Annotated in this window: 48 protein-coding genes (2 of these 48 cut by a window edge); 21 read left to right on the plus strand and 27 right to left on the minus strand. The window is 64.8% G+C overall.

The genetic code is table 11. The features are described from left to right. From glmM to BLV04_RS10225, 6 genes are all read right to left on the minus strand, one after another. Positions 1-117: the start of a phosphoglucosamine mutase gene (gene glmM / locus BLV04_RS10200; protein ID WP_093030983.1), read on the minus strand. The gene continues 1,245 nt to the left of window position 1, outside the view; 117 of the gene's 1,362 nt are visible here — the first part of the coding sequence; the start codon lies at positions 115-117; the stop codon falls past the left edge of the window. A 14-nt stretch (positions 118-131) separates the two neighbouring features. After that, positions 132-2,060 carry an ATP-dependent zinc metalloprotease FtsH gene (ftsH, locus tag BLV04_RS10205; RefSeq protein ID WP_093030986.1) on the minus strand — a complete coding sequence of 643 codons (1,929 nt, stop codon included), beginning with the start codon at positions 2,058-2,060 and terminating at the stop codon, positions 132-134. An 83-nt stretch (positions 2,061-2,143) separates the two neighbouring features. Beyond that, a complete protein-coding gene (gene rlmE, locus BLV04_RS10210) occupies positions 2,144-2,764 on the minus strand; it encodes a 23S rRNA (uridine(2552)-2'-O)-methyltransferase RlmE (RefSeq protein ID WP_093030989.1) in 621 nt (206 codons plus the stop codon). Positions 2,765-2,768: 4 nt separating this feature from the next. Further along, positions 2,769-3,623: a hypothetical protein gene (locus BLV04_RS10215; protein ID WP_245731836.1), complete on the minus strand. Its 855-nt coding sequence runs from the start codon at positions 3,621-3,623 to the stop codon at positions 2,769-2,771. 211 nt (positions 3,624-3,834) lie between these two features. Continuing rightward, positions 3,835-4,203, minus strand: a complete 369-nt coding sequence (locus BLV04_RS10220) for a high-potential iron-sulfur protein (protein ID WP_093031327.1) — start codon at positions 4,201-4,203, stop codon at positions 3,835-3,837. 128 nt (positions 4,204-4,331) lie between these two features. Then, complete coding sequence (locus BLV04_RS10225) at positions 4,332-4,796, minus strand: C40 family peptidase (protein ID WP_175534579.1); 465 nt, start codon at positions 4,794-4,796, stop codon at positions 4,332-4,334. A 350-nt stretch (positions 4,797-5,146) separates the two neighbouring features. Between BLV04_RS10225 and BLV04_RS10230 the strand changes: the two genes are divergently transcribed. From BLV04_RS10230 to infA, 6 genes are all read left to right on the plus strand, one after another. Next, on the plus strand, positions 5,147-6,403 hold the full coding sequence (locus BLV04_RS10230) for a cation:proton antiporter (RefSeq protein WP_093030992.1): 1,257 nt from the start codon (positions 5,147-5,149) through the stop codon (positions 6,401-6,403). 139 nt (positions 6,404-6,542) lie between these two features. Beyond that, positions 6,543-7,508, plus strand: a complete 966-nt coding sequence (gene trxB, locus BLV04_RS10235) for a thioredoxin-disulfide reductase (RefSeq protein ID WP_093030995.1) — start codon at positions 6,543-6,545, stop codon at positions 7,506-7,508. 82 nt (positions 7,509-7,590) lie between these two features. Next, positions 7,591-8,775, plus strand: coding sequence for a GNAT family N-acetyltransferase (locus tag BLV04_RS10240; protein ID WP_175534580.1), 1,185 nt, complete (start codon positions 7,591-7,593; stop codon positions 8,773-8,775). Then, complete coding sequence (aat, locus tag BLV04_RS10245) at positions 8,772-9,512, plus strand: leucyl/phenylalanyl-tRNA--protein transferase (RefSeq protein WP_093030998.1); 741 nt, start codon at positions 8,772-8,774, stop codon at positions 9,510-9,512. Before BLV04_RS10240 ends, aat begins: the two co-directional genes overlap by 4 nt. Further along, positions 9,509-10,267, plus strand: a complete 759-nt coding sequence (locus tag BLV04_RS10250; RefSeq protein WP_093031001.1) for an arginyltransferase — start codon at positions 9,509-9,511, stop codon at positions 10,265-10,267. The genes aat and BLV04_RS10250 overlap by 4 nt, the downstream gene beginning before the upstream one ends. A 125-nt stretch (positions 10,268-10,392) precedes the next feature. Then, positions 10,393-10,611 (plus strand): translation initiation factor IF-1, encoded by a 219-nt coding sequence (infA, locus tag BLV04_RS10255; protein ID WP_007193303.1) that lies wholly within the window; start codon positions 10,393-10,395, stop codon positions 10,609-10,611. Positions 10,612-10,823: 212 nt separating this feature from the next. Here the strand turns inward: infA and clpA are convergent, their stop codons facing one another. Together clpA and clpS are read right to left on the minus strand one after the other, a co-directional pair. Beyond that, positions 10,824-13,085: an ATP-dependent Clp protease ATP-binding subunit ClpA gene (clpA, locus tag BLV04_RS10260; protein WP_093031004.1), complete on the minus strand. Its 2,262-nt coding sequence runs from the start codon at positions 13,083-13,085 to the stop codon at positions 10,824-10,826. Between the two features lie 65 nt (positions 13,086-13,150). Beyond that, positions 13,151-13,474 carry an ATP-dependent Clp protease adapter ClpS gene (clpS, locus tag BLV04_RS10265; RefSeq protein ID WP_093031007.1) on the minus strand — a complete coding sequence of 108 codons (324 nt, stop codon included), beginning with the start codon at positions 13,472-13,474 and terminating at the stop codon, positions 13,151-13,153. A gap of 302 nt (positions 13,475-13,776) precedes the next feature. On the opposite strand from clpS, the gene cspD reads away from it, so the two are divergent. Then, positions 13,777-13,983, plus strand: coding sequence for a cold shock domain-containing protein CspD (gene cspD, locus BLV04_RS10270; RefSeq protein WP_007193300.1), 207 nt, complete (start codon positions 13,777-13,779; stop codon positions 13,981-13,983). Positions 13,984-14,111: 128 nt separating this feature from the next. Here cspD and icd read toward each other — a convergent pair whose 3' ends face one another. Next, positions 14,112-15,371, minus strand: a complete 1,260-nt coding sequence (gene icd / locus BLV04_RS10275; RefSeq protein WP_093031010.1) for an NADP-dependent isocitrate dehydrogenase — start codon at positions 15,369-15,371, stop codon at positions 14,112-14,114. Between the two features lie 125 nt (positions 15,372-15,496). Here icd and mnmA point away from each other — a divergent pair, with 125 nt between their 5' ends. From mnmA to purB, 4 genes are all read left to right on the plus strand, one after another. After that, complete coding sequence (gene mnmA, locus BLV04_RS10280; protein ID WP_093031013.1) at positions 15,497-16,609, plus strand: tRNA 2-thiouridine(34) synthase MnmA; 1,113 nt, start codon at positions 15,497-15,499, stop codon at positions 16,607-16,609. An 83-nt stretch (positions 16,610-16,692) separates the two neighbouring features. Further along, a complete protein-coding gene (hflD, locus tag BLV04_RS10285; RefSeq protein WP_175534581.1) occupies positions 16,693-17,346 on the plus strand; it encodes a high frequency lysogenization protein HflD in 654 nt (217 codons plus the stop codon). Positions 17,347-17,469: 123 nt separating this feature from the next. Then, positions 17,470-20,133 (plus strand): aconitate hydratase AcnA, encoded by a 2,664-nt coding sequence (gene acnA, locus BLV04_RS10290; protein ID WP_093031019.1) that lies wholly within the window; start codon positions 17,470-17,472, stop codon positions 20,131-20,133. A 10-nt stretch (positions 20,134-20,143) separates the two neighbouring features. Then, positions 20,144-21,511 carry an adenylosuccinate lyase gene (gene purB, locus BLV04_RS10295; RefSeq protein WP_093031022.1) on the plus strand — a complete coding sequence of 456 codons (1,368 nt, stop codon included), beginning with the start codon at positions 20,144-20,146 and terminating at the stop codon, positions 21,509-21,511. Positions 21,512-21,747: 236 nt separating this feature from the next. Here the strand turns inward: purB and BLV04_RS10300 are convergent, their stop codons facing one another. Beyond that, a complete protein-coding gene (locus BLV04_RS10300) occupies positions 21,748-22,329 on the minus strand; it encodes an OmpA family protein (RefSeq protein ID WP_093031025.1) in 582 nt (193 codons plus the stop codon). Positions 22,330-22,775: 446 nt separating this feature from the next. Between BLV04_RS10300 and BLV04_RS10305 the strand changes: the two genes are divergently transcribed. Beyond that, complete coding sequence (locus BLV04_RS10305; protein WP_139191901.1) at positions 22,776-23,273, plus strand: DUF7931 domain-containing protein; 498 nt, start codon at positions 22,776-22,778, stop codon at positions 23,271-23,273. A 54-nt stretch (positions 23,274-23,327) separates the two neighbouring features. Here BLV04_RS10305 and BLV04_RS10310 read toward each other — a convergent pair whose 3' ends face one another. The 4 genes from BLV04_RS10310 to BLV04_RS10325 all read right to left on the minus strand — a co-directional run bounded on the left by BLV04_RS10310 (position 23,328) and on the right by BLV04_RS10325 (position 29,086). Next, a complete protein-coding gene (locus BLV04_RS10310) occupies positions 23,328-24,617 on the minus strand; it encodes a citrate synthase (RefSeq protein WP_093031032.1) in 1,290 nt (429 codons plus the stop codon). A gap of 134 nt (positions 24,618-24,751) precedes the next feature. Next, positions 24,752-25,735, minus strand: coding sequence for an aldolase catalytic domain-containing protein (locus BLV04_RS10315; RefSeq protein WP_093031035.1), 984 nt, complete (start codon positions 25,733-25,735; stop codon positions 24,752-24,754). Between the two features lie 127 nt (positions 25,736-25,862). Beyond that, positions 25,863-26,489: a response regulator FixJ gene (gene fixJ, locus BLV04_RS10320; RefSeq protein ID WP_093031038.1), complete on the minus strand. Its 627-nt coding sequence runs from the start codon at positions 26,487-26,489 to the stop codon at positions 25,863-25,865. After that, positions 26,486-29,086, minus strand: coding sequence for a PAS domain-containing sensor histidine kinase (locus tag BLV04_RS10325; RefSeq protein WP_093031041.1), 2,601 nt, complete (start codon positions 29,084-29,086; stop codon positions 26,486-26,488). Before BLV04_RS10325 ends, fixJ begins: the two co-directional genes overlap by 4 nt. A gap of 198 nt (positions 29,087-29,284) precedes the next feature. On the opposite strand from BLV04_RS10325, the gene BLV04_RS10330 reads away from it, so the two are divergent. Beyond that, the gene (locus BLV04_RS10330) at positions 29,285-29,749 is read left to right on the plus strand and encodes an RDD family protein (RefSeq protein ID WP_093031044.1); all 465 of its coding nucleotides are present in this window, start codon (positions 29,285-29,287) and stop codon (positions 29,747-29,749) included. Positions 29,750-29,759: 10 nt separating this feature from the next. Here the strand turns inward: BLV04_RS10330 and lptG are convergent, their stop codons facing one another. Continuing rightward, positions 29,760-30,824: an LPS export ABC transporter permease LptG gene (lptG, locus tag BLV04_RS10335; protein ID WP_093031047.1), complete on the minus strand. Its 1,065-nt coding sequence runs from the start codon at positions 30,822-30,824 to the stop codon at positions 29,760-29,762. Between the two features lie 282 nt (positions 30,825-31,106). On the opposite strand from lptG, the gene BLV04_RS10340 reads away from it, so the two are divergent. Next, positions 31,107-32,597 carry a leucyl aminopeptidase gene (locus BLV04_RS10340; RefSeq protein WP_093031050.1) on the plus strand — a complete coding sequence of 497 codons (1,491 nt, stop codon included), beginning with the start codon at positions 31,107-31,109 and terminating at the stop codon, positions 32,595-32,597. Between the two features lie 182 nt (positions 32,598-32,779). Here the strand turns inward: BLV04_RS10340 and BLV04_RS10345 are convergent, their stop codons facing one another. Continuing rightward, complete coding sequence (locus BLV04_RS10345; protein ID WP_093031053.1) at positions 32,780-33,247, minus strand: PH domain-containing protein; 468 nt, start codon at positions 33,245-33,247, stop codon at positions 32,780-32,782. A gap of 188 nt (positions 33,248-33,435) precedes the next feature. On the opposite strand from BLV04_RS10345, the gene BLV04_RS10350 reads away from it, so the two are divergent. Continuing rightward, positions 33,436-35,046 (plus strand): RNA-binding domain-containing protein, encoded by a 1,611-nt coding sequence (locus BLV04_RS10350; protein WP_093031056.1) that lies wholly within the window; start codon positions 33,436-33,438, stop codon positions 35,044-35,046. Positions 35,047-35,387: 341 nt separating this feature from the next. Here the strand turns inward: BLV04_RS10350 and BLV04_RS24915 are convergent, their stop codons facing one another. Continuing rightward, positions 35,388-35,549, minus strand: a complete 162-nt coding sequence (locus BLV04_RS24915) for a hypothetical protein (RefSeq protein ID WP_175534582.1) — start codon at positions 35,547-35,549, stop codon at positions 35,388-35,390. 325 nt (positions 35,550-35,874) lie between these two features. Between BLV04_RS24915 and BLV04_RS10355 the strand changes: the two genes are divergently transcribed. Continuing rightward, on the plus strand, positions 35,875-37,029 hold the full coding sequence (locus BLV04_RS10355; protein ID WP_245731837.1) for a GGDEF domain-containing protein: 1,155 nt from the start codon (positions 35,875-35,877) through the stop codon (positions 37,027-37,029). Beyond that, positions 37,029-42,617, plus strand: a complete 5,589-nt coding sequence (gene uvrA, locus BLV04_RS10360) for an excinuclease ABC subunit UvrA (protein WP_093031060.1) — start codon at positions 37,029-37,031, stop codon at positions 42,615-42,617. The genes BLV04_RS10355 and uvrA overlap by 1 nt, the downstream gene beginning before the upstream one ends. Positions 42,618-42,774: 157 nt before the next feature. Here the strand turns inward: uvrA and BLV04_RS10365 are convergent, their stop codons facing one another. The 4 genes from BLV04_RS10365 to BLV04_RS10380 form a co-directional block, all read right to left on the minus strand. Beyond that, a complete protein-coding gene (locus tag BLV04_RS10365) occupies positions 42,775-43,209 on the minus strand; it encodes a hypothetical protein (RefSeq protein WP_093031063.1) in 435 nt (144 codons plus the stop codon). Between the two features lie 139 nt (positions 43,210-43,348). Then, the gene (locus tag BLV04_RS10370; protein ID WP_139191902.1) at positions 43,349-43,690 is read right to left on the minus strand and encodes a hypothetical protein; all 342 of its coding nucleotides are present in this window, start codon (positions 43,688-43,690) and stop codon (positions 43,349-43,351) included. 237 nt (positions 43,691-43,927) lie between these two features. Continuing rightward, a complete protein-coding gene (locus tag BLV04_RS10375) occupies positions 43,928-44,221 on the minus strand; it encodes a hypothetical protein (protein WP_093031068.1) in 294 nt (97 codons plus the stop codon). Between the two features lie 74 nt (positions 44,222-44,295). Then, complete coding sequence (locus BLV04_RS10380; RefSeq protein ID WP_093031072.1) at positions 44,296-44,607, minus strand: hypothetical protein; 312 nt, start codon at positions 44,605-44,607, stop codon at positions 44,296-44,298. A 471-nt stretch (positions 44,608-45,078) separates the two neighbouring features. On the opposite strand from BLV04_RS10380, the gene BLV04_RS10385 reads away from it, so the two are divergent. Together BLV04_RS10385 and BLV04_RS10390 are read left to right on the plus strand one after the other, a co-directional pair. Further along, positions 45,079-46,866: an efflux RND transporter periplasmic adaptor subunit gene (locus BLV04_RS10385; protein ID WP_175534584.1), complete on the plus strand. Its 1,788-nt coding sequence runs from the start codon at positions 45,079-45,081 to the stop codon at positions 46,864-46,866. A 9-nt stretch (positions 46,867-46,875) separates the two neighbouring features. Continuing rightward, positions 46,876-50,052, plus strand: a complete 3,177-nt coding sequence (locus BLV04_RS10390) for an efflux RND transporter permease subunit (protein ID WP_093031077.1) — start codon at positions 46,876-46,878, stop codon at positions 50,050-50,052. Here BLV04_RS10390 and BLV04_RS10395 read toward each other — a convergent pair. Then, positions 49,982-51,466, minus strand: a complete 1,485-nt coding sequence (locus tag BLV04_RS10395; protein ID WP_093031080.1) for a heavy metal sensor histidine kinase — start codon at positions 51,464-51,466, stop codon at positions 49,982-49,984. The genes BLV04_RS10390 and BLV04_RS10395 overlap by 71 nt on opposite strands. Then, positions 51,463-52,140 carry a heavy metal response regulator transcription factor gene (locus BLV04_RS10400; protein ID WP_093031083.1) on the minus strand — a complete coding sequence of 226 codons (678 nt, stop codon included), beginning with the start codon at positions 52,138-52,140 and terminating at the stop codon, positions 51,463-51,465. Before BLV04_RS10400 ends, BLV04_RS10395 begins: the two co-directional genes overlap by 4 nt. A gap of 184 nt (positions 52,141-52,324) precedes the next feature. Between BLV04_RS10400 and BLV04_RS10405 the strand changes: the two genes are divergently transcribed. Beyond that, on the plus strand, positions 52,325-52,738 hold the full coding sequence (locus tag BLV04_RS10405; protein WP_093031086.1) for a hypothetical protein: 414 nt from the start codon (positions 52,325-52,327) through the stop codon (positions 52,736-52,738). Positions 52,739-52,951: 213 nt separating this feature from the next. Next, positions 52,952-53,245, plus strand: a complete 294-nt coding sequence (locus BLV04_RS10410; protein ID WP_093031089.1) for a hypothetical protein — start codon at positions 52,952-52,954, stop codon at positions 53,243-53,245. A gap of 87 nt (positions 53,246-53,332) precedes the next feature. Here the strand turns inward: BLV04_RS10410 and BLV04_RS10415 are convergent, their stop codons facing one another. The 4 genes from BLV04_RS10415 to BLV04_RS10430 all read right to left on the minus strand — a co-directional run. After that, the gene (locus tag BLV04_RS10415; RefSeq protein ID WP_093031092.1) at positions 53,333-53,848 is read right to left on the minus strand and encodes an NADH-quinone oxidoreductase subunit B family protein; all 516 of its coding nucleotides are present in this window, start codon (positions 53,846-53,848) and stop codon (positions 53,333-53,335) included. A 195-nt stretch (positions 53,849-54,043) separates the two neighbouring features. Then, entirely contained in the window at positions 54,044-55,666 is a 1,623-nt protein-coding gene (locus tag BLV04_RS10420) for a hydrogenase large subunit (RefSeq protein ID WP_093031095.1), read from the minus strand. Continuing rightward, a complete protein-coding gene (locus BLV04_RS10425; RefSeq protein ID WP_093031098.1) occupies positions 55,663-57,159 on the minus strand; it encodes a hydrogenase 4 subunit F in 1,497 nt (498 codons plus the stop codon). The genes BLV04_RS10420 and BLV04_RS10425 overlap by 4 nt, the downstream gene beginning before the upstream one ends. Then, positions 57,156-57,671, minus strand: partial view of a formate hydrogenlyase gene (locus tag BLV04_RS10430; protein WP_093031102.1) — the 3' portion only. The gene runs 183 nt beyond the window's last position; only the last 516 of its 699 coding nucleotides appear in the window; its start codon lies off the right edge, out of view; it ends in the stop codon at positions 57,156-57,158. Before BLV04_RS10430 ends, BLV04_RS10425 begins: the two co-directional genes overlap by 4 nt.

A 57,671-nucleotide genomic window follows, 5' to 3' on the forward strand; every position in this document is an offset into this window, starting at 1 on the left:
CTGACCGAGGACACGCCCTGCGGCCCAACCGAGCTTGAGGACAAAGTCCGGCGTGATCATCCCTTCCCCGACGCGCCCGCGGATCCCGTCCGTCCCGAAATAACGACGTCCCGACATACCGCCCTCCTTGGCTAATGTTCGCTGGCAGGTCGTCCAAGCGTCCCGTCGTCGGAGCCCGGCTCGGGATCCACCGGTCGGGCGCGGTCGGAGCGACGTCCGGCCGGTCGACCGCCGGTTTCCTCGTCTTCCCAGTCGCTCGGCGGACGCGGCGGGCGGCCGGACATGATGTCGTCGATCTGCACGGCGTCGATGGTCTCGTACTTCATCAGCGCATCGGACATGGCATGCAGCTTGTCCATGTTGGCAAGGAGCAGACCGCGCGCACGCTCGTAGTTGCGCTCGATGACGTTGCGGATCTCCTCGTCGATGAGATGCGTCGTCTCGTCCGAGACGCTCTTGTGCTGGGTGACCGAGTGCCCGAGGAAGACCTCTTGCTCCTCCTCGCTGTAGGTCAGCGGACCCAGCTTGTCGGAGAGGCCCCACTTGGTGACCATGTTGCGCGCGATCTCGGTGGCCCGGTGGATGTCGTTCTGGGCACCCGTGGTCACGCTCTCCGGGCCGAAGATCAGCTCTTCGGCCAGGCGTCCGCCGAAGAGGCTCGAAATGCTGCTCTCCAGGCGCTGCTTGCTGTAGCTGAAGCGGTCGTCCTCGGGCAGAAAGAGGGTCACGCCCAGCGCCCGGCCACGCGGGATAATGCTGACCTTGTGCACCGGGTCATGGTCGGGCACCAGTCGACCGACGATTGCGTGGCCGGACTCGTGATAGGCGGTCAGACGCTTTTCGTCGTCGGACATCACCATGGAGCGACGCTCGGCGCCCATCATGATCTTATCCTTCGCCTTCTCCATGTCGTCCATGTCGACCATCTTCTTGTTCGACCGTGCGGCAAAGAGTGCGGCCTCGTTGACGAGATTGGCGAGATCCGCACCCGAAAACCCAGGCGTGCCGCGCGCCAAGACCGACGCCTTCACGTCCTCGGCCGCCGGAATCTTGCGCATGTGCACCTTTAAGATCTGCTCGCGACCGCGCACGTCCGGGAGCGGGACGACCACTTGGCGGTCAAACCGGCCGGGACGCAGAAGGGCCGGATCCAGCACGTCGGGGCGATTGGTCGCCGCGATGACGATGACGCCCTCGTTGCCCTCGAAGCCGTCCATCTCCACCAGGAGCTGGTTCAGGGTCTGCTCGCGCTCGTCGTGACCGCCGCCCAGTCCGGCACCGCGATGACGACCAACCGCATCGATCTCGTCGATAAAGATGATGCAGGGGGCGTGCTTTTTGGCCTGCTCGAACATGTCGCGCACGCGCGAGGCGCCGACGCCGACGAACATCTCCACGAAGTCCGAGCCCGAGATGGTGAAAAAGGGCACCTTCGCCTCGCCGGCGATCGCGCGGGCGAGCAGGGTCTTGCCGGTCCCCGGCGGGCCGACCATCAGCACGCCTTTCGGGATCTTGCCGCCGAGCTTTTGGAACTTGCTCGGATCGCGCAGGAAATCGACCATCTCCGAGACCTCTTCCTTGGCCTCTTCGGCACCCGCGACATCCTGGAAGGTCACCTTGACCTGATCTTCGGAGAGCATGCGGGCGCGGCTCTTGCCGAACGACATGGCACCGCGACCGCCGGCACCGCCCTGCATCTGCCGCATGAAGAAAATCCAGATGCCGATGAGGATCAGGAGCGGGAACCAGTTGATCAGGACCTGCATCAAGACCGATTGCTTCTCGGGCGGTGCGGCCTTGATCACGACACCGTGGTTGAGGAGGTCGCCCACGAGCCCGTCGTCACCCGGACTGAAGGTGGTGAAACGCTGCCCCGAGCCGCTGATGCCCTCGATTGTGCGGCCCTGGATGGTGACCTCCTTGACCTCGCCGCCCCGAACCTGATCGATGAAATCGGAGTAGGTCAGGGTCCGCGGAGTCGTCGGCGCCGTCGTGAAATTGTTGAACACGGACATCAGCACGACGGCGATGACCACCCAAAGAAGTATATTTTTCGCCATGTCATTCACGGCTGCTTGCCCCTGCTGATGGTGGACCGACGCGATGATGTCGAGGTCGGACGATCGAAACTAGCACCGACGCCTTAAGGATGAAAGCCTTTGGCGACCAGGTAAAGCTCCCGGCTCTGGGATCGCGACGATTTGGGCTTACGACTGACCACTTTGGAGAAGCTCCGTCGCAGCTCGGTCAGGATCTCGTCGAAGCCCGTGCCTTGGAAGACTTTGACGACCAGAGACCCGCCGGGTTGCAGACGCGACCGCGCGAGATCCAAGGCCAATTCCACAAGGTACATCGAGCGCGGCTGATCCACGACCGTCATGCCGGTTATATTGGGGGCCATATCCGAGAGCACCAGATCGAGTGCCTCGCCGCCCAGAGTCTCGCAGAGTTGCTCGAGCATCTCGGGCTCGCGAAAGTCACCCTGCATGACGACGACGCCGGCCAGCGGATCCATCGGCAACAGATCGAGCGCAACGACGCTGCCGCGCGGCCCTACGAGGCGTGCGGCGATCTGGGACCAACTGCCCGGAGCGGCCCCCAGATCCAGGACCCGCATCCCCGGGCGAAAGATCCGATCCTTCTCCTGGATCTCGAGCAGCTTGTAGGCGGCGCGCGAACGATACCCCTCGCGCTGCGCGCGCTTGACGTAGGGATCGCTGTGCTGCCGATCGAGCCATTTCCGGCTTGAGGCTGTTTTCGCCATGTCTTTAGAGATCGTGCACCCAGGAAAACCGGAAGAATTCGAGCAGCATGCCGGCGATCGCGCCGCCGAACAGACCCCCGAGGATGGCCATCGGGATGCGATCGTGCATGGCCGCGCTCGCGGATTGCCACAGCCCGGCCTCGACGTCGATCAGGGGGCCGATCATCATCCAGACGCTGCCGGCGGCAACTCCTGCCAGCGTCGCCATCACCAATGACTCGATGATGTAGCATGGCCGCGACTCGCAATGCAGCCGATGCGACACCGACAGCCACCAACGCACGGTCGACACATAGAGTACCCCGTTGACGCTGACGAGAAAGGCCAGGACCGCGAACGAAGAGAATGGATTCGGATGGAAAGGCTCGACGACGGCCAGAAAGCCACCGCAGATCGCACCGGTCGCCAGGCCAGCCATGGTTTTCCCGGGGACATGTCTCGAGCAACGTGCGGGGAAGCTCACGGTCAGTCCGACCAGACCCGCGACGGCGGCCGCCACCAGAACGACATGGAAGACCGCGATTTGCTCGGCAAACAGCATCAGAACGAAGACACCGACCAGAACACCGATGCCCGTCGCGATCAGTGCCACTTCACGCGCACCGTAGAGCGCAGCACCCACCCCGCCCGCCAAGGCAGCAGCCGCGATGTAGCTGCCGTGACCGAAGCCAAGGCCCTGGAACAACTCGGCGAGGCCGGTAAACAAGGGCGCATAGATCATCCCGATCAGACCCCAGACGATCCCGCGCAGAAGCGCCATGCGCCAGTTCGGTGGCGAGGTATCGCGAAAGGAGGCCGAGGCGCCGAAGGGCCGGGCAATCTCGGAGCATGAGGACGAGGGTTGTTGCGAGAAGGTCATGAGGGTCACCGGAGAACGCCTGGGAAAGGTCTCGTTCTCAAAATCAACGCAAAAATCGAGCCTAACGCGACCAGTCAGGCGGTCAAAGGGCAGCAGGGTTGTCGTGCGGCACGGGATCTCGGGGGCTTTGAGCAACGAGGGTCGGCGATGCAACGAGAAACGGGGCCAAACGGCCCCGTTTCGGACGATCCGAGGAGACTGATCGAGGCGATCAGCCGGCCTTCAGGGTCCAGGATGCGCACCAGCCGTTGACGTTGATCAACTTGCCGGGGAACAGGCTGCAGCCGTGCCACTCTTCGGTCGCACCGGCGACGTCGGGGAGGTGGAACTGACAGTTTGCGCAGTGCTGCTGATCGGCCGGCAGACCGGGACGGGCCGCCGCAGCGCGGTCGGACTTGGTCGCATCGGCGTTGTATTTGAGCGCGACCGCGGTGGGATCGTTCGCAGCGACTGCGTTTGCAGGCGCCTCGGCGCGCGCGGTGCCGAAGCCGACCAGATTGATGACCGGGATCGCGGCAGCGGTACCCAGCATCACCTTGACAGCGTCGCGACGGCTCGTGCTCATTGGCTTATCGGACATGTTTGTCAACTCCTTCGAGTGATTCATTGTGGTGACATCGACACCCCCGGCTCGACCGGAAGCTGTCGCGCATTGTGCTACATTGGCCCGAAAAACGCGAGCGGAAGGCCACCTTAATGACGGGCAAATTAGTCGAGATACGTCCCCGCCCCCAGGTAGCGGGCCTGCCAGTAAGGCGTCGCGAGCCGATCGAGCCGGACCTGTCGACGCGATGTCGATGCGTGGACAAAGCGTTCGTCGTCGACCATCAGCCCGACGTGATGCTCTCCCGGCGCGATCCGGAAGAAGACGATATCGCCGGGACGGGGCTGACGGCCGGGAACCGGTGTCGCAGTGCGCAGCTGCTCGGTCGAGACACGCGGGATCTGCACGCCGGCGACATGGTGCGCGTAATAGGTGAGCCCGCTGCAGTCGAGCCCTTCGCCCGGGCTACTCCCTCCGTAGACGTAGGGAGTTCCGACTTGGGATAGCCCGGCCAGTACCACCTCCGCGCGCGGGCCTTCGAGGCTGTCGCCGCGCTGGGTGGCGCAGCCGGACAGGATCCCGGACACCAAGAGGACGCAAAGGACGCGACCGTCTTGCCATAGCGTCATAATCGACACTCGGTATATTTCGCAATTAACTGTAAACGCGACTTTTAGACTGCTGACCGTAAGGTGTCAAGCGAGCATCGCTGCTTGCCCCGGCAGCCTCGCCCCGCGCGCAGGGGGCACCGTTGCGCAAACAGGGGCGACTGCCGACACGTCACCGCGCGCCGAACCGACGAAGACGCGGCATAATCGCACTGCGGCTGCGCACCGAGGTCCGCCCCGCAACGATCCCGAAAATCGGCGCCTCGGTCCGCGGGCAATCACTCCGAGACTCGCGGAGAACAGGCAGTGGACCGCATAAAGCTCGATCGGATTCGCAAACGACTCAGCCCAGCGAAATAAGGAACCAAACAATGCGAATCTTCGACGTTCTCGCGGTCCTGATTGGATTCTCGGCGCTCTTCAGTTGGCTGAACGATCGCTACCTCAAGCTGCCGAACGCCATCGGACTGATGCTGATCGCCCTGGTGTTTTCACTGGTGCTCTTGCTGCCGTTTCCGTTCGCCCGAGAGTTGGAGCACGAGGTTCAGCGCATGCTGGACAGCATCGATTTCAGCGAGACGCTGCTGCAGGGGATGTTGGGCTTTTTGCTCTTCGCCGGCGCTCTGCACGTCGACCTGCGAGAGCTCGCCAGACACAAGTGGGCGATCGCAGTCCTCGCGTCGGCGAGCGTCATCGGCGCAACCGTCCTCATCGGCTGCGGCAGCTGGTTCCTGTTTTTCGCACTCGGGATCGACATCCCGCTCATCTACTGCATGCTCCTGGGTGCGCTCATCTCGCCCACCGATCCGGTCGCGGTACTCGGCATTCTGAAGAACGCAAACGCCCCGAAGTCGCTGGAGATGAAGATCACCGGCGAATCGCTCTTCAACGACGGCGTGGCGGTTGTGGTCTTCATGCTGCTGGCAGGTCTCGCGGCCGGGGAGACACCCCCGGCGCTCGGCGACGCCCTGATGCTCTTCGCCACGGAGATCGTCGGAGGAATCGCGTTCGGCTTCGTCATCGGCTGGATCGCCCTGTATATGATCAGCAAGACGGCCAACTATCAGGTCGAGATCATGGTCACCCTGGCGCTTGCCATGAGCGGCTATGCGATCGCCGAGCATGCACACGTCTCGGCCCCCATCGCCATCGTGGTCGCCGGCCTCATCATCGGCAGTCGGGGCCGCGCCATCGCAGTGACCGAGGCCACCCGCTATCGATTGGACGATTTTTGGGAGTTGGTCGACGAGATCCTCAACGCCGTCTTGTTCGTGATCATCGGCCTGGAGGTCCTGGCGATCAGTATGACCGGGCAATTCATGCTGGCCGGTCTCTTCGCGATCCCGTTGGTACTCGCCGCACGCCTCGTCAGTGTCGGCCTGCCCTTTCAACTGCTGCGCCGCCATCGCAAGTTCGAGCCCGGCTTCCTTTCGATCCTGACCTGGGGCGGTTTGCGCGGCGGGATCTCGGTCGCACTGGCCCTGTCGTTGCCGGAGGGCGGACCTCGCGACCTGATCCTGAGCGTGACCTATATCATCGTGGTCTTCTCCGTGCTGGTGCAGGGCCTGACCCTGGGACCTTTGGTCCGCCGCGTGACAGCGAGATCCGAGGGGACGAAACACCCATGAACGCCGGGCAGGAACGGCGCGGCGTCCCGGCCGGCCTCGCGCAAGCCCCCGACCGCGGCACCATCGACCGCAAGGCCCCACCGGGTGCGGCGGACCGCCCGACCCGAAAACAAAGCGCAACCTGCTGGAGTATCGAGATATGAGCGAAACCAAGCACTGCCGGCTCTTGATCCTGGGATCCGGCCCCGCCGGCTACACGGCGGCAGTCTACGCCGCACGCGCCAACCTCAGCCCGGTCCTGGTGACGGGTCTGGAGCAAGGCGGGCAGCTGATGACGACGACAGACGTAGACAACTGGGCGGGCGACCCCGACGGCGTTCAGGGGCCCGAGCTGATGGAGCGGATGCGTCGCCACGCCGAGCGCTTCGAGACCGAGATCATCTTCGACCACGTCAACGCGGTCGATCTCGGGACGCGCCCCTTCAAGCTGACCGGCGACTCCGCCGTCTACAGCTGCGACGCATTGATCATCGCCACGGGCGCGAGCGCCATGTATCTCGGCCTGCCCTCGGAAGAGACCTTCCGCGGCCGCGGGGTTTCGGCCTGCGCCACCTGCGACGGTTTCTTCTATCGTAACCAGAAGGTCGCCGTCATCGGCGGGGGAAACACCGCGGTCGAGGAGGCGCTCTATCTCTCGAACATCGCCTCCGAAGTGATCCTGGTGCATAGACGCGACGCGCTTCGCGCGGAGAAGATCCTGCAGAAGCATCTGTTTGAGAAGGCCGAGCACGGCAACGTCAAGATCGCCTGGAACCACACGCTCGACGAAATCCTCGGCGATGCGACCGGCGTCACCGGGATGCGCATCAAGAGCACGTTGGACGACTCCACACAAGATATCGATCTCCAAGGCGTCTTCATCGCGATCGGTCACAAGCCCAACACCCAGATCTTCGACGGGCAGCTCGAGATGGCCGGCGGCTACATCAAGGTCCACAGCGGAATCGACGGCAATGCGACAGCCACATCCGTCCCGGGCGTCTTTGCCGCGGGCGATGTGATGGACCACGTCTATCGTCAGGCGATCACCTCCGCGGGCACCGGCTGCATGGCCGCGCTGGATGCGGAGAAATATTTAGACGCCTTGGCGGCAGGGGGCCAATAGCGGATCGAGGCATCGGACGCCTTGGGCACCGATCGGGCGCCCTCATGTGGCTGATACCGGTCCGGCCATCCGATCGATGCCCATGTACAGACTGACGACCCACTCGGCGATTGCCGACATCCCCGCGGATCAATGGAACCGGCTCGCCGGGGACGACAGCCCCTTTCTGCGGCATGAGTTCCTCGATGCCATGGAGCGTCACGGCTGCGTCGGCGAGTCGCTCGGTTGGCTGCCGCGGCATCTCGCGCTGCAGGACGCGGATGGACATCTGGTCGCAGCCGCGCCCTGCTACCTGAAGTTCAACTCCTACGGGGAGTTCGTCTTCGACTGGAGCTGGGCCGACGCTTATCGGCGCAAAGGGCTCCGGTACTATCCAAAGCTGGTGATCGCCTCCCCCTACACCCCCGCGACGGGACCGCGTCTCCTGACCGGGGATTCGCCTGCGCGCAAAGAGCACGCACGCGCACTGATTCAGGGCGCGATCCGGGTGGCCGAGGAGGCGGGAGTCTCCTCGATGCATTGGCTCTTCACGGCGGAGGACGAGCAGGCACTCCTCGAGGGTCAGGGCCTGCTCGGACGCGTCGGCTGTCAGTTTCACTGGCACAACCGGGGCTACAACTCGTTCGAGGATTATCTCGGGACCTTTACGGCCGAGAAGCGCAAAAAGGTCAAACGCGAGCGGCGCCGTGTCGTCGAATCCGGCGTACGGATTCGACGCATCCCGGGCAACGCGGTCACGGAGGCGGAATGGGCCACCTTTCATCGGCTCTATTGCGACGCCTTCGACAAGCGCGGCGGGATCCCGACCTTCTCGCTGCCCTTCTTCCAGGCTATCGGCGAGACGATGGGCGAGAGTCTCCTGCTGGTGCTGGCCGAGTACGGCAACGACATCGTCGCCGCGGCCTTCAACCTGGTCGGCACGCGCTCGCTCTACGGACGCCATTGGGGATGCTTTAAGGACTTCCACAGCCTGCATTTCGAGGCCTGCTACTATCAGGGCTTGGATTATTGCATCGAGAATGGCCTGACCCGCTTCGAGCCGGGTGCTCAAGGCGAGCACAAGGTCAGCCGAGGCTTCCTGCCGACCCCGACCTGGTCGGCCCACTGGATCGCCGACCCGGCCTTCCGCGACGCCATCGCACGCTTCGTCACCCTCGAAGCCGAAGGCATGGACGACTACATCGCCGAGATGCAGGCCCACAGCCCCTACCGCCGAGACAGCAGCGCTGCGGCCGACCCGGCATCGGCCGGACGCGACTCGACATGATTCCGCGACTGCATCCGCACGACAGATCCGCATTCCCGGATGTTCGCCACGCCCTGCGCGAGCCCAACGGCCTGCTGGCGTTCGGCGGCGATCTGTCCCCGGAGCGGCTGGAGAACGCATACAGACGCGGGATCTTTCCCTGGTTCAGCGAGGGCGACCCCATCCTCTGGTGGTCTCCTGACCCGCGCACCGTGCTCTTTCCGCAGTCCTTGAAGGTACCGCGCAGTCTGCGCAAACGGCTGCGCAAGCAACCCGTCAGGGTCACGATGGACCGTGACTTCGGCGCGGTCATTCGCGGGTGCGCGGCACCGCGAGACGCGCACGGAGGTACCTGGATCCTTCCGGAGATGGTGATGGCCTACGAGACGCTTCATCGACACGGGATCGCGCATTCGGTCGAGGTTTGGCAGGACGGCGAGCTGGTCGGGGGCCTCTACGGCGTTGCCGTCGGCGCCGCCTTCTTCGGAGAGTCCATGTTCAGCCGAGCGACCGACGCCTCGAAGATCGCGCTCGCGCATCTGTGCGAACGCCTGACGCGCTGGGGGTTCGGCCTGATCGACTGTCAGATGCGCACCGAGCATCTGATCCGCTTGGGCGCCGTGGAGATCCCGCGCGACGAGCTGGTGCACCGATTGGATCGACTCTGTCGGCAACCCGCGCCCGAGACCTCCGGTCGACACTGGGACGACGGACTCGAGCACCTGCCCCTTCTCGACGGCAACGCGGAGACACTATGAATGCCGAGGACGGCCCCCTTGCCGGGCGCCATCTCGCCCTCTATCTGACCGGCGAGCACAACTGCTCCTACCTGCCGGGGCATCGGGCGCGCACCCTCTTCGTCGACCCCACCGCCAGCATCGACGGCGCGACCTATCAGGCCCTGGTCGATCAGGGTTTCCGCCGCAGCGGCGCGCATGTTTATCGACCGGCCTGTCGCGGCTGCGCGGCCTGCGTGCCGGTGCGCGTGCCGGTCGCGGATTTCGTCCCGGACCGCTCGCAACGTCGCAACTGGCGGCGCAACTCGGCCGAGCTGAGCCTCCTCGACATCCCGGCCGCCTTCAAGCCGAGCCATTTCGACCTCTACAGACGTTACCTGAGGGCGCGCCATCCCGAAGGCGGTATGGCGGACGATGCCTCCGAAGAAAACTACCGCCGTTTCCTGGTCGAGCGCTGGGGAGGATCGACCCGCTTCATCGAGATTCGGCTGGGCGAGCGACTGGTCGGCGTGGCGGTGACGGACGTCATCGAGCAGGGGCTCTCCGCCGTCTACACCTTCTTCGACCCGGCTGATTCGGAACGCTCGCCGGGGACCTTCGCGATCCTGGCGCAGATCGAAGCGGCCCGACGCATCGGCGTACCCTATCTCTATCTGGGCTATTGGCTTCGGGACTCGGCGAAGATGCGGTATAAAGAGCGTTTCCGCCCGATCGAGGCGTGGGACGGCCACAAGTGGGTCGGGTTCGAGCGCACTCGGCCCTTGGACTTCGGTTGAGACCCGTCGGGCAATCGGCTCGGCACGATACGATCGCTGCTGCCCCCGCCGGGGCGTTCAACCTATGGTACACTCCCGGAGCTTCATGGCCCGGATCCGATCACGCAGTACAACATACAAAAACTATGTCAAAAGACGACGTTATCCAAATGGAAGGCACGGTCACCGAGACCCTGCCGAACACTGTATTCAGGGTCGAGCTGGAGAACGGTCACACCGTGACGGCTCATATCTCCGGCAAGATGCGAAAGCACTATATCCGTATCCTCACGGGCGATAAGGTCACCGTCGAGCTGACCCCCTACGACCTCACGAAAGGCCGCATCGTGTATCGAGCGCGATAGGTCAGGCCGAACCGTAAAGCACCAGGAGACACTGCGAAGAGCCTCCCCGGATACCCGGGACGCAGGCAGCGATGCCGGCGTCATCGGCCGACGGCCATCGCAGGGAAGACGAGAAGCGTCGTTTCAGGGGTTTGCGCGCCGACCGACACTCCTTTGTCGGAGACGCGATGACGGCTCGGACCTTAGGGCGACGCCTGTCGCTCGGGCGCGGCTCATAGCGATCGCGGCTCGCCGTTGATCTCGAACGCGAGCGCCTCTCCCTCCACATGGATGCGCACGCTACCGCCGGTGACCAGATCGCCGAAGAGAAGCTCGTTGGCCAAGGGCTTCTTGATGTGGTTCTGGATGACACGGGCCATCGGGCGCGCGCCCATCTTCGGGTCGTAGCCCTTGCTCGCCAGCCAGGCGCGGGCATCGGCATCGATCGTGAGGCTCACCTTCTTCTCTTCGAGCTGCTGCTCGAGCTCGAATACAAACTTATCCACCACGCTTCGAATCGTCTGCTCGCTCAAGGAGCCGAACTGCACGACCGCGTCGAGCCGATTGCGGAACTCGGGCGTGAAGTAGCGCTTGAGCGCCTCGATGCCGTCGGTCGAATGATCCTGCTCGGTGAAGCCGATCGATCGGCGCGCGGTTTCTTCCGCCCCCGCGTTGGTCGTCATGACCAGGACCACGTTGCGGAAGTCCGCCTTGCGACCGTTGTTGTCGGTCAGTGTCCCGTGGTCCATCACCTGCAGGAGCAGGTTGAAGACGTCGGGATGGGCCTTCTCGATCTCGTCGAGCAACAAGACCGCATGCGGATGCTTGTTGACCTCTTCGGTCAGCAGTCCGCCCTGATCGAAGCCGACATATCCGGGCGGCGCGCCGATGAGACGCGAGACCGTGTGCCGCTCCATGTATTCGGACATGTCGAAGCGCAGAAGCTCCATCCCCAGGATACGCGCCAGCTGACGTGTCACCTCGGTCTTGCCCACACCGGTGGGTCCGGTGAACAGGAACGAGCCGATCGGCTTCTCCTCGGTCCCCAAGCCCGAGCGGTTCATGCGGATGGAGGAGGTCAGGGCATCGATCGCCGCGTCTTGACCGTAGACGACCATCTTGAGATCGCGATCGAGATTCTTGAGCGACTCGGTGTCGGAGGCCGAGACCTTTTTCGAGGGGATGCGCGCCATCTTGGCAACGATCGCCTCGACATCGCCGACATCGATGCGCTTCTTGCGCTTCGCCGGACTCTTGAGCTGAACGTGTGCGCCGGCCTCGTCGATGACGTCGATCGCCTTGTCCGGGAGATGACGATCGTTGATGTAGCGGTTCGACAGCTCCGCGGCAGCACGCAAGGCCGGGTTGGTGTAGGTGACCTGGTGATGCTCCTCGAACCGGCTCTTGAGACCCTTGAGGATCTCGAAGGTCTCCTCCACCGAGGGCTCCTCGACATCAATCTTCTGGAAGCGACGCGCAAGTGCCCGATCCTTCTCGAAGATGCCGCGATATTCCTGGTAGGTCGTGGATCCAATGCACCGCAGGTCGCCGGACGCCAACACAGGCTTGATCAGATTCGAGGCATCCATCACCCCGCCCGAGGCGGAGCCTGCGCCGATGATGGTATGGATCTCGTCGATGAAGAGGATCGCGTGGCGCTGGCGTTTGAGTTGCGCGAGCACCGCCTTAAGGCGCTTCTCGAAGTCACCTCGGTATTTGGTGCCGGCCACCAGACCGCCGAGATCCAGCGAGTAGATGACCGCGTCGCTCAAAATCTCCGGGACCTCGCCGTCGACGATCTTCTTCGCCAGACCTTCGGCAATCGCGGTCTTGCCCACACCGGCCTCGCCGACGAACAGCGGATTATTCTTGCGCCGCCGACAGAGGATCTGCACGGTGCGCTCGACCTCGGCAGCGCGACCGATCAAGGGGTCGATCCGCCCTAGACGCGCCATCTCGTTGAGGTTCGTCGCAAAGCTTTCGAGCGGACTGTTGCCGTCCTTCTCTTCCCCGCGCGGCTCGTCGATCTCGCCGGGCGCCTCATCGTCCTGACTCTCGCCGGGGACCTTGGAGATCCCGTGCGAGATGTAGTTGACGACATCCAGCCGAGTCACATCCTGCTGATTGAGCAGATAGACGGCTTGCGAGTCCTGCTCGCTGAAGAGCGCCACGAGGACGTTTGCCCCGGTGACCTCTTTCTTGCCGGCCGACTGCACATGGAAGACGGCTCGCTGCAGGACGCGCTGAAAACCGAGCGTCGGCTGCGTGTCCCGATCTTCGCTGTCCGGGATCAGCGGGGTCGTTTCGTCGATGAAGGCGGTGATCTCGCGGCGCAGCTTCTCGGAGTCCGTCCCGCACGCCTTGAGAACCTTCGCGGCAGTCGGGTTATCCAGAAGCGACAGCAGCATATGCTCGACCGTCATGTACTCGTGATGCTTCACGCGCGCCTCCTTGAAGGCCCGGTTCAGCGTAAATTCAAGTTCTTTGCTCAGCATTGGCCTAATCCAAGCAGGGTTGACGAAACGGTGTGAGCCGCTGCAGCGACCAGGTGTGTCGGGCTCTAAGCTTCTTCCATCGTGCAGAGCAATGGGTGGTGGTGACTGCGTGCAAAGTCATTCACCTGCGACACCTTGGTCTCGGCGATATCTTTGGTGAAAACGCCGCACACCCCTCGACCTCGAGTATGCACGTGCAGCATGATTTGGGTGGCTTTCTCGCGATTCATTGCGAAAAAGGTCTCCAGCACCTGCACCACGAACTCCATCGGGGTGTAATCATCGTTCAGCAACAGGACCTTGAAAAGAGGCGGCCGTCGAAGCTTGGGTTTCGCCTCCTGTACGGTCAGCCCTGATTCGCGTTCCTCGCTCGGAAGGTCGTCACTCATGATTGGGATTCTAGGAAAATTTTGGAGGCTTGCGATGTCGATCGCACGGTTTGGCATCGCTTCGAGTCCGGTTTGAGTCCGGTTTGAGTCGTGACGCCTGCGTTCGGATTCCGACCGGACCGACCCGCGACGAGGATCGTTTCGAAGCGCCCCGGCGGATGTCGGTTTGACCCCCGAAATCACCTTACTATACTACGCAGTTATGGCGCGGTTCCGAGGTTTCAAGGCACCCGTCAGACATCAACAACGACAACAACAACGACCACCAACGCGAGACCTGCAACTCCTGGAGGAGCCCTGAAATGATTACCGGTGTTGTCAAGTGGTTCAATAACGCCAAGGGCTACGGGTTCGTGCAGCCCGATGGCCGCGACGAGGACGTCTTCGTCCACTTCTCGGCCATCGACATGGATGGCTATAAGACCTTGCGCGAGGGACAAAAAGTCCAGTTCGAGATCAGTCAGGGGCCGAAAGGCCTCCATGCGGCCAATGTCCACCGCGTCAGTTGATCGCCGCGGGCTGAGCGCTCGCGATTGTCGGCCAGGGGAGGCGACTTTACGCTGACAGCCGACGACAGCCGGGGGCGGAATCTCCGTTCCGCGCCCCGTTTTTTTCGAAGATCCGAAACCCTCGCCCGTCAATCCATCCGCGCGATCACCGCATCGCCGAAGCCCGAGCAGCTCAGCTTCGTCGCCCCGTCCATGAGTCTGTCGAGATCGTAGGTCACGGTCTTGGCCGCAATCGCACCTTCAACACCCTTGATGATGAGGTCGGCCGCTTCCGTCCAACCCATGTGGCGCAGCATCATCTCGGCCGACAGGATTAAGGAGCTCGGATTCACCTGATCCTTGCCGGCATACTTCGGCGCGGTCCCGTGAGTAGCCTCGAACATGGCGACGGTGTCGGACAAATTCGCCCCCGGCGCCATCCCGATGCCGCCGACCTGCGCAGCCAAGGCATCCGAGATGTAATCGCCGTTGAGGTTGAGGGTCGCGATCACGTCGTAATCCTTCGGGCGTAGCAGGATCTGCTGCAGGAAGGCATCGGCGATCACGTCCTTCACCACGATCTCTTTACCGGTCTTCGGGTTCTTGAAGCTGCACCACGGCCCCCCGCCGATCTCCTCGGCACCGAACTCGGACTTGGCCAGATCGTACCCCCACTGTTTGAAGGCACCCTCGGTGAACTTCATGATGTTGCCCTTGTGCACCAGGGTCAGCGACGCGCGATCGTTGTCGATCACGTATTGGATCGCTTTGCGCACCAGACGCTCGGTCCCCTCGCGCGAGACGGGTTTGATGCCGATACCGGAGGTCTCGGGGAAGCGGATCTTGGTCACGCCCATCTCGTTGCGCAGGAAGTCGATGACCTTCTTGGCGGCTGGCGTACCCTCCTGCCACTCGATACCCGCATAGATGTCTTCCGAGTTCTCGCGGAAGATCACCATATCGGTATGCTGGGGCTCCTTGAGCGGACTCGGCGTACCGGTGAAATAACGCACCGGACGCAAGCAGACATAGAGATCGAGCTCCTGGCGCAGGGTCACGTTCAGCGAGCGGATACCGCCCCCGACCGGCGTCGTCAGCGGTCCCTTGATCGAGACGACATAATCCTTCACCGCCGCAAGCGTCTCCTCCGGCAGCCACACATCCTCGCCGTAGGTCCGGGTCGACTTCTCGCCGGCATAGATCTCCATCCAATGGATCTTGCGCGAGCCGCCGTACGCCTTGGCCACCGCCGCATCGACAACCGCACACATCACCGGCGTGATATCGATGCCGATGCCGTCGCCCTCGATGTAGGGGATGATGGGGTTGTTCGGTACATTCAGAGACAGATCCCCGTTGACCTGAATCTTCTCGCCGCCCGCAGGGATCTTGATGCTGTCGTTGGCCATGTGCAGTGCTCTCGTCGCCCAAAAGACGCCATGCTAACACCGCCTCGGAGGCTTGCGCAGACCTTCGATGCGGACCGAGCGCAGCCGCTCGCGACGCGGACCGACATGGCCGGTACAATCGCGTGATGACCGCCGGATTGCACAAGCCCCGCTCGACCCGCGTGATCGTCGGCCTCTCCGGCGGTGTCGATTCGGCCGTCGCCGCCCATCGCCTGCTCGGGCTGGGCTACGCGGTCGAAGCCCTCTTCATGAAGAACTGGGAAGAGGACGACGACCCCGGCTACTGCGCCGCTGCGGCAGACCTGGCCGACGCGCGCGGCGTCGCCGAACGACTCGGGATCCGGCTGCATACCGTCAACTTCGCCACCGAATACTGGGATCGCGTCTTCGAGTCCTTCCTGAGCGAATATCGGGCCTTGCGCACCCCCAACCCGGATGTCCTGTGCAACCGGGAGATCAAGTTCGCCGCCTTCCTCGATCACGCCCTGGGGCTGGGTGCCGACCTTATCGCCACCGGCCATTACGCACGGGTCACACGCGATGCGCAGGGCGTGCGGCTTCGCCTGTGCGCCGACCCTGACAAGGATCAGACCTATTTCCTGCACCTGCTCGATCAATCTCAATTGGAGCGCGCGCTCTTCCCGCTGCATGACCTGACCAAGCGCGAGGTCCGGGAGATTGCGAGGGGTCTCGGACTCGCCAATGCCGAGAAGAAGGACAGCACCGGGATCTGCTTCATCGGCGAGCGTCGCTTCCGGGACTTTCTCGCCCGCTACCTCCCGCGCGAGCCCGGCCCCATCGAGACCGCCGAGGGGGTTGCGATCGGCGAGCATCGGGGGCTCGCCTACTACACCATCGGGCAACGCCAAGGACTCGGCATCGGCGGCATTCACGGCGGTCGCGAGGCGCCCTGGTTCGTCGCCGCGAAGGACGCGGAACGCAATACCTTGGTGCTGGTTCAGGACACGCACCATCCGCTGCTCATGTCCTCCGGGCTGCATGCGGCTCGGCCGCATTGGATCGCCGGTGAGCCGCCGCAAGACCCGCCCTTTCGCTGCCTGGCGCGTCTGCGTCATCGCCAGCCCCTGCAGCACTGCGAGGTCGTGGAGGCCGGAGAGTCGGGTTGCCGGATTCGGTTCGACCAACCGCAGCGCGCGGTGACACCGGGGCAGTCGGTCGTGCTCTACCGCGACGACGTCTGTCTCGGCGGTGCGATCATCGACGCGGGTTGGCGCTGAGCCGGACCGAGAACGAGTGCTTGGCGCAACCGCCTGGTTCGGGTTCAAATGACCTTCAATCCCCTCAGGAGATCCCCAGCCGAATGCCCCACGACAATCTCGACCGCCTCATCGCCCTCGCCGGCATCTATCAGGCCGTCAACTGTGTTATGCGCGTCGCCCGATCCGGCTCGGCGGACACCGACGCCATGGAGCCCTGTATCTACAGCCTCCTGCAGGTCAATGCCGACGACGTGGGAGCGGTCTTCGGCGAGCCGGGACGGGTCGCAAACGGCGCACGACAGATCATTGCGCAGCTCACCGGCAAGCCGGAGCGCAACCTGGAGTTGACCCGCTACGTGGTCCTCTTGATGAAGCTGGAACGCGCCCTCGCGGCGCGCCCCGATCTCCTCGCACGCGTCGGCGAAGGCATCGAGGCGGCGCAGGCGAAACAGGAACACTTTGCGCTCCTGCACCCGAACATGCTGGCCCATCTCGCGGCGATCTACACCGACACCCTCAGCACACTCGAGCCTCGAATCATCGTCCGCGGCGATCCGCTGCATCTGCAAAACCCCGACAACCAGAACCGAGTCCGCGCGCTCCTGCTCGCCGGCATCCGCTCCGCCATGTTGTGGCGGCAGGTCGGCGGCACCCGCTGGCAAATGCTCCTGAAGAATCGGCAGATCCTCGCGGACGCCCGCCGCTATCTCAACAGCCTGGCCGACCGCACCGCCAATCCGAAGTCTGAAAGCTGATAGCTGGAGGCCGGCGGCTCAAGCCCCGCCCCCACCCGAACATACTGCACCGCAGCATATAGCGCCGCACCCGCTTGGCCGCTAGAATCGGGCCCAACCTGTTCGCCGAACCCGGAGCACCGCATGACCAACAGCTTCAACGCCAAAGCCACACTCGACGTCGCCGGCAAGGATTACGAGATCTTCAAGCTCGACGCCGTCCCAGGCAGCGCCCGCCTGCCCTTCTCGCTGAAGATCCTGTTGGAGAATCTGCTTCGCAACGAGGACGACATCACCGTCACCCGTTCGGACATAGAAGATCTGGCCCAATGGGATCCGAAGGCCGAGCCCTCCAAAGAAATCCAGTACCGCCCGGCCCGCGTGCTCATGCAGGACTTCACCGGCGTGCCGGCCGTGGTCGATCTGGCGGCGATGCGCGATGCGATGAAGGCGCTCGGCGGCGACCCGCGCAAGATCAACCCGCTCCAGCCGGCCGAGCTGGTCATCGACCATTCGGTGCAGGTCGACCATTTCGGCTCGAACGATGCCTTCGCGCTCAACGCGGAGCTTGAGTTCCAACGCAATCAAGAACGCTACAAGTTCCTCAAGTGGGGCCAGAAGGCGCTCGACGGCTTCAAGGTCGTGCCGCCGGACACCGGCATCGTGCATCAGGTCAACATCGAGTATCTCTCGCGCGTCATCTTCCCGAACCCGCTCGATGGCCGCACCCAAGCCTATTTCGATACCTGTGTCGGCACCGACTCCCACACCACCATGGTCAACGGGATCGGCGTCCTGGGCTGGGGCGTGGGCGGGATCGAGGCCGAGGCATCCATGCTCGGCCAACCGGTCTCGATGCTGGTTCCCAAGGTCGTCGGCTTTAAGCTGACCGGTAACCTGCGCGAAGGCGTCACCGCAACCGACCTGGTTCTGACCATCGTCGACATGCTGCGCAAGCACGGCGTGGTCGGCAAGTTCGTCGAGTTCTACGGTCCGGCGATCGCGACCCTGCCGATGGGCGAGCGCACCACCATCGCAAACATGGGGCCCGAGTACGGGGCGACCTGCGGTCTCTTCCCGGTCGATCAGGTCACGCTCGACTATCTGCGCCTGACCGGTCGCGACGAGGCGCAGATCGCCTTGGTCGAGGCCTACTGCAAGGCACAGGGCGTCTGGCACACCGCCGACGCCGCCGAGGCCGATTATTCCGAGACCCTCGCCCTGGATCTGGGCGATGTCGTGCCCTCGCTCGCAGGCCCGAAGCGCCCGCAGGACCGGGTGCCGCTCACCGAGATGGCGAGTCACTTCCCGGCCGCACTTGCCGCCCTCAAGAAGGAGCGCAACATCCCGAGCAAGGGCCCCGCGAAGGCGGTTATGGGCGGGCACGAGGTCGAGATCTCCGACGGCTCCATCGTGGTCGCGGCCATCACGTCCTGCACCAACACCTCGAACCCGAGCGTCATGCTTGCCGCCGGCTTGGTCGCCAAGAAGGCCGCCGCCCTGGGTCTCAAGGCCGCGCCCTGGGTGAAGACCTCGCTCGGCCCGGGCTCGATGGCGGTGACGCGCTATCTGGATCGCGCCGGGCTCACCGAGCCTCTCAAGGCATTGGGTTTCCACAACGTCGGCTACGGCTGTACGGTCTGTATCGGCAACACCGGCCCGCTTCCCGCGCCGGTCTCCAAGGCCATCGCGGACAATGACCTCTGCGCCGTCTCTATCCTCTCGGGCAACCGCAACTTCGAGGGCCGGGTCCATGCCGAGGTGCGCATGAACTATCTGGCGAGCCCGCCGCTGGTCGTCGCCTACGCCATCGCCGGGCGGATCGATCTGGACCCCTACAAGGATCCGCTGACGACCGCCCCGAACGGCCAACCCGTCTATCTCAAGGATATCTGGCCGACCCAGGACGAGGTCAACGCGGCCATCGCCGAGAACGTCACCGTCGACGAGTTCACCTCCGCCTACGCGGACGTCTACGCCGGGGACGCGCGCTGGCAGTCGATCGATGTGGCCGCGAGCCAGACCTACGCCTGGCCGGCCGACTCGACCTACATCCGCAACCCGCCTTATTTCGACGGGATGACGCTGGACGTGGCCCCGGCCGAGGACATCGCAGGCGCACGCTGCCTGGCCGTGCTCGGCGACTCCATCACCACCGATCACATCTCGCCCGCCGGCTCGATCAAGCCCAACTCGCCGGCAGGCAAGTATCTGATCGAGAAAGGCGTGGATCCCAAGGACTTCAACAGTCTGGGCTCGCGGCGCGGCAACCACGAGGTGATGATGCGCGGCACCTTCGCCAACATCCGACTACGCAACCTCATGGCCCCGGGCACCGAGGGCGGCGTGACACTCCATCAGCCGGACGGCGAGGAGATGTCGATCTACGACGCGGCGATGAAGTACCAATCCGAGGGGACGCCGGTCATCGTGCTCGCCGGGAAGGAATACGGCTCGGGCTCCTCGCGCGACTGGGCCGCGAAGGGACCGCGTCTCTTGGGCGTGCGCGCCGTGATCGCCGAGAGCTACGAGCGCATCCATCGCTCGAACCTGGTGGGCATGGGCATCCTGCCTTTGGAATTCCTGCCGGGCGACAACGCCCAATCGCTGGGCCTGACCGGGACCGAACAGTTCGACATCACCGGGCTCGACAACGCCACGGCGAAGTCGGTGACCGTCCGTGCGACGGCGCCCGACGGGTCGGTGAAGACCTTCAAGGCCAAGGTGCGGATCGATACACCCAACGAGGTCGACTACTACAGGCACGGCGGGATCCTCCCCTACGTCCTGCGTCGGCTCGCGGCCTGAACCGATGGCGATGGATCTTACCGGCCTCACCGCCATCTCGCCCGTCGACGGCCGCTACGGCTCCAAGACGACCGATCTGCGGCCGATCTTCAGCGAGTTCGGGCTGATTCGCTACCGGGTGCTGGTGGAGGTCCGCTGGCTGCAAACCCTATCGCGGCATCCCGGAATCCCGGAGGTGCCCGTCTTCTCGGCCGAGGCCGACCGGCTGCTCGACGACATCGCCGAGCAGTTCGGCGTCGCGGATGCGCAACGGATCAAGGAGATCGAGCGCACAACGAATCACGATGTGAAGGCGGTTGAATATTTCCTGAAGGAGCGGGTCGCCGCGCATCCGCGCCTCCAAGCCGCAAGCGAGTTCATTCACTTCGCCTGTACCTCCGAGGACATCAACAACCTCGCCCACGGGCTCATGCTGAACGCCGGGCGGGAGCAGGTCCTGCTTCCCGAGATGGACGCCGTCATCGCGGCCGTCCGGGACTTGGCGCATCGCTATGCCGATCAGCCGATGCTCTCGCGCACCCACGGCCAGCCGGCCACGCCGACGACGCTCGGCAAGGAGATGGCGAACCTCGTCCACCGGCTGCGCATCCAGCGCGATCGCGTCGCCGAGGTGACCCTGCTGGGCAAGATGAACGGCGCGGTCGGACACTACAACGCCCATCGCGTCGCCTATCCGGACGTCGACTGGCCCGGCGTCTCCCGCGACTTCGTCGAGTCACTCGGGCTCGCCTGGAACCCTTACACGACCCAGATCGAGCCCCATGATTACATGGCGGAGCTGTTCGACGCCCTCGCGCGCTTCAACACGATCCTGATCGACCTCTCGCGCGACCTCTGGGGCTACATCTCGCTCGGTTATTTCAAGCAGCGTACCGTCGCGGGCGAGGTCGGCTCCTCGACCATGCCGCACAAGGTGAACCCGATCGACTTCGAGAACGCGGAAGGCAACCTCGGGATCGCCAACGCCATCCTCGGACATCTGGCCGCAAAGCTGCCCATCTCGCGCTGGCAGCGCGATCTCACCGACTCGACGGTTCTGCGCAACCTCGGCGTCGGCGTTGCACACACCAGCATCGCCTTGCAGTCGGCGCTGCGCGGTATCGGCAAGCTCGAGGCCGATCCGGCACGGATGGCGGCCGACCTGGATGCGAACTGGGAGGTCTTGGCCGAGCCGATCCAGACCCTGATGCGCCGCTACGGTGTCGAGCGCCCTTACGAGCGCCTCAAGGAGCTGACGCGCGGGCAGCGCATCGGACCGGAAGCGCTGAAGGTGTTCATCGAGGGATTGGAGATCCCCGAAGACGCCAAGACGGAGCTCGCGGCACTGACACCCGCGACCTATCTCGGGGATGCCGCTCGGCTTGCACGCGAAATCTGAGTGATGGGAAAATAAAAAAGGCCGCTCACGCCTAGACGTGAACGGCCCTCCCATAAGCCCCGGTCGGGGGGATGAGGCTTATTGGACCTGCCGCGTCGATCACTGACGTGGTCGGCGCGGTACTCAAAAGGGATGGATCGGAGATCGAAGAGAAACGATCGCCGCTTGATCGTCGGCCGCATCGACCGCCGGCTTGAAACCGGCGATCGAGGCGGCGCATATCGGCGGAGGGGGCTTTAGTTGCCCTCGTACTCGGCGAGGATCTTCACGCGGCGCTGCTGCACCGAGAAGATGTCGTACTCAGGCAGCATGTCGCGCTTGCCCATGCTGGTGACCGACACGATATCGCTGGCCGGGACACCCTTGCTGACCATGTAGTCGCGAATCGTCTCGGCACGACGCATACCGAGTGCCATGTTGTACTCGTCGGAGCCCTTCGCATCGGTGTGACCGACCAGCGAGATCTCTTCGCGGGTGTCGGTCGCATTCACCTGAGCGATGTAGTCGTCGAGGCGTTGCAGCTCGGCGTCGTTCACGATGTTCTGAATCTCGTACTTATCGAACTCGAAGTTCAGTCGAACGACGAATTCCTTCGGAACCACGGCGGCCTTGACGCAGGGCTCCAGATCGTTGGGGCCGTGCAGACTCTGCCAGCATTCGCCGTAGCTGGTCACCCAAGCCGTGCCTTCGGGCTGAGCTGACCAAAAGTGCTCGTAGTTGTAGTCGGCCTGAACCGACAGCGGAGCAGCCAATGTGACGGCCATCGCAAGCGGGGCTGCGAGCGCGGCCAGCCTTGAAGTCTTATTCTGTTTGCGCATCTTTTGGTTTCCTGTTCAGGTGGATGAATGATGATTCAAGCGTCGGCTTTGGCCTTGGGCGGAAGACATGTCAGGAAAAAGCAACATCATCGTCGTCGGATCGCTCGTTCGCCGCGGGTCTGCCGTCTGAGGTCAGCTCATCGATTAAGATTGGGCGCGGACAGCTTAGACAGACCGCACTTGGGACAACGACATTTTAGCCTACAACAGGCACAAAAGTGCAACTTTTTTCGGTGCGCGAAACATATTTGCAACGACTGCTTCAGGAATGCCACATCAAGAGAGGGCAAATCGATCCTGGAGCCCAGCAGCGACGTGGCCTGCGAGCGCTCGACGAGGATTGTTGCTATTTCACAACTGCCGATTCCGGACACGACGCGACGTGATTTCTCGATCGAAACCGGAAGGCACACGCTCAGATGTACGCAGGGCAGGAGTCCGATGACGTGAATGGGTCCCGCCACCAGCACGGCCCCCGCATGCTCGCAACGCGAGTCGCGATTCGTGACGCGGGGATCGCCATCGCGCAAGGTACGCGACGCGAGCTACTCATGTTCGATCGTACGCTCGACCTCGATCTGTACAGCACGGAGGAGTTCATCGAGGCCGTCAAGACGCTTGCGCTCGCACAACCGGACTCGCCGGTACGAGTCCTCTTGAGCCGTCCCGACAAACACGACCAAAGCGGGAGCCGCATTGTCGGACTGGCGCAGCGTCTGACATCGAGGATCGCGATCCGGCGTCTTGCCGAGGACACCCCGGATCGTCCGGATGCCTTTTTGATCGGCGACCGGCGCGCATACCTCAAGCGGCCATCCGCCGAAGGCAGCGAGGGCGTCGTCGATATGCACGGGCGACGGGAGGCGCATCGGCTGTGCGCCGACTTCGAGCAGATGTGGGAGCGCGCCGAGACCGACATCGAGGTCCGGCGCCTCCACCTCTGAACCCGCGCCGCGCCTTCCGGCGCGATGCACCCCGCCCGACCCGCGTGCGGCGAATCAGCGTCGCTCGCTCAACAGCACGCGGTCGGTCTCTCGCGGCCCGACATAGATCTGACGCGGCCGAGCGATCTTGTTGCCGGGCGTCTGCTCCTGCTCCCACCAGTGGGCGATCCAACCGGGAAGTCTCCCGATCGCGAACATCACGGTAAACATATTCACCGGAATTCCGATCGCGCGCAGGATGATGCCGCTGTAAAAGTCCACGTTGGGATAGAGCTGCCGGTCGATGAAGTAAGGGTCTTCGAGCGCGATCTCCTCGAGGCGACGCGCAATGTCGAGCAGCGGATCCTTCACCCCGAGCTGTGGCAGAAGCCGCTCCGCGACGTTCGCCAGCATCCGCGCGCGCGGGTCGAAATTCCGGTAGACCCGGTGCCCGAACCCCATCAACCGAACCTTGCTGTCCTTGTCTTTGGCCAGTCGGACATAGTCGTCCGGGGTCATCTGTCCCTGATGGATCTGCTCGAGCATCTCGAGCACCGCGACGTTCGCCCCGCCGTGCAGCGGACCCCAAAGCGCGCAGACGCCTGCCGCACAGGAGGCGAAGAGATTGGCCTGGCTCGAGCCGACCATACGCACCGTGGAGGTGGAGCAGTTCTGCTCGTGATCGGCGTGCAGCAATAGGATCAGGTTGAGTGCGTCTCGAACGATCGGCTCGCAGACATGCTGCTCGAAGGGCTGCGAGAACATCATGTGCAGAAAGTTCGGCACATATCTCAGCTTGGGATCCGGGTAGATGTACGGCAAACCTCTGGAGTGACGGTAGGCGTAGGCGGCGATGGTGCGGATCTTACTGATCAGTCCGGCAGAAGCGATCCGCACCGAATCCTTGTCCTGAATCTCAAAGATCTCCGGATGAAAACAGGACAGTGCATTGATCATTGCCGAGAGGATGGCCATCGGCGGCGCCGCGCGCGGAAAACCCTCGAAGTGATGCTTCATCCCCTCGTCGAGGTTGGCGCAACCGGTCAAATCCGCAGCAAAGGTGTCGTATTCCTCCGGGCTCGGCAGATGGCCGAAGATCAGGAGCCAAGCAATCTCGACGAAGTTCGGCGCCTGCTCGAACTGCTCGATCGGGATTCCTCGGTAGCGCAGGATCCCCTGCTCGCCATCGATAAAGGTAATGGCGCTTTGGCAACTCCCGGTATTGCCGTATCCAGGATCAAGGGTGATCAGGCCCGTATCCGCGCGCAGGTTTCGGATATCGATTGCGCGCTCACCCTCGGTTCCCTCGATGATCGGGAAACGATAGGTCGCGTCGCCCACGGTCAAGGTCGCTTCGTCGGACATGACAGTCTCCAAGGGTTAAGGGGGAGAACCAACGCGGATCGGCGTTCGGGGTTTTTGGCTGCGTCCTGCCTCCGGCTATCAGCTATCAGGCTTCATCTGCTCGCTGGAGGCTGGAGGCCGCCCGCCGACAACCGTCAAATCTCCGAGACGACCTTATCGTAAAACGTCAGATAGTCGTCCGGCGTCGCGCCCTCGCGCCACTCGATCGCGGAGCGCGGGTGTTGATTGAGCTGCCCGGTGATGTTGTAGGGCACCGACGGACCCCAATCCAACTCCTTACGCAGCGGCAGCATGCGGTTCTGGATGACATCGATGATGGGGCGGACGTTGAATTTGGGGTTGCGAAGAAAACCGAGCAGCAGCTCGGTATGGCAGTTCCCGGCGCCGCGACCGAAGCCGAAAATCGTCGAGTCGACCCGGTTGCACCCCAGGATGATGGCCTCGATCGTGTTGGCGAAGGCCAACTGGAGATTGTTGTGGGCGTGGATGCCGATCTCCTTGCCGGTACCTTCGAGTGCCGCGGTGTATTTGCGGTAGAGCCGGTCGATCTGCTCGCGGTAGAGATAACCGAAACTGTCGACGATCACCATGGTGCTGGCCGGCGTCTCGGCAATCGCCTCGAGCACGGTATCGATCTCGGTCTCGGTGATGTTGGAGACGGCCATCAGGTTCGCGGTAGTCTCGTAGCCGAGCTCGGTGGCATGGCGGATCATATCGACCGCCTCGGACACCTGATGGGCATAAAAGGCGACGCGGATCATCGAGAGTACGCTCTCGCTCGCGGGGATGAGCTGGGTCTGCCAGTCGCTCTTGCCCGCATCGGCCATGGCTGCAAGCTTGAGTCCGGTCGTCTCGGCATCGTGATCGCCGACCACGCGACGGAGATCCGTCTCGTCGCAGTGGCGCCAAGCACCGAATTTGTCCTTCGGGAAGACGCGCGGCGAGTTCTTGTAGCCGATCTCCATGTAGTCGATGCCCGCATCGACACACGCGCGATAGATGGCCGTGACGAAGTCGTCGTCGAACCGGTGGGCGTTGACAAGCCCCCCATCGCGAACGGTGCAATCGAGCACCTTAAGCTCGGGTCGGAAAGTAATCCAGGGGGCCTTTTCGGACATCAAACATGCTCCGGAGAATCATTTAAGATCGGCCATTTTGAGGCCCCGACGACTTCTGAGCAAACCCGACTTCGACGGGCTCGAAGCCGCACTCGGCCCCGAGAACAACCCGGACTCCACTCGGCAGTCAACGCGTCGCCGGCCCGTCCGCCGAAGCGATCAGGGCCATCCGCACCAGCTCGGCAAGCGAGTCGGCCCGCATCTTCTCCATGACGCGGGCGCGGTGGGCCTCGACCGTCTTGGCGCTCACGCCGAGCGCGGCGGCGATGTCTTTGTTGGATTTGCCGTCCGTGACCATCGCCATGACCTCATGCTCGCGCGGCGTCAGCTCGGCGAGCCGCGCTGCGATATCGGCCCGTGCCGCCTGGTCGGCACGGTGTCTCTCGTCGTAGTCGAGTGCGCGCCGAATGCTGCGCAGCAGGTCTTCGTCGTGAAACGGCTTCTCGATGAAGTCAACCGCCCCGGCCTTCATCGCCTTGACGGCCATCGCGACATCACCGTGTCCGGTGATCATAATGACAGGCAAGCGATAACCTTCGCGCGCGAGGTGACTCTGAAGCTCCAGGCCGCTCATCCCGGGCATCCGCACGTCGAGCAGAAGGCAGCCCGCACGCCCTGGATAATAGCTCGCGAGAAAGACGTCGGCCGACTCGTAGGTCTGGACGGACATACCGGTGGATTCAATCAACCACTGCAGAGAGGTGCGCATGGCTTGGTCGTCGTCGACGACGAAGACGGTTGCGTCGTGGGTCATGTCAGGCTCTCCAAGAGCTCGGATTCAGGCGCGGTCGTCGCCTCGGGCGTGTCGGCCCGCGCGAGCGGCAGCGCGACGTAGAAGATCGAGCCTTTTCCGGGCTCGGATTCGGCCCAGATGCGGCCGTCGTGATTCTCCACGATGGTCTGGCTGATCGCCAAGCCCATGCCCATGCCGCCCTCCTTAGTCGTGAAGAATGGATGGAAGAGGTGCAGGATGCGATCCGCGGTGATTCCGGGACCGGTGTCTTCGACCTCGACGATGGCCTGATCTCCTTGCACCCGGGTGCGGATATGGAGACGACGGCGCTCCTCCGGCGACTCATGCAAGGCGTCGATCGCGTTGCGAACCAGGTTCAACAGCACCTGCTCGATCTGAACCAGGTCGACATTGACCGGAATCGGATGCGCGCCGGGATCCAGCTCGATCTGCAATGCCAGCCGAGTGGTCTCGAACTCGACGAAGGAGCACACCTCGCGCACCAGATGATTGAGATCGGCATCGGTGCGGATCGGCGGTTGCTTGCCGACCAGGGCGCGCAGGCGACGAATGATCTCGCTCGCGCGTTGCGCCTGCACCGTGATTTGGCCCATGGCACCGACCAGGTCCTCGGTCTTGGATGTCGCGCTCTGCAGGCGGCGACTGCAGCCGTTGGCATAGTTGACGATCGCCGAGAGCGGCTGATTGAGCTCGTGCGCCATGCCGGTCGCCATCTCGCCCATGGTGCTGAGTCGGCACACATGCACCAGCTCGGCCTGATGCTGGCGGGCCTCCTGCTCGGCGCGGCGCACCGCGGTGATGTCGCGGGCATAGATGTTGAGATAGCCGAGATCCCGGATGGGCGCGAACAGGAGCGAATAGACCTGGCCCGCGATCTCCTGCTCCCGCTCTTGGGGCTCGCCGCTTTCCAGCGCCACGGCGATCTCGTCTCGCCAGTCCTCCGGCAGGCACTCGCCAGGGTCCGCACCCCAGGCCTGCAGCAAAGGGCGACTGGCGCGATTGGCATAGACGATCAGGCCGTCGCCCGTCACCCGCAGGATCGGGTTCGGGCTCTCGCTGGCGAACCGCGCGAGGCTCTTGATCTCGCGCTCGGCCTGCTTGCGCGCCGTAATATCGTGGATATAGAGCGTATAGAAGCGCTCGGACTCCAGGTCGATCGGCACGATCGAGATCTCCACCGGGATCTCCGAGCCATCCGAGCGCAGGGCGACCAGCTCGCCGCGGCCCTGCGGCTCGCGGTGCAGGTGGCGCGAGCGGTCGAGGAGTCGCTGAAAGGCGGGGCGCGCGATCTCGGGCAGAAAGCGTTCGGCAAAGACGCTCCCCGTCGCCTCGCCGCGATCAAGCCCCAGCATCCGCTCGGCGGCCGGATTGAGCTCGATGATCCGACCGCCGTAGTCGAGCGTCACGATCGCATCCAGCGACGCCTCCATGACGGCCGCCTTGAGCGCCTCGCTCTCGCGCATCTCCGCCTGATGTTTGATGCTCATCTCCTCGCGCGCCTTGAGCACCAGTTGCGTGAAATGCTGGATCCATTCTTCGAGCAAGAGCAGTTGGTTGCCGTCGCGATGAAACCCGGGCTCCGGAATACCGAGCGCACGCTGCGAGAACCGCGTCATGCGTTTCAGCACCGCGTTCAGTCGCGACGACACCAGATAGATGACTGCGGTAAAGACCAGGATGTAGACCGCGGCGGCGATCCCGCGCTGCCGGCGCTCGAAGATGCGGACATGGCGCGACATCTTCTCCACCGCGGCATGCGGAACGAAGGTCGCAAACAGCACGCTGGAGTCGGCACCCTCGTATTCCGCCATGGACTGGGAGGTCACCAGGTAGCTCTCGGACCAGTCCGAGAGCAGAGTTCCGGGAACCAGCATCTCGGAGTCAACGCTCGCGACGATCCGCTGATCGGCGCCGTCCACCAAGGCCACCGCGGCGCGCCCGACATAGACGCCGCGTTGGGAAGAAGCCAGAAAGGCGTCGTCGACGGGCACCAGAACCACCAGATGTCCCATTGCATAGCCGCCGGCATCCTCGACAGCATCGCTGCTGAGCAAGTAGAGTCGCTCGCCGAATCGCTCGATGACGGAGCGTACCTCGCGCACGTTGAGCAAGCGCGTCGGGATCCGGGCCGCGATCTCTTCGGGCAACGGATCGTTGCCGGATTGAAAGACCTCTCGAACCCGACCCTGCGGGTCGGTCAACAGTACGTGACTCGGAGAGCTCAGCGCCTCGCGTTCGAAGAAATCCGGGAGCCAATGCGGACGAAACTCCTTGTAGACGACAGGTAAGGTATCGTCGTCCTCGAACCAGAACAGCGGCTCCAGATATTCGGAAAGGCGCCGATGGTTGGCAAGCAGGCGCGTGGTCGCCCCGTAGTTGGAGAGGTAACGGTCGAAACGAATCAGGCTCTCGCGCGCCCGCTGGTCGAGCTGCGCCTGGAGCTCCTGCTCGAAGATCTTGTCGACCTGACGGCTTTGCACTTGGTCCAGAAGCCCCCAAACCGCAAGTCCCACGGCCAGGCCGACCAGGATCGCGATGACGGGCATGGGCACCCGCCGCAACAGGACAAACAGGATGGATTTGACGGAGAGCCGCATTAAACCGCGTCCAGAGCGACATGCTCATTTTCGAGTAAGCTCGACGTTTGGTGCATCCACAATCCTCAGCGGAGACGCGGTTTAAAATGATATTTTTTAATATCTTAAACCACGTCGACTCCAACGGTCGTCACGTCTGCAGGGGCCGATCCCATCCACAAACATCGCATACCGCGCCGGGCGCGGTTTAAGGACACCATGGACCTTGATATCAGCCTTGCCAAGACCCCTTCCTTGCTGCGCCGCATCGGGGCGTTGCTCTATGACAGCGTGCTGTTGCTCGGCGTTCTGATGTTCGCCGTCATGCTGGTCGTGTTCCCCTACACCGGCCTCACGGGCGCCTCGCCGAACGAGCACCCGATCCATCTGGCCCTGATGCAGGTCTACCTGGCGATCGTGATCTGCGGTTTCTACGTCTACTTCTGGACCCACGGCGGTCAGACCCTGGGCATGCGTGCCTGGCGGTTTCGCGTCATCCGCGACGACGGCGAGAATCTGAACACACGCGATGCGCTCAAGCGCTTCGGCTGGGCGCTGTTGAGCCTCTTGCCGGCTGGACTCGGCCTCTGGTGGAGCCTGATCGACCGAGACGGTCTGGCCTGGCACGACCGCCAATCGCACACTCGGTTGGTCATGCTCCTGCGATCCGGAAAGAAACCCTGATGCGCTGTCCCTAGCCCACCCGACGCAGCAAAAACAAGGCCCCGGTGATGAACAACAGCGGCGGCATGATCGCCGCGACCAGCGGGTCCAGCCCGAACAGCAGCGCGACGAATGCAAAGGTGCGGCTGACCAAATAATAGAGGATGCCGACCAGGACGCCGACGAAGATGCGTGGACCGAGCCCCGTGGTGCGCGCCGAGCCGAGGATGATCGGAATCGCCACGAAGATCATCGAAAGCGTCAGGACCGGGTGCAAAACCTTGCCCCAGAAGGCAACCTCGTAGGGCCCGGCATCCTGCTTGTTGAGCGTCATGAAGCGGATGTATTTATAGAGTCCCCACACCGGGAGCATCTGCGGAGCCACGACCACCACCTTGAGCAACCCCGGATCCAGCATCGAGTTCCATTCGGCCCGCTCCATGCGCTCCACCTCGACCCCCGCCGCGCTCACGCGGCTGCGCGCGATATCTTCCAGCACCCAACCGGCCTCGCTGTAGCGCGCACCGGCCGCGTGGGTTGCGACCAGCGAGCCTGCATCCGCGTCCACCTGGTAGATGAAGATGTCGCGCAGGCGCGTCGGCGAGGCGATCTCGCGAATATTCACGTAGGCACGATCGTCGATCGCCCAGAAGCCGTAAGGCGTCTGCTGGGTCACGTCGCCCGAGAGCGCTTGGCGTCGCAGCTCGAGACCGCGCTGCTCCGCAACCGGCGCGACGACCTCCCCGACGAACACCGCAAGCCCCGCCAGGAGCACACCGCCGAGCAGCCCGGCCCGAATGATCCGCGCCACCGAGAAACCGGCGGCCCGCATCGCCACCAGCTCGGAGCGGCTCGCCAAGGCCCCGAGGCCAATCAAGGCGCCGATCAGGGTCGCGATGGGAAAGACCTGGTAGGCATAACGCGGCAGGCTCAACGCCATAAAGACCAACGCATCGGCCAGGCCATAACCATCGACCCCGACGGCGTCGATCTCGTCGGCGAGGATGAAGAAGCCGAGGAGCGGCAGCAGGATCCCGAGCGTGAGCAGGGTTCCGCCGATGACCGCACGCGCAAGATAGCGCTCGAGGATGATCACGGCTTCGGGCCTCGTGCGACGACCCGGGCACAACCAAGGGCAGCCCGGACCGCGGACCTGGCTCGGGACGACCGACCCGCGGCGCCGCCATGTCGACGGGCTTCGACCGCGCGGTCTCTTCCGGTAGACTCGTTATTCGACATCAAAAGCACCAGATCCGTGAACGGTCGACCATCGGCAGCGCGCCGCGTCGCGACCGAGCCACTCCGACAAATGACGCATACCGCACCGGGCGCGGTTTAGAACCCGCTTTCACCCAGGCCCTCCAACAGGAGTCCGACGATGGAATTCAGAATCAAGACCGGCGAGATCGCTCAACTCAAGACGCCCTGTATCCTGATCGGGATCTTCGAGGGGCGCAAGCTCGCCGGACCCTCCGCCGCGCTCGATCTCGCCACCGGCGGGCGCCTGGCCGAGCTGTTGAAGAAAGGCGACATGGACGGTCGACTCGGCGGCACCCTCATGCTCTACGATCTGCCCGGCCTGGCCAGCGAACGGGTCCTCGTCGTGGGATGCGGCAAGCACAAGGAATTCGGGCGCGACAACTATCGCAAAGCCCTGGTCGGCGCCGTGGCGGCACTCCAGCAGACCCATGCGGGTGCGGCACTCTGCACCTTGCCCGAGCTCGGTCCCGACGGGCTCGACCTCTATGCGGCCGTGCGCGACCTCGTCACAACCGCCGAGGACAAGACCTATCGCTACACCCTGACCAAAAAAGACGACAAACAGGCACCCAAGACGCCGCTGAAGCGGCTCGACGTCTGGCTCTCCGAGAAGGCCGACGCGCCGAGCGCCGAGCAGGCGATCCGACACGGCAGCGCCATCGCGGCCGGCACGGCACTCTCCAAGGAGCTGGGCAACCTGCCCGGCAACATCTGCACCCCGACCTATCTGGCCGAGAAGGCCCTCGAGCTCGGCGAGCGCTACGAGCGGCTGGAGACCGAGATCCTCGAAGAGGCCGACATGGAGGAGCTCAAGATGGGCGCCCTCCTCTCGGTCTCGCGCGGGAGCCGCCAGCCGGCCAAGCTGATCGTCATGCACTACCGCGGCGGCGAGCCGGACGCCAAGCCCGTCGTGCTGGTCGGCAAGGGACTGACCTTCGACACCGGCGGCATCTCCATCAAGCCGGCGCCCGAAATGGACGAGATGAAGTACGACATGTGCGGCGGCGCGGGCGTCTTCGGGACGATGCTTGCCACCTGCGAGCTGGGCCTGCCGATCAACCTGGTCGGCGTCGTCCCTTCCTCCGAGAACATGCCCGACGGCGACGCCAACAAACCCGGCGACATCGTCACCAGCATGTCCGGTCAGACCATCGAGATCCTCAACACGGATGCCGAAGGCCGACTCATCCTCTGCGACGCACTCACCTACAGCGAGCGCTTCGACCCGGAGCTGGTAATCGATCTGGCCACCCTGACCGGGGCCTGCGTGATCGCCCTGGGCAAGCACGCGTCGGGGCTTTTCACCAAGGACGATCATCTCGCCGAAGAGATCATCGCCGCCGGCCAAGCCGCCGCCGATCGCGCGTGGCGCATGCCCTTGTGGGACGACTACCAGCAGCAGCTCGATACCAACTTCGCCGATATGGCGAACGTCGGCGGCCGCGAGGCCGGCGCAGTCACCGCCGCCTGCTTCTTGGCGCGCTATACCAAGGCCTACCGCTGGGCACACCTGGATATCGCCGGCACCGCCTGGCTGAGCGGTAAAGAGAAGGGCGCGACCGGCCGACCGGTCGCCTTGCTGACCCAGCTCCTGCTCCAGCGCAGCTGAACGGCGTCCGGCGGTGTATGCGATCCTGTCGCTTGGGGCCAGCCCTGAGGTGATCAACCAACGACACAGCTGACGCCGTTCAGAAAATTGATTTTTTATCCTGAACCGCGTCAGGCACAACGTCCTTGGTGGCCTCGACACACCAAGCCGGCCTTGAACGCATCATGAACCCCGGACGCGGTTCAGTTGCGCTTGATCAGCTCGCGCAGGCGATTCGGGTTCGGCAGGCCGCGGACGATCAGCTCCGGATCGTCGCCGGAGGTGTAGATCTTGATGTCGCCGGCATTCAGGATGCGTTGCAGGAGGCTTTGATGGAGTCGCACCGTGCGAACCGAGGAGAGCTTGATCTCGGTGTAGTTCTTGCTGAGGAGACCATGGGTCCAGACCAGCTCGTCGTCGCGGATGACGAGATGGTCGGATCGGGTCGCGAGCCACCAGACGCACAGCTGCAGCAAGGCGAGTCCGGCGACGACGAGACCCGCGATCTTGACGATCCGCGCATCGAGCGGCTCGGGCAATGGAACCGGGATCAATGCCGGCCCCATGACGGCGAACAGGATCCCCGCCAGCAACAGGATGATCATCAATGGGGTCGAAAAAGGACGAATCCGCAACATCGAGGGATGAGCGTCGTAATGAATCTCGGACATCGGCATCTCCTGTCTCTTCGCCTGGAGGATCGGTCGACATGTCTCGTCGCCGCGCCCCGCACGACCTGAGCATGAGATCACCCCGTGCGGGCGGGGTTACTATACCCAGAGCAGCAGGATATTTCGCGCGCCTGCATGTCGCCGGACCTCAGACGCCACACCGCCTCTACGGACGATAAGCCTTTCCCATGACGCCCTTCTCCTTGTTGCGGACCTCCTCGGGTCCGATCCGCTCGCGGCTCCTGCGCGACCTCGTGCTGCTGGTGCTCCTGACGGTCGGGCTGTTGGTGGCCATCAATATCCTCCTGATCAATCTCATCAAGGAAGACCTGGCCGAAAGCCGCATCGAGGCCGCGACGGCACTGGTTCGCGACGAGGTTCGCGGTCTCCTGTTGCCGGTCGAGCAGCAGCTCCTGATCGTTCGCGACGGTCTTGCCGCTGCCGGTCTGACCCCGGCCGACGAAGGGGCCTTGAATCAACGCTTGACCCCGATCCTCGCACACATGGGCCAGATCGCGGGCGCGATCGATGCCTCGGCCGACGGCGCCGAATATTTTCTGCGCCGCGACGGCGACGGCTGGATGAGCCGACTGCACGAGCCAGAAACGGGGCAGCTGATGCGGATCACCCGCTGGGACGCCGCGCTGCGACCGCAGGAGACGCTTGAAGAGGCAAGCGAGCACGACCCGCGCACCCGACCCTGGTTCACCGCGGCGGCCGATCGACCGGGCGCCGTGCTCTGGACCCGACCCTACGTCTTCGAATCGACTCAGGTACCCGGACTCACGGCATCCTTGGGTTGGATGCAGTCCGGAGAACTGCGGGTGACCGCACTGGACGTGACCATCGAGACCATCGTTGCGAGCATCGAGCGACACGCCGTCGCGGCCGAGGGTCGCGGTTTTCTCTTCAGCGGTGCCGGCGGCGTCTATGTCCCCGAGGACGACTCGCTGCCACCGGATCCGGACCAGGCGAGCGGCTTCTTCTCGGTCCATCTGACGCCCGGCGGTCCGCTGGTCTTCGACGCCGTGTCGGCCTGGAACCAGGCGGGCCGCCCGGCGCAGGGTCTGATCCGTTTCACCAGCTCGGGGGTTCAGTGGTGGGGCGGCTTCAGGCCGCTGACCGAGGATCTCGCGGGCGGTTGGGCGGGCGTCGTCCTGCCGGTCTCCGAGACCCTCGCGATCCTCCAGAGCCGGTGGCATATCGTGGCCCTCACCGTGCTCGGCATCCTGTTGGCCAGCCTGGGCATGACGACGCTGTTGGTGCGCAAATACCACCGACAACTGCGCGACATGCCCAAGCTCAGCATCGACCGGCGGCGCGCCGCGGAGGATCTGCGCGAGTTGATCGCCTCGGGCGAAGGCACGCATCTCGAATTCAAGTCCACGATGCGCATGAACCTGCACAGTAAGGTGATGGGTCGGGAGATCGAGATGGCTTGGCTGAAGGCCGTAGCTGCCTTTCTGAATTCCGAAGGCGGAATCCTGTTGCTGGGTGTATCGGACGATGGGGCGGCGCTGGGATTGGACGCCGACAAATTCGAGAACGAGGACAAGTGCAGGCTGCATTTCAAGAACCTGCTCAACCACCACATCGGCGCCGAGTATGCGCGGTTCGTGCGCTTCGACCTCTATGATCTGGATGGTCTGCGCGTGGGGGTGGTCGAGTGTGAACGTTCCGACACGCCGACCTTTCTGCACGACGATAAGAATCGCGAGATGTTCATCATCCGCAACGGTCCGTCGAACATCGAGCTGTCGATCAGCCGTGCGCTCAAATACATCCGGAGTCGATTTTAAACCGCGCCCAAGGTGATATGGGACGTTTTCGGATGGGATCGGCCCCGGCAGACTCGACGACTGCTAGAGCTGGCGCGGTTTAAAGAGTCAAAAAACACAGCGGGTGAGACCGAGTCCCCACCCATCGTATAAGGCTCGGGGCGCGGTCTAGCTTGAAACGCGTTTCGGCAGAGTATGGGGGGAACGAAGTGTGTTCGAATGTCGGGACGACTCGAAGCAGTCGAAGCGACGCGGTTTAAGAGATCCGTATCGAAAATACTCCTGAACCGCGTCACGCCGACGTCGGTTATCGAGGCGAGGTCGCCCCCGCCTCGAAGACCTCATGAACTAAACGGCGCGGTTCAGAGCTGCCGGATCTGGGTCGGGAAGGCCGTTGCGGTTCCGCTGTCCTTGTTCTTGTCCTTGGTGCAACCTTCGCCGGCTTGGGCGGTCATGAAGGAGCCGGCGACCAGCATGGCACCAAGAAGAGCGGCAGTTGCGAGTGTGGAGAGGCGCATGGACATGGTCGAAAATCCTCGTTTGGCTTGGGTTGGGTTGGTGGGGTTCGGCGAGCGGTCAGCTCGATTCGCCTTACAAGACCGAATCTAGGGGCATCCGAGTCGGGCACAAGCCTCGACCAAGCGCGCAACGAGGCGGAATGACAATCGAGTTTTCAGGGAAATCGCATCGACCGTGCGATCGACCCGTCCATGCAGGTCCGCACCCGAGCGGTCGAGCCGGTACGAACGACATGTGCAGTGCGTCGGACAAGGCAGCGTCCGGATCGGCTTAGAATAGACACCTTGCAACCATCGCAAACCACACGAGCCGCCGCCGGAGCCTTCGGACATGAAGAAGAAGGATGTCGACTTGCCCGACCCCATCGAGCTGCGGGGCTTCAATCGAACCCTCGCGGAGATCGAATGGCTCTTGTTGGTGCTCGTGCTGGTCTATCTGGTGCTGCCGGAGGAGCCCATCGAGCAGACCCTGGGCATCGCCGGCGCGGTCGCGGTCTTCGCCGTCTTCATCTTGGGCTTTCGTTACCTGAACCTCTTCACCCTGCCGGCGCGCTGGAAGCTCACGATCGAGACCTGGGCCATGCTCGCCTTCACCGCCTTCGTGGTCTGGCACACGGGCAAGGTCGACAGCCCCCTGATCAGCCTCTTCCTGCTGGTCATCGTCTTCAGCGCACTCACGCTCGGCAAGCTGATCACGCTCCTCGAGGTCGCCCTCATCGCCAGCTTCTATCTCTTGGCCGCCTACACGGTCGACGGGGCCGAACTCTTCGCCTATTCGACCTTCAGCCGTCTGATGCTGCTGTTTGCGCCCGTCGCCTTGGTCGCCTATGTCACCTCGCTGGTCGCCTCGGATATGAGCTTTTCGCGCACCTTCGTGCAGCGCCTGTCCGAGACCGACGAGCTCACCGGGCTGCCGAACATGCGCGCCTTCTCGGTCGCGCTCAACCGTCACAGAGACTCCGCCGTGATGCGTGACCGCCCGTTCGGTCTCATGATGGTGGATGCGGACAACCTGAAGGAGGTCAACGATCGCTACGGGCACAGCGTCGGCAACCAGGTCATCCGCGCCGTGGCCGAAGGGATCCGCCGGAGCATCCGCAGCGCGGATCTGGTCGCACGCTACGGCGGCGACGAGTTTATCCTGCTGCTGCCCGACACAACGGAGCAGGCGGCGCGCGAGGCCGGAGAGCGGATCCGCATGATGGTGGCCGGCACATTGATCGATACCGGCAAGGACGCGGTGACCACGACGGTCAGCATCGGCTACGCCACCTATCCGAGCATGGCCACCGAGGTCGACGACCTCATGGTCCGCGCGGACGAGGCGCTTTATGCCAGCAAGCGCGCCGGACGCAACCGCATCTTCGCCTTCAGCGAGATCTCGGAGATGGCCCGCGCCCGGCACGAGGATCCGGACTCCCGTCGAGAGCCTCCAGCCTTACCCAGTTCGTTGAACCCCGAGAGCCAGATCGAGCCAAGACACTGATGCCGGAACCAAGTCCGCGACGGGATCTGATCCGTCTGCGCGGGGTGCGCCAAAACAACCTCAAGGACGTCGATCTCGACCTGCCGCTCAACGCGCTGATCGTCGTGACCGGTGTCTCGGGCTCCGGCAAGTCATCGCTCGCCTTCGACACACTCTATGCCGAGGGCCAGCGACGCTATGTCGAGACCTTCTCGCCCTACGCGCGTCAGTTCCTCGATCGGATGGACCGACCGGCGGCCGACCGGATCGAGGGCATCCCGCCCGCGATCGCCATCGACCAGACCAATCCGGTGCGGACCTCGCGCTCCACCGTCGGCACCATGACGGAGCTGAACGACCATCTGAAGCTCCTCTTCGCCCGCGCCGCCCGGCTCTTCTGCCGCGGGTGCGGTCGCGAGGTTCGGCGCGATACGCCCGAGGGCATCTGGGAATACTTGATTGCATTGCCGGAGGCCGCCGACCGGAACGTCTCGATCGCCTTCAGCGTGCCGGTGCCGGCATCGCTGGATGTGGAGGCGGTCAAGACGTTGCTCGCCCAGCAGGGCTATGTCCGGATCCTGTCGGAGGACGCGACCGCGATCGAGGTGATCCAGGACCGGCTGCGCCTGACCGCCGAGCACCGCGGCCGCGCCATCGAGGCGCTGGAGACCGCGCTGGCCCGCGGTCACGGGCGTATCCGAGTCTATCCGCTCGACGCCGATCGCCAGCCCGGTCCACCCTGGCGCTTCTCGGCCGATCTGCATTGCGCCGACTGCGATATCGCCTATGCGGATCCGACGCCGAGCCGCTTCTCTTTCAACTCACCCGTCGGCGCCTGTCCGACCTGCCGCGGTTTCGGGCGCACCATCGGGATCGATTGGTCGCTGGTCGTCCCGGATCCGTCCAAGTCACTGCTTGAGGGCGCGATCAAGCCCATCCAGTCCGACAGCTATTCGGAGATCCAGGAAGACCTGATGGGCTTCGCGCACCGCCGCGGCATCCCGACCGATCTGCCCTGGCGCGACCTTACAGAGGCCGACCGCGCCTGGATCATCGAGGGCGACGGCGAGTGGGAGGCCGGCGTCTGGTACGGGTTGCGCCGCTTCTTCGCCTGGCTCGAAGGGCGAAGCTACAAGATGCATGTGCGAGTGCTGCTCTCGCGCTACCGCGCCTACGATGTCTGCACGGCCTGCGACGGGGCCAGACTGACCGACGAGGCGCTGGATTGGCGGGTCGGGGACAAAACGCTTGCGGATCGCGCGTTGCCGCCCGAGCGCCGCTTCCGGCACAGACGCATCGGCATGGACGAGGCGACCTGGCAGGCACTCCCCGGGCTCTGCATCCATGACCTGATGCGTCTGCCCTTGAGCGCCTGCCGCGACTTCTGCGACGCGCTGCCGCTGGACCCGGCGCTGGATCTGCTGATCGAGGGCATCCGCTCGCGCCTGCGTTATCTCTGCGAGGTCGGGCTCGGCTATCTCACCCTGGACCGCCAGTCGCGCACCCTCTCGGGCGGCGAGGTACAACGCATCAACCTAACCACGGCGCTCGGCAGCACCTTGGTCAACGCGCTCTTCGTGCTGGACGAGCCCAGCATCGGCCTGCACCCGCGCGACATGGATCGGATCGTGGCCATCCTGCGACGGCTGCGCGACCAAGGCAACTCTCTGGTGGTCGTCGAGCACGACCCGCAGGTGATGTGGGCCGCGGATCGGATCATCGACATCGGACCCGGACCCGGCGAGCAAGGTGGGCGCATCCTCTTCGAGGGGTCGCCGACGGACCTGATCCGCACACCCGGATCGCTCACCGGCGACTATCTGGCGGGCCGGCGACAGGTCGCTGCGGGCCACCCGCCCAATCCGCCGGCGCCCGACGGCCCCCGGATCCGCATCCGCGGCGCACGCGCCCACAACCTCAAGGGAATCGATGTCGAGATCCCGCTGCACCGCCTGACGGTGCTCACGGGCGTCTCGGGATCCGGCAAGTCGACGCTGGTGCAGGAGGTCCTCTACAACGCACTCTGCCAGCTCAAATGCCACCCCGACGAGCCGCCGGGCGAGCACGCCGGGATCGACGGAGACAGCCTGATCGCGGATGTCGTGCTGCTCGATCAATCCAGCATCGGGCGGACCTCGCGCTCCAACCCGGCGAGCTATGTCGGTGCGCTCGACGTGCTGCGCAAACGCTTCGCCGCACTGCCGCTCGCCAAGGAGCGCGGCTACACCGCCGGCACCTTCAGCTTCAACAGCGGCACCGGACGCTGTCCGACCTGCGGCGGCAACGGCTACGAACATCTGGAGATGCAGTTCCTCGCCGATGTCTATCTGCGCTGTCCGGACTGCAACGGCCGGCGTTATCGCGCGCCGGTGCTGGAGGTCGAGATCCTCGCCCGGCCCGGCGAGCCCGGACCCTCCATCGCCGACGTGCTGGAGATGACGGCGACCGAGGCACTCGCCTGCTTTGCCGACGACGCCGATCTCAAGCGCGCGCTGGAACCCTTGCTCGCGGTCGGGCTCGGCTATCTGCGACTCGGCCAGCCGGTGCCCACACTCTCGGGCGGCGAGGCCCAGCGGCTCAAGCTCGCCGGCCATCTCGCCAAATCGGGCCGGGGCAAGGCCCGCGACGGCGGCCTGCTCTTCCTGCTCGACGAGCCGACCACCGGGCTTCACTTTGCCGATGTCGCGGTCCTGCTGAACGCCTTCCGGCGCCTGCTCGACAAGGGGCATTCGCTCCTCGTCATCGAGCACAATCTCGACCTGATCGGCGCCGCGGATTGGCTGATCGACCTGGGACCCGAGGGCGGCGAGGCGGGCGGCGAGCTGGTCTGCTGCGGCACGCCCGAGCAGATCGCGGCGCATCCGACAAGCCATACGGGGCGGGCCTTGGCCGAGCATCTACGCGAACTGTCGCGCACGGGAACAGCGGCGACCGTGATCGCCGAGGCACCGCCGCCCCGCTTCACGACGGACGCCGTCGAGACCCCGATCGCCAGCGACGGCGTCATCTCGGTCATCCACGCCCGCGAGCACAACCTCAAGGATCTGTCCCTCACGATCGCGCGCGACAGCTTCACCGTCATCACCGGTGTCTCGGGCAGCGGCAAGAGCACGCTCGCCTTCGACATCCTCTTTGCCGAGGGCCAGCGTCGCTTCCTGGAATCCTTGAACGCCTACGCCCGCCAATTCGTCCAGCCCGCCGCGCGGCCGGATGTCGATGCCGTGCTCGGCATCCCGCCCACCGTCGCCATCGAGCAGCGCACCAGTCGCGGCGGGGCCAAGAGCACCGTCGGCACACTCACAGAGATCCACCACTATCTGCGTCTGCTCTACGTCCGGCTCGGGATCAAGACCTGCCCGACCTGCGCCGTACCCATCGAGCCGATGAGCCGGGACGCCATCTTGGAGCGGATCCAGCGCGATCACGCAGGCAAAGCCGTCGCACTCATGGCCCCCTTGGTGATCGCCCGCAAAGGCATCTACAAGGAGCTGGCCGACTGGGCCGTACGGCACGGCTGGTTCATCCTGCGGGTCGACGGCGAGCCGGTCGAGACGCGCGACTGGCCGCGGCTCGACCGCTATCGCGAGCACAGCATCGACCTGCCGGTCGGGGAGATCGCGATCCGGCCCGAGCAGGAGAACTCGTTGCGCGCACTCCTGGACCAGGCCCTGGATCTCGGCAAGGGCGCGATCCGTGTCGTGGAGGTCGTCGACGGGACCTGGGGCGCCGAGACGCCCTACTCGACCCGGCGCGCCTGCCCCAGCTGCGGGATCGCCCTGCCCGAGCCGGACCCGCGGCTCTTCAGCTTCAACTCGAAACAGGGCTGGTGCGGGGACTGCTTCGGCACCGGACTGGAGCTCCGCGGCTTCGATGTGGAGCAGTCGGGCGAAGAGGATCAATGGCAGGAGGCCGACGCGGTCGAGTCACAGCCCTGTCCGAGCTGTCACGGCGCACGCCTCAACCCGCAGGCACTCGCTGTGCGCTTTCGCGATCGCTCGATCGCCGACCTCTCGGCCCTGACCGTGGAGCAAGCCGGGGCCTTCGTCGCCGGTCTGCATCTGGACATACGCGAGAACGCCATCGCACATGACCTGCTCGCCGAGGTGCGCGAGCGACTCGCCTTTCTCGCCGAGGTCGGGCTCGGCTATCTGACCCTGGATCGGGCCGCACCCACGCTCTCGGGCGGCGAGGCCCAGCGTATCCGGCTCGCCGCCCAGCTCGGATCCAACCTGCGCGGTGTCTGCTACATCCTCGACGAGCCCACCATCGGCCTGCATCCGCGCGACAACCGCTTGCTCCTGAACGGACTCGATCGGCTCCAGGCCAAGGGCAACACCATCCTGGTGGTCGAGCACGACGAGGAAACCATCCGCCGCGCCGACGAGGTCATCGACCTGGGACCGGGCGCCGGCACGCGCGGCGGCGAGATCATCGCCCGCGGCACCGCGCTGGAGCTGATGCAGGATCCGGCCTCGGTCACCGGTCGCTGTCTTGCCCGCTCGCGGGGACGCTCGCGGCCGGTCCGAGCGACCGGCAAGGGCGACGACTGGCTCCTGATCTCGGGTGCCCACCGGCACAACCTGCAGGACATCGAGGTGCGCATCCCCCTCGCCCGTCTGGTCTGCATCACCGGCGTCTCCGGCTCGGGCAAGTCGACACTGGTGCGCGAGGTCCTGGTCAAGAGCCTGCGCAACCTGCTCGCGCAGGAGGTCAAGACAGGGACGCGACCCGACAAAGGTGCCTTGGTCGGCTGCAAGCGTCTGAGCGGATGGCAGGGCCTCGCGCGCGTCCTGGAAGTCGACCAGACGCCGATCGGCAAGACACCGCGCTCCTGCCCCGCCACCTATGTCGGTTTCTGGGACCCGATCCGCCGTCTCTTCGCCGCCACCTCGGAGGCCCGGATTCTCGGCTGGGGACCGGCACGCTTCTCCTTCAACACCACGGGCGGGCGTTGCAGCGCATGCGAGGGACAGGGGGTGCAAAAGCTGGAGATGAGCTTCCTGCCGGATGTGCGCATGACCTGCGAGGTCTGCGGCGGCAGCCGTTTCGACCGGGAGACCCGCGAGGTCCGCTATCAGGGACTCGACATCGGGCAGGTCCTGCGCCTGAGCGTCGACGAGGCGGTGGATGTCTTTCACGCACACCGCGCCATTCAACATCCGCTCGCCCTGCTCCGGGACGTCGGACTCGGCTATCTGCAGCTCGGTCAGCCCAGCCCCACGCTCTCGGGCGGCGAGGCCCAGCGCATCAAGCTGGTCACCGAGCTGACCAAGGCGCGATCGACGCCTGCTCCGGGACCGGGGCACGGCCCCGCTTCGGCCAAGATCCAACGCCACGCCCGCCCGACCCTCTATGTCCTCGACGAGCCGACCGTCGGCCTGCACATGGCCGACGTCGAGCGCCTGCTCAACGTCCTGCACCGTCTGGTCGACGCCGGTCACTCGGTGCTGGTGATCGAGCACAACCTCGATCTGATGGCCGAGGCCGATTGGATCATCGATTTGGGGCCGGAAGCAGGCGACGCGGGCGGTCGGGTCGTCGCCGAAGGCACGCCGGAAACCGTCGCGAAAGGCGGCGACTTCCCGACCGCCCAAGCACTGCGGGGCTAATCGTCCGTCAGGAGCCTATGAAGGCGATTTACAAAGAGCTCGAAACCCGTAGGTTGTGCTGACGATAGGAAGCGCAACTTCCACCGACGACTGGTTTTGCCTCGCACGGCTCGGCACAACCTACTTGCCGATCGTCCGTCAGGAGCCGCAGCGCTGCTCAGCGCATCCGCTCGAGCATCCGCGCCTTGAAGGCATCCCGCGTAGACCCGGACGTCTCTCCGACGTCGTCGGCACCTCCACTGGTTCCGGGAAACCGAGAGCTGAAGCCGTCCCGGCGCAAAGGCCGCTCGAAGCGTTCCGACTGGGGGGTCGCGCGCGGCCCATCACTGCCGGAGGCCGAAGCCGCGCTGTCTCGCTGAATGGTGATGTCCGTGCTGCGGCCATCCCGCGTGACGATGGTCTGCCCATCACGGTCACGGGTCACCTGCGTCTCGACCGGACGGCTGCCGCCGCTCTGTTGGATCACCGCCGTCGACCCGCCGCTTGTATGGGTTTCCGCATCCGCGCATCCCGTCACGACGCACATCGACAGAACGGCGAGGCCGATCAACCCTGGGTCCATGCCTCTCGCACTGATTCGTTTGATCTTCATCGGTCTCTCCCGCGGGCCGAGCAACCAGAAGGGACAGGCGCCGACCCGAAGCGCCGACCTCGGTCGCTCGCCCCGGGCGCCCGCGATCCGGCGCACCTTATCGGCAGCCGTGAGCTCAGGCCATCGCGCCCTACGTGTGCTATCGCGCTCGCGCGGCGAGCGCCGAGCGTCCTTTACCCGGGTGCGTGCCATCGGCCTTGGCCCCGCCGCCTTGCCCCTTCCCGTTCCCTCGGTCTTTGCAGCCGCCCTGATTGGTCTTGTTGATATTGACCTTGCCGTCTTGATAGGTGGCATTGTCGTTGGTGTCTCCGCATTGGCGGGTGTGATTGATGTTGACCTTGCCCACTTGAACCGTTGTATTGGTATTGTCCTGTGCCAAGACCGGACCGACCAGTAAAGCCGACAGCGCAAAGGCAACGAAAGGGATTGGCTTCGATATTGGATTCGACATTCTGTTGACCTTCTTTTTTGGATGAAACAAACTCGGCCGATTCCCGGAAGCGGACATCGATCGCCATTCCAGCCGATCCGATCCTGCCGGACCACAGACCCTGGACTTTAGGGTGGACAAGCACAGCGCAGTCCACCAACAACCGCTAACCGAAGGAGTACGATCTAAGCTCGCCCCACGCGCGTCACACCGCTCCGCGGTATGACGCTTCTCTTGACGCTGCCGCGCCAAGTCGCGAAGCATTCCGAACAACGACTACACCCAATGCTAATCGTGTTCCCCGGAAATCCGGTACCTCGGATGCTCATACTGGTACTGCCGAACCTTGTTGCTGTTCACATCTCCGGTCTGAATCGTCGCTGCGCGATTCTCCTTTCCCGCCTGCACCGTCCGGCTGAAATTCATATCGCAATCCTGCTTCACATCCGATTGGTTGACGCGGTCATTCTGGATGTTGACGCTGTAACAAGGACCCTGCGTCCGCTCGCGGCCCCCATCGGCCTGCGCCAAGGGGACGATTGAAAACAGTAGGATACCAACCGACAAGATCGAGGTTTTCATGTGCAGACACCATTCGTTGATTAGGCCTCAGCGCCGACACCCGCGCCGGGGTGTCGGCTTGACGACGCGTCAGGTCAGCGATCGCGCTTCTTTCCGCCGCGGTCGGCCATCGGACCTTGGCTCGTCTCGTTGTAATTGATCCTGCCGAACTGACCGGTCTGATTCCAATTCTCATCCCCGCGCTGCTTGGTACGGTTCGCGTTGTCTCTCCCTTCCTGATAGGTCGCGTTGTCGTTGTACTCACCACGCTGCGAGGTATCGTTGGTGTTGATACGACCCTCTTGGATCGTAGTATTGTAATTGGTCTGTGCCGATGCAGCCCCGCCGAGCGCGACGAGGATGGCGGCAAGAGCGACGGGGAAGAGCTTGGAGGTCGCGTTGGTCATTGGTTTACCCTCTTAAGTTCATCAAGCATATCGGACGGATTGAGTAGATTCGGCGAGATGTGGAATATTGCTACCTCTCCCGGCGAATCGGCCCTGCCTTCATGTCAGGGGTTCATGACGACGAGATCTGCTGTATCCCGTCGTTGAATCCAGAATACGCAAGACAGCCTGAACGAGACCTGAACGGAAAAAGCATTCGGCGAGAATTTTTCGGTCGCCGGCAAAAAAGAATAAAGGGGGTGATCCAGCGGGTGAATGACAACCTTGTCATCTTGCCGTCAGCATCCTGTCGGGGAACATCGGCGACGCTGCATTTCCCCGGTTTATCCCGCCGGCCTCATTTCGGAAACAGCCCGGCAACGCGTACCGCGTCGGCAAGTTACCCGCCCGGGCCGTGATTTCTGTCGGAACGGGCGCCATGAGCATGATTCGCTCGTCGGCATCGATTCGGGAGCTCATCGAGACAACGACATGCAGAGAACCCCGGCCTACTTCTCGCTCCTGCTCGCGACCACGCTGGCAGCTCTGAGCGCGAACGGTCTCCACGCCCACGAAGGCCACGACCACGGCCCGCCGTTGCCGGCACCGATGACCTCGACTCTGGCGCCACGGGTCACCGCCGAGTCTGCGGAGCTGGAGCTGGTTGCCGTACTCGAAGACGGGAAGCTGACGGTCTATCTGGATGCGTTTGCGACCAACCGCCCGATCGAGGACGCCGCCCTGCAGGTCGAGAGCGGGGCTTGGCAAGGCAAAGCGATCCATGACGGAGACGGCGTCTACAGGCTCGATCCGGGTCCTTTGATCGAACCGGGGCAACATGAGCTGATCTTCACCGTCGAGTCATCGACAACGGGCGATCTGCTGTTGGGAGCCCTCGTGGTTCCAGACGATCCGGTTGCGGATGACCTGCCGGCCGACGGATCGCCTGCCTGGTACACATCGGTTCCGCTGCTGCAAGGGGCGGTCGTGCTGCTGGCCCTGTGCTGTCTGGCCCTGCTGCTGTGGCGCGACCAAAGGGACCGCCGCTTATCAGGCAAGCAATCAGGTGCGAAGACCGGGCCGAAGGGTTCAGCCGCCTCGATCACGGCAGCGACGCTGCCGCCGGCGCTCCTCGCAATGACACTGCTGGCGCTGGACGCCGCCGATCCCGTCCGCGCCCACGAGGGACACGACCACGGCGCTCCGGACCCCGCCGTGGATCAGGTCCCTGCAGCGGCATCCGCGGCCGGGCAAGCCGCCGCACGCCTGCCGGACGGAACCCTGTTCGTACCGAAGCCGAACCAACGCCTGCTCGGCATCCGCACCGCCCGCGCCGAGCCCGGCGAGTGGCCGGACACCTTCACCTTGTCCGGCCATGTGATCCCGGACCCGAACGCCAGTGCCCTGGTGCAGGCGCCGCTGCGGGGCCGCATCGAGCTGCCGCAGGACGGTCTGCCGCTGCTCGGAGCCTCGATCCGCGAGGGCCAGGTATTGGCCTATCTGGTGCCGATCCTGGACGCGGTGGACCGTACCGATCTGCAGGCGGAGGTCGCGGAGCTGGACGGGCGCATCGAGAACCTCGCCCGCAACCTAATCCGCTTGCGCCAGCTCGGCGACAACGCCCCGCGCCAGGAGCTCGAGGAGACCGAGACCGAGCACGCGAGCCTGACCGCCCGTCGCCGCGCCATCGCCGACAGCTTCGGCGCGCGGGTGCCGCTGACCGCCGCAGTCGGCGGCGTGCTGGCCTTGCGCAACGCCTCGCCGGGGCAGATCGTGGCCGGCGGCGAGACCCTGTTCACGGTCGTAGACCCGCAGCGTCTGCTCGTCGAGGCCCTGCTCTACGACACCGATCATGCAACCCACTTCACCTCGGCCAGCGCCACGACGACTGAAGGCCGCATCCTGCGCCTGACACCGCTCGGCAGAGGCTACGAGCTGCGCGGCCATGCGCTGCCGATTCAGTTCAGGATCGAGCCCGACCCGGCGGACGAGGCGCCGGACGGTGTGCAACCACCCGACCAACTCGTCGTGCGCCAACCGCTGACGGTGGTCGCCACCATGTTCCATGGCAGCACGGGCCTGCGCATCCCGAGCGCCGCGGTCCAGCGCGGCCCGGACGGCGCCGAGCTGGTCTGGGTGCATGTCCAGCCCGAGCACTTCCGCCCGCAGCGCGTGCAGGTCCGCGCGCTCGGCGCCGGCGACAGCGTGGTGACCGCCGGGCTCGCGGCCGGGGACCGCGTGGTCTCCGACGGCGCCGCGCTGCTCGGTCAGGTGCGCTGAGGTCCGCCCATGTTCAGTCGGATCATCGCAACGAGTCTGCGGCAACGGCTGCTGGTCCTGGCCGCGGCCCTGGTGTTGATCGGTTACGGCAGCTACCAGGCGCTCGGCCTGCCGATCGACGTCTTCCCTGCCCTGGACAAGCCGACCGTCACCCTGATGACCGAGGCCGAGGGCATGGCACCGGAGGAGGTCGAGCAGCTGGTGACCTATCCGATCGAGGCCGCGGTCAAGGGCCTGCCCGGCGTGACCCGGGTGCGCTCGGTGTCGGGCATCGGGCTGTCGATCGTCTATGTCGAGTTCGACTGGGGCAGCGACCTCTACCGCAACCGTCAGCAGATCGCCGAGCGGCTCACCACGATCGGCGGCGAGCTTCCGCCCGGCGTGACGCCGCACATGGGACCTGTGACCTCGATCATGGGCGAGATCATGCTGGTCGCGGTCTTCGCGCCGGAGGCCGACAGCAGCGCCGCCGACGCCGAGACAACGTCGCCGATGGCGGTGCGGGATTTCGCCGACTGGGTGCTCCGCCCCCGCCTGCTGACGATCCCCGGAGTGTCCCAGGTCATTCCGATCGGCGGGGAGGTGCGCCAGGCACAGGTCGTCCCGGACGTGCGGATGCTCGGGGATCTGGACATCAGGCTCGCCGAGCTCGAGACCGCGGTGCAGGGCTTCGCACGCAACACCAGCGGCGGCTTTCTGGAACGCCAGGCCCAGGAGTACCTGATCCGCAACATTGCCCGCACCACGCGGCTCGACGATCTGCGCAACCTCGTCGTCGCTCAGCGCGAGGGCGCGCCGGTGCTGCTGCGCCAGGTGGCCGAGGTCCGCTGGGGTGCGCGGGTCAAACGCGGGGACGCGAGCTTCGAGGGTCGCCCGGCGGTGATCCTGTCGGTGCAGAAGCAACCGCAGACCGACACCCTGACCCTCACGCGCGAGGTGGAGCGCGCCCTGGAAACGCTCTGGGAGACCCTGCCCGCCAGGACATTGGATCACGAGGTCCTGTTCCGTCAGGCCGACTTCATCGCAGCGGCGGTCGGCAACGTGCAGGAGGCGCTGCGGGATGCCGCGATCATCGTCGCGGTGGTGTTGCTGCTGTTCCTGCTCAACCTTCGAACAACCTTCATCTCCCTGACCGCGCTGCCGGTCTCCCTTGTGGTCACGGCACTGGTGTTCCATTGGATGGGGCTCTCGGTCAACACCATGACCCTCGGCGGGCTGGCCATCGCCATCGGCGAGCTGGTCGACGACGCCGTGGTCGGGGTCGAGAACGTGCTGCGGCGCCTGCGCGAATGGCGGGCGAAGACGGCGAACGACGGCCCGCGCGCCCGCACGGGCGCGGACACCCTCGCCATGCTCAAGGTCGTCGCCGATGCCACCATCGAGGTGCGCTCGGCGATCCTCTACTCGACGCTGATCATCGTCCTGGTCTTCGTCCCGCTGTTCGCTCTGCCCGGCATCGAGGGCCGGCTGTTCGTGCCTTTGGGCATCGCCTACATCGTCGCGATCCTCGCCAGCACGCTGGTCTCCATTACCCTGACCCCGGTGCTCTGCTCCTGGCTGCTGCCGCGCGCGCGGCTGATGGATCGCGGCGACGGGGCGCTGGTACGCGTGCTCAAGTCGGCGGATCGGCGTCTGCTCGGGTGGTCGTTCCGCCATTCCAGGCTGCTGCTCGGGACCGCCGTGTTGGCGGTCGCGATTGCCGTCGCCGCCGTGCCCTTCTTCCCCCGCACCTTCCTGTCCGCCTTCAACGAGGGCACCTTGACAATCAGCCTCTTGCTGAACCCCGGCAGCTCGCTGGCCGAGTCCAATCGGGTCGGGGCCCTGGCGGAGCGACTGATCAAGGAGGTTCCCGAGGTCGTGAAGACCGGCCGGCGCACCGGTCGCGCCGAGCTCGACGAGCATGCGGAGGGCGTGCATTCCTCCGAGATCGACGTGGACCTCGTCCCCGCCACCGGGGCGCGCGGCGAGCGCGGACGCGAAGAGATCCTCGCCGATATCCGCGCCCGCCTCGCGCCGCTGCCCGCCTCGGTCAGCCTGGGCCAGCCGATCGCCCACCGGCTCGACCATCTGCTCTCGGGCATCCGTGCCCAGATCGCGATCAAGGTCTTCGGCGATGATCTGGACACCCTGCGCGCGCTTGCCGAAGCACTCCGCGAAGGGCTTGCCGGCACCCCCGGCCTAGTGGACCTGCAGATCGAGCGGCAGGTGCGCATCCCCCAGGCCCAGGTGCGGGTGGACTATGCCCGCGCCGCGGCCTACGGGATCACGCCGGCCGCGGTCAACGACGCGCTCGCCACACTGGTCGGCGGCAAGGAGGTCGCCCAGATCATCGAGGACAACCGCCGCGTCGGCGTCGTGCTGCGTGTCGACGATGCAGACCGCACGCCCGAGGGTCTGCGTGCACTCTTGATCGAGACCCCCGGCGGTCATGTGCCGCTGCGTCTAGTCGCCGATGTGGAGGAGACCGACGGGCCGAATCAGGTCAGCCGCGACAACGGCCGTCGGCGCATCGTCGTCTCCGCCAACAGCGACGGCACCAACCTCTCCAACCTGATCCCGGAGGTGCGCCGGGTGATGGCCGAGCTGCCTCTGCCGGAGGGCTATTCCCTGAGTCTGGAGGGCCAGTTCCAGGCCCAAGAGCAGGCGACCCGGCTAATCGGTCTGCTGTCTCTGGTCTCGCTCACGCTGATCTTCCTGGTCCTCTACAGCCGCTATCGCTCGACCGCCCTGTCCCTGATGATCCTGGCGAACGTGCCGCTCGCGCTGGTCGGCAGCGTCGTCGCGTTGCAGCTCGCCGGTCAGACCCTCTCGGTCGCCAGCCTGGTCGGCTTCGTCACGCTTGCCGGCATCGCCACCCGCAACGGCATCCTCAAGATCGATCGGTACCTGGATCTGATGACGCTGGAGGGCCGCCCCTTCAGCCCCGCCACCGTCATCGAGGGGAGCCTGGACCGACTGACCCCGGTGCTGATGACGGCGTTGACCACCATCCTCGCGCTCTTGCCCCTGCTGCTCGGCCCGGAGGCTCCCGGCAAGGAGATCCTCTACCCGGTGGCCGTGGTCATCTTCGGCGGACTCATTTCCTCGACCCTGCTCGACACCCTGCTGACCCCGGTCATGTTCCTGCGCTGGGGGCAGGCGCCTGCGAGGCGCTATGGCGATGCGGACTGGGCAAAGTCACCGTAAATCGTGTCCAACCCGCGCTGGAGGCGGCTGCGACAGCGCCGCCGTGGGCCTCGACGATGGACTTGACGATGGCGAGGCCGAGTCCGGTGCCGGACCCGGCCGTTTCGCCCCGGCGGCCACGGGCCGGGTCGGCGCGGTAAAAACGCTCGAAGAGACGTGCCGCCTGCTCCGGCGGGATGGGTGGCCCGGGGTTCTCCACGCGGATCCGCACGAGCCGCCCATCGTCCTTGAGCTTCACGCGCACCTGCGCTCCCGCGCCTGTGTGGCGGATGGCGTTGCTCAGGAGGTTGCTTAAAGCCCGGCGCAACATCAAAGGGTCGGCCCGCGCGCAGGCACTGCCCGTCAAGAGGAGAGAGACGCCGCGCTCCTCGGCCCAAGCATCGAAATAGTCGAAGAGGTCTTGAACCTGGATCGCGAGGTCCAGAGCACCGGCGTCGGGACGCACGAGCCCGTGGTCCGCACGGGCGAGGAAGAGCATGTCGCCGATCATCTGGCCCATTCGCTCGTATTCTTCGAGGCTCGAATACAACACCTCGCGATACTGATCGGCATCACGTGCGGCATTGAGCGCGACCTGGGTCTGGAGCGTGAGATTGGAGATGGGCGTGCGCAGCTCGTGGGCGATGTCCGCGGAGACATCCGACAGGCGCTGGAAGCTGTCCTCCAGCCGCGCGAGCATGGCGTTGAAGGCGACCACCAGCGATTTGATCTCGGGCGGCACCCGCGTCTCGGGCAGGCGCGCCCCGAGCCGGCTCGCATCCAGGTCCGCGGCCAAGGCGGTGATGCGCCGCAGCGGGCGCAGGCCGGCGTGCGTGACGGCCCAACCCAAGGCGGCGGCGAGCGCCGCGGCCAGGAGCATGGCGAGCACCAGGATGCGCCGAAACTCCGACATGAAGGCACGGTGATGGCTGGTGTCGAGACCGATGGCGACGGTGTCGAGCGATGGCTCGGAGATTTTCGCCGTCGTCGCGTCCAACGGCTGCAGAGGCACCCCGACAGGGACGCGGGCAATCAGCCCGCGAAAGGCGCGCGAGCCCTCCTCCCAGCTCACCCAGAGGATGTCGTCCGCGCTCCACGGACCGCTGCGCGACGGCGCGGTCTCGGGTGGGAGCTGCCCGCGCGCACTGACGAAGCGAACGCTGCCGTCGGGCGCCTGGACACGCAGCGCCAATCCGGGATGGCCGACCAGCGCGGCATCCAAGTCCGCGGGCAGGCTCGCCAGTGCGTCGGGAGTCGTGGCCTTGGCGAGCAGGTTGCGCACCAGAGCAAGTTTGCCGCCGATCTCGTGTTGATCGAGCTCGCGGAAATGCATCGCGACCGATCGCTCCAACGTCCACCCCAGGCCGAGCAGCAGAGCGACGGTCGAGACCGCGAACAAGAGGCTCAGCCGGACGGTGAGGGACGGCGCCTTCACTCCGGCGTATCCAACACGTAGCCCATACCGCGCACGGTCTGGATCAGCCGAGGCTCGAAGCCCTCGTCCACCTTCAGACGCAGCCGGCGAACGGCGACATCGACCACGTTGGTATCGCTGTCGAAGTTCATGTCCCACACCGAGGAGGCGATGAGCGAGCGCGGCAAGACCTCCCCACGACGGCGCATGAACAACTCCAGCAGCGCGTATTCCTTTGCGGTCAGCTCGATCCGTCGACCGCCGCGCAGCACGCGACGGCGCAACAGGTCCAGCTCCAGATCGGCCACGCGCAGGACGGTCGGCTCGCTCGCCGCCCGGCCGCGCCGCAAGAGGGTCCGCACTCGCGCCAACAGCTCGGCGAAGGCAAAGGGCTTGATCAGGTAGTCGTCGGCGCCGAGCTCCAGTCCCTTCACACGGTCGTCCACCTGGTCGCGCGCCGTGAGGAACAGCACCGGCAGGTCCGGATCCTTGTGCCGCACGCTGCAGAGGACTTGCCAGCCGTCGAGACCCGGCAGCATCACATCGAGGATGACCAAATCGTAGTCGCCCGCGAGCGCCGAGTGCAGACCGTCCCGACCGTCGCGGACCAGGTCGACGACAAAGCCCGCCTCGCTCAATCCCTGGCGCAGGTAATCACCCGTCTTGGGCTCGTCCTCGATGATCAGGATCTTCATCGCTCTCTTCCTCCTGTGCCTCGCTCTCCTCGGCCGGCTTGCGCAGGCACGGGCGCGAGATCGTTTAGAATGACGCGTTTGTCATGATGCCGTCAGGATGGGGTCAGCGCCGGTACAGAGAATAGCGGCTTGATCCTTGAACCCGGCCCGGTCGGGCGATCCGTCGAAATCCGAAGAGGCACCCATGAAGGCACCCACGACCGTCCTGCTCGCCCTCGCCCTCGCCCTCGCCGCTCCCGCGCTGGCTCTCGCCCATGACGACGCCACCCTGGACGCTATGGAGACCCCCAACGGAGGCCAGGTGCGCATGGCCGGTCCCTATCACTTCGAGCTGGTACTCGCCGACAACGAGGTCAGCATTTACCTGACCGACCACGACGATGTGCCCGTGCCGAGCGAGGGCGTCGGCGGCCACCTCATCGTCTTGAGCGGCGAGCGCTCCAGGATCGCCGTCGCCCCGGTCGGCGACAACCGACTCGCCGGCCGGGGCACCTTCGAAAGAAGTCCGGACATGAAAGCCGTCTTGTCGCTGACCTTCCCGGACGGCGAGACTTGGCAGGCCCGTTTTACGCCGGGCAACCCGGGAGGACAGGGGTGAGGACAGAGGAGCCCGCAGCCGTCGATGCGACGACCAAACCCGCCATTACTGAAAGAGCTCCGTTCCGATGACGCCTTTGTCATGACGCTGTCAGGGTCGTGTCAGCACCGCAAAACATACTAAAACCATGGCTGAATCGTCGAATTCGGCCTGCGGAGGTGTCCCCCGATCGCGAAGGGGCACCGGTCCTGAGAAACAACGCGGAGTGATGACATGAATCGAATCATTGCAGCAACCGCAATCACCTTTGTGGCCGCAGTCGCCCATGCCCATGACGTCTACGGCCCACTCGGCCAAGACAACCCCGAGGTTTTCGACGAGCACCGCACAATCGGTACGCCGACCATGCAGACCGGCATGGACAGCACGGCGTATATCTTCGGCGAGCTCGCCCCCGGTAACCCGGAGCTCTACCCCTGGGGTGGGCAGGCACGGAGCCCCGTCACCGAAGGGGAGCCGGGCCCGGATATCTACCAGAACCTCTGCAATCCGACTCTGGCATGCTGAACACAAGAGCGTCGTCTCGTCGGTGAAGCTATCCTGACCTTTGCGACATCCTATGCTTCGGGCTTTCGAGCATCGCAGCACACACCCTCACCGATCGATCTCCAACGCCCCGAGCAGGCCCTTCAAGAGATCGACCGGCGAGGGCGGACAGCCGGGGATCTTGACGTCGACCGGGATGACATTCTCGATCGTTCCGCAGGAGGCATAAGAGACCCCGATCTCGCCTCCGTCGCAGGCGCAGCTACCTGCGGCGATCACGAACTTCGGGGAAGGCGTTGCGCGCCACGTGCGGCGCAGCGCCGTTTCCATGTGACGCGAGACCGGGCCGGTGACGAGCAGCACGTCGGCATGGCGCGGCGAGGCAACGAAGTGGATACCGAAGCGCTCTACATCGTAGAAGGGGTTGTTGAGCGCATGGATCTCCAGCTCGCAGCCGTTGCAGGAGCCCGCGTCGACCTGGCGAATGGCGAGACTGCCGCCGAAGCGCGCATCGATGTGTCGGCGCACCTCGATCCCGAGCCGTTCCAGCTCCGCATCGTTGTGTGAAGGCGCAGCCTCGGTGACGACACCGGTACGCAAGGATTGCTTAAGGATTCGGAACATGCTGAACCGCGTCTCGTAGTAATACGGAAGAGTGATCGCCAGCCGCGATGGCGAAGATACCCACGAACCCTCTGCCTGACGCGGTTCAGAAAAAAGCATTCAATATCCTGAACCGCGCCCGCTCCGGCTTCCGTTGATGGCCGCGAGGTCGAACCGAGCGACCAACCGCGCATATGGTTACGGGGCGCGGTTCAGCTAGAGATCCACCCCCGCATACGAACCGTTGACCGATTTGTTGCACACCGGAAAGTCGGGAACGATGTTGCCGTGGATCAGGCGCTCCAAGGCCGGCCAGGTGAACCAGCTCGGGTCGCGCGGGAAATAGCGGGCGATCCGGCCCTCCTCGGCGAAGCGCACGAAGCAGAGGATCTCGCCGCGCCAGCCTTCGATCAGGCCCAGGCCCATGGCGCCCTCCTCCGGACGCGGGAAGGGTACGGCGATCTCGCCCTCCGGCAGGGCATCCAGCAGGCGATCGAGCATCCAGAGACTGGCGCGGACCTCTTTCATGCGCACCCGCACACGGGCGGCTACGTCGCCTGCCGTCTCTTCCGGGACCTCGACCCTCACCTGATCGTACGGCGCATAGGGACTGTCGCGGCGGACATCGAAGTCGAGCCCGCTGGCCTTGCCGACATAACCGGTGCAGCCGAGTGCGCGCGCATCGGCTTGCGCGAGGATGCCGGTACCGATCAGCCGGTCGTCAAGCGACGGATGGTCGTCGATGACGTCGAACAGGGGCTCGATGGTCTTGTGCAGGGCCGCATGGTCCAGACGCAGCTCGCGGAAGCCCGTCTCGGAGAGGCCGTAGGCGACGCCGCCCGGGACCAGCGTGTCCATCATCAGGCGATGACCGAAGAGTGCGGCGCTGCGGCGCTGCCACTGCTCGCGCAACCGGGCGCATTGGACGTGGGCGAAGGCGAATCCGACATCGTTGCAGATGGCACCGATGTCGCCGAGATGATTGGCGATGCGCTCGCGCTCGGCCAGGAGTGCGCGCAGGCTCGTTGCGCGCGGCGGCGGCGCGCAGCCGGCGGCCCGCTCCATTGCCTGAGCGGCGGCCCAGGCATAGGCGACGGTCGAGTCGCCGGAGACGCGCCCGGCGAGTCGTATGAGGCCCTGCGGATCACGGCCCACGGCGATCTTCTCGATCCCCCGATGGACATAGCCGAGCCGCTCCTCGAGACGCAGGACGTCCTCGCCCGCGGCCTGGAAGCGGAAGTGTCCGGGCTCGATGATGCCGGCATGGACGGGTCCGACCGGGATCTCGTAGACGCCGCTGCCCTGGATGCGGGTGAAGGGGTAGTCGACATCGGCCGGGGTGCGCCCCGCGCTGCGCCCTTCGATCGGGAAATCCGCACGCAGGGGATAGTCGTCGGCCGACCAGGCTTGGTGGCGGGTCCAACGACGCTCGTCCGGGTGCCGGAGAAAGCGCACGCCGGTCAGGTCTTGAGCGTGGCGTTCCAGACGATCGACACCCGGGTAGGCCGGAGTGTGCGAGCCCAGAACCGGACGCGCCTGTGACACCAGGGTTTGCAGGATCAGATAGTCGCCGCCCTGTTCCAGGCACGCCTGCACGCGAATCGCCGGACCCTCGATCTCGGTATCGCTCTCCATTGGGCCAGGCCCGAGCGGATCGGCCCAGACGCCGGCGTGCCTCAGCCCCATCGCTGCGGCGATCCTCCCGGCCGGCCCCCAGTCCTCGGCGTCGAGCTCGAGCCGATGAGCCGGGGCCAGGGCGCGGTTATCGCCGTGTCGGGCGATCAGATGATCGTCTTCGAGACGGGCCAGATACTCGGACAACCAGTCGAAGCGGCTCATAGCAGGCTGCTCCCCGTGATGAGTTGCGTCGCCCGGTTAAGCCATTGCGCGAGGAAGCCCGGGATCGCAAGTCCCAACCAGAGAACCAGACCCAGATGGACGGCGACCGGGATCAGGTTGGCCTGGACGGGCTGTTGGCCCTCGGGCGGGGTGCCGTAAACCATCGGGTGCAGATGCCGGAAGAGCCCGGCGAAGGCGATGGCAAGACCGGTCACCAGCGGGAGCGTCAGCCAGGGCTGCGCCTGCATCGTGGCGGTGAGCAGCAGAAACTCGCTGGTGAAGACCCCGAACGGCGGAAAGCCGGCGATAGCGGCCACGCCGATCAGCAGCGACCAGCCGACCGCCGGCTGGGTGCGGATGAGCCCGCGGATCTTCTCGATCCCCTGACTACCGGCGATATGCGCGGCATGACCGACGGTGACGAAGATGGCCGATTTGGTCAGCGAATGCACCAGCATGTGCAGCAGCGCGCCGAAGGTGGCGAGCGGGCCACCGAGCCCGAAGGCAAAGGTCATCAGCCCCATGTGCTCGATGGAGGAGTAGCTGAACAGGCGCTTGATGTCGCGCTGACGGTGCAGGAAGAGCCCGGCAACCGTGAAGGAGACCAGCCCGAAGCCCATCAGCAAGGCTCCCGCCAGGTGCGGCGAGGCGGTCGCCGCCAGCGAGCCGTCCACCAGCATCTTGAAACGCACCAAGGCATAGAGGGCGACGTTCAGCAGCAACCCGGAGAGCACGGCGGACATGGGTGTCGGCCCCTCGGAGTGGGCGTCGGGCAGCCACTGGTGCATCGGCACCAGGCCGACCTTGGTGCCGTAGCCGACCAGCAGGAAGACGAAGGCGATACGCATGACGGTGGGGTCGAGCGCGGCTGCATGAGTGTAGAGGCTGCTCCAGATCAGACCGGCGCCGGGCTCGGCGAGCGTACCGAAATCGACATGCTGGGCGGCGAAATAGGTCAGCACGGTGCCGAACAGGGCGAGCGCGATGCCGACACCGCAGAGGATGAAATATTTCCAGGCCGCCTCGATCGCCTCGGGTGTGCGGTAGAGCGAGACGAGCAGCACGGTGGCCAGGGTCGCGCCCTCGACCGCAACCCAGAGGACACCCAGATTGTCGGTGGTGAGCGCCGTCAGCATGGTCAGCATGAAGGTCTGATACATGCTGTGATAGACGCGCATGCCGCCGAGGTAGACACGACCCTCGGCACGGACATGGCGCATATAGGGCCGCGAGAAGATCGACGTGGTCAGGCCGACGAAGGCGGTCAAGGCAACCAGATAGACGTTGAAGGCGTCGACCCGAAAACCGATGCCGATCAGTCGGCCGAAGACCTCGCCCTCCAGCGCCACCGTCCAGGCCAACCAGCCGGCCGCGGCCAGCGTGAGTGCGGAGACGGCGAGGTTCAGCCAGCCACCCACGGCAGGCGGGCGGACCATGGCCAGCAGGAGCGCACCCAGCAAAGGCGCAATCAGGGTGATCAGGAGTGCGGTCATGGCCGCTCCTCCCCGGCGATCTCCGGCGTCTCGCTCAGGCGGTTAAGCCGATCCACGTCCAGCGAATCGATGCTCTCGCGGATATGAAAAAAGAAGACCCCGAACAGGACCATCGCCACCAGGACGTCGAAGGCGACGCCCAGCTCGACGATCAAGGGCATGCCGCCGGTCGCCGAGACGGCGGCAAGGAAGAGCCCGTTCTCGATCGACATGAAACCCAGCACCTGGGCAACCGCCTGCTGGCGGACGACCATCATCAAAAAGCCGATCAGGACCACGGCGAGGCTGATGGCGAGAATGTTGCGCGTGAAGGCCAGCTCTTCGGCCACCAGCGGCAGGACCAGCCAGGAGCTGAAGATCACCAGGCCGACCGCAGCCATGATGGCCAGGGTCGGACGTTGGAGGGCCTCGGTGTGACGCTCCAGCTCCAGCCCGCGGACCTGTCGGTGGAGCATCGCCGGGATCACCAGCGCCTTGAGGATCAGCGTCAACCCGGCCGAGAAATACAGATG

Origin of the sequence: Thiocapsa roseopersicina (assembly GCF_900106925.1) — a bacterium.
Taxonomy (GTDB): Bacteria; Pseudomonadota; Gammaproteobacteria; order Chromatiales; family Chromatiaceae; genus Thiocapsa; species Thiocapsa roseopersicina.

Bases quoted from the DNA above. Each gene is read 5' to 3' on its own strand.
- trxB (WP_093030995.1), top strand. From the start codon at position 6,543: ATGAGCGAAACCAAGCACTGCCGGCTCTTGATCCTGGGATCCGGCCCC.
- BLV04_RS10365 (WP_093031063.1), bottom strand. From the start codon at position 43,209: ATGAAGATCAAACGAATCAGTGCGAGAGGCATGGACCCAGGGTTGATC.
- BLV04_RS10355 (WP_245731837.1), top strand. From the start codon at position 35,875: ATGAAGAAGAAGGATGTCGACTTGCCCGACCCCATCGAGCTGCGGGGC.
- infA (WP_007193303.1), top strand. From the start codon at position 10,393: ATGTCAAAAGACGACGTTATCCAAATGGAAGGCACGGTCACCGAGACC.
- icd (WP_093031010.1), bottom strand. From the start codon at position 15,371: ATGGCCAACGACAGCATCAAGATCCCTGCGGGCGGCGAGAAGATTCAG.
- BLV04_RS10300 (WP_093031025.1), bottom strand. From the start codon at position 22,329: ATGCGCAAACAGAATAAGACTTCAAGGCTGGCCGCGCTCGCAGCCCCG.
- BLV04_RS10240 (WP_175534580.1), top strand. From the start codon at position 7,591: ATGTACAGACTGACGACCCACTCGGCGATTGCCGACATCCCCGCGGAT.
- BLV04_RS10415 (WP_093031092.1), bottom strand. From the start codon at position 53,848: ATGTTCCGAATCCTTAAGCAATCCTTGCGTACCGGTGTCGTCACCGAG.
- BLV04_RS10325 (WP_093031041.1), bottom strand. From the start codon at position 29,086: ATGCGGCTCTCCGTCAAATCCATCCTGTTTGTCCTGTTGCGGCGGGTG.
- aat (WP_093030998.1), top strand. From the start codon at position 8,772: ATGATTCCGCGACTGCATCCGCACGACAGATCCGCATTCCCGGATGTT.
- BLV04_RS10350 (WP_093031056.1), top strand. From the start codon at position 33,436: ATGACGCCCTTCTCCTTGTTGCGGACCTCCTCGGGTCCGATCCGCTCG.
- purB (WP_093031022.1), top strand. From the start codon at position 20,144: ATGGATCTTACCGGCCTCACCGCCATCTCGCCCGTCGACGGCCGCTAC.
- clpA (WP_093031004.1), bottom strand. From the start codon at position 13,085: ATGCTGAGCAAAGAACTTGAATTTACGCTGAACCGGGCCTTCAAGGAG.
- mnmA (WP_093031013.1), top strand. From the start codon at position 15,497: ATGACCGCCGGATTGCACAAGCCCCGCTCGACCCGCGTGATCGTCGGC.
- BLV04_RS10405 (WP_093031086.1), top strand. From the start codon at position 52,325: ATGAAGGCACCCACGACCGTCCTGCTCGCCCTCGCCCTCGCCCTCGCC.
- BLV04_RS10390 (WP_093031077.1), top strand. From the start codon at position 46,876: ATGTTCAGTCGGATCATCGCAACGAGTCTGCGGCAACGGCTGCTGGTC.
- BLV04_RS10225 (WP_175534579.1), bottom strand. From the start codon at position 4,796: ATGACGCTATGGCAAGACGGTCGCGTCCTTTGCGTCCTCTTGGTGTCC.
- fixJ (WP_093031038.1), bottom strand. From the start codon at position 26,489: ATGACCCACGACGCAACCGTCTTCGTCGTCGACGACGACCAAGCCATG.
- BLV04_RS10340 (WP_093031050.1), top strand. From the start codon at position 31,107: ATGGAATTCAGAATCAAGACCGGCGAGATCGCTCAACTCAAGACGCCC.
- BLV04_RS24915 (WP_175534582.1), bottom strand. From the start codon at position 35,549: ATGTCCATGCGCCTCTCCACACTCGCAACTGCCGCTCTTCTTGGTGCC.
- uvrA (WP_093031060.1), top strand. From the start codon at position 37,029: ATGCCGGAACCAAGTCCGCGACGGGATCTGATCCGTCTGCGCGGGGTG.
- BLV04_RS10400 (WP_093031083.1), bottom strand. From the start codon at position 52,140: ATGAAGATCCTGATCATCGAGGACGAGCCCAAGACGGGTGATTACCTG.
- BLV04_RS10330 (WP_093031044.1), top strand. From the start codon at position 29,285: ATGGACCTTGATATCAGCCTTGCCAAGACCCCTTCCTTGCTGCGCCGC.
- BLV04_RS10230 (WP_093030992.1), top strand. From the start codon at position 5,147: ATGCGAATCTTCGACGTTCTCGCGGTCCTGATTGGATTCTCGGCGCTC.
- ftsH (WP_093030986.1), bottom strand. From the start codon at position 2,060: ATGGCGAAAAATATACTTCTTTGGGTGGTCATCGCCGTCGTGCTGATG.
- BLV04_RS10310 (WP_093031032.1), bottom strand. From the start codon at position 24,617: ATGTCCGACGAAGCGACCTTGACCGTGGGCGACGCGACCTATCGTTTC.
- clpS (WP_093031007.1), bottom strand. From the start codon at position 13,474: ATGAGTGACGACCTTCCGAGCGAGGAACGCGAATCAGGGCTGACCGTA.
- BLV04_RS10345 (WP_093031053.1), bottom strand. From the start codon at position 33,247: ATGTCCGAGATTCATTACGACGCTCATCCCTCGATGTTGCGGATTCGT.
- BLV04_RS10380 (WP_093031072.1), bottom strand. From the start codon at position 44,607: ATGACCAACGCGACCTCCAAGCTCTTCCCCGTCGCTCTTGCCGCCATC.
- BLV04_RS10410 (WP_093031089.1), top strand. From the start codon at position 52,952: ATGAATCGAATCATTGCAGCAACCGCAATCACCTTTGTGGCCGCAGTC.
- cspD (WP_007193300.1), top strand. From the start codon at position 13,777: ATGATTACCGGTGTTGTCAAGTGGTTCAATAACGCCAAGGGCTACGGG.
- BLV04_RS10315 (WP_093031035.1), bottom strand. From the start codon at position 25,735: ATGTCCGAAAAGGCCCCCTGGATTACTTTCCGACCCGAGCTTAAGGTG.
- BLV04_RS10425 (WP_093031098.1), bottom strand. From the start codon at position 57,159: ATGACCGCACTCCTGATCACCCTGATTGCGCCTTTGCTGGGTGCGCTC.
- BLV04_RS10385 (WP_175534584.1), top strand. From the start codon at position 45,079: ATGCAGAGAACCCCGGCCTACTTCTCGCTCCTGCTCGCGACCACGCTG.
- BLV04_RS10375 (WP_093031068.1), bottom strand. From the start codon at position 44,221: ATGAAAACCTCGATCTTGTCGGTTGGTATCCTACTGTTTTCAATCGTC.
- BLV04_RS10420 (WP_093031095.1), bottom strand. From the start codon at position 55,666: ATGAGCCGCTTCGACTGGTTGTCCGAGTATCTGGCCCGTCTCGAAGAC.
- hflD (WP_175534581.1), top strand. From the start codon at position 16,693: ATGCCCCACGACAATCTCGACCGCCTCATCGCCCTCGCCGGCATCTAT.
- acnA (WP_093031019.1), top strand. From the start codon at position 17,470: ATGACCAACAGCTTCAACGCCAAAGCCACACTCGACGTCGCCGGCAAG.
- BLV04_RS10220 (WP_093031327.1), bottom strand. From the start codon at position 4,203: ATGTCCGATAAGCCAATGAGCACGAGCCGTCGCGACGCTGTCAAGGTG.
- BLV04_RS10250 (WP_093031001.1), top strand. From the start codon at position 9,509: ATGAATGCCGAGGACGGCCCCCTTGCCGGGCGCCATCTCGCCCTCTAT.
- rlmE (WP_093030989.1), bottom strand. From the start codon at position 2,764: ATGGCGAAAACAGCCTCAAGCCGGAAATGGCTCGATCGGCAGCACAGC.
- BLV04_RS10215 (WP_245731836.1), bottom strand. From the start codon at position 3,623: ATGACCTTCTCGCAACAACCCTCGTCCTCATGCTCCGAGATTGCCCGG.